The organism is Micromonospora sp. PTRAS2, assembly GCF_054052245.1.
The window spans coordinates 1-57,671 of sequence record NZ_JBSWBU010000009.1; the positions used below are offsets into that span (position 1 = coordinate 1).

General features: G+C 74.9%; 42 protein-coding genes and 1 pseudogene (1 of these 43 running past the window's edge). 21 read left to right on the forward strand and 22 right to left on the reverse strand.

Translation table 11 applies throughout. The features are described 5' to 3' along the window. A pseudogene (locus ACVMYR_RS24490) lies at nucleotides 1-387 on the reverse strand (non-ribosomal peptide synthetase); the annotation flags it as partial. A gap of 720 nt (nucleotides 388-1,107) precedes the next feature. On the opposite strand from ACVMYR_RS24490, the gene ACVMYR_RS24495 reads away from it, so the two are divergent. Next, a complete protein-coding gene (locus ACVMYR_RS24495; protein WP_256091823.1) occupies nucleotides 1,108-2,274 on the forward strand; it encodes an ATP-grasp domain-containing protein in 1,167 nt (388 codons plus the stop codon). Nucleotides 2,275-2,402: 128 nt separating this feature from the next. Here the strand turns inward: ACVMYR_RS24495 and ACVMYR_RS24500 are convergent, their stop codons facing one another. From ACVMYR_RS24500 to ACVMYR_RS24520, 5 genes are all read right to left on the reverse strand, one after another. Next, on the reverse strand, nucleotides 2,403-2,906 hold the full coding sequence (locus ACVMYR_RS24500; protein ID WP_091277550.1) for a DUF2690 domain-containing protein: 504 nt from the start codon (nucleotides 2,904-2,906) through the stop codon (nucleotides 2,403-2,405). Nucleotides 2,907-3,042: 136 nt separating this feature from the next. Then, nucleotides 3,043-4,008 (reverse strand): response regulator transcription factor, encoded by a 966-nt coding sequence (locus tag ACVMYR_RS24505; RefSeq protein ID WP_457122860.1) that lies wholly within the window; start codon nucleotides 4,006-4,008, stop codon nucleotides 3,043-3,045. After that, nucleotides 4,005-4,838, reverse strand: coding sequence for an ABC transporter ATP-binding protein (locus ACVMYR_RS24510; protein ID WP_431897673.1), 834 nt, complete (start codon nucleotides 4,836-4,838; stop codon nucleotides 4,005-4,007). Before ACVMYR_RS24510 ends, ACVMYR_RS24505 begins: the two co-directional genes overlap by 4 nt. Nucleotides 4,839-4,933: 95 nt before the next feature. Next, entirely contained in the window at nucleotides 4,934-5,959 is a 1,026-nt protein-coding gene (locus tag ACVMYR_RS24515; protein WP_077937715.1) for a FecCD family ABC transporter permease, read from the reverse strand. Beyond that, nucleotides 5,956-7,065 (reverse strand): FecCD family ABC transporter permease, encoded by a 1,110-nt coding sequence (locus ACVMYR_RS24520; protein WP_457122951.1) that lies wholly within the window; start codon nucleotides 7,063-7,065, stop codon nucleotides 5,956-5,958. Before ACVMYR_RS24520 ends, ACVMYR_RS24515 begins: the two co-directional genes overlap by 4 nt. Nucleotides 7,066-7,133: 68 nt before the next feature. Between ACVMYR_RS24520 and ACVMYR_RS24525 the strand changes: the two genes are divergently transcribed. From ACVMYR_RS24525 to ACVMYR_RS24540, 4 genes are read left to right on the forward strand one after another with little or no spacing between them, the layout of a single operon-like run. Beyond that, on the forward strand, nucleotides 7,134-8,162 hold the full coding sequence (locus ACVMYR_RS24525; protein ID WP_457122861.1) for an ABC transporter substrate-binding protein: 1,029 nt from the start codon (nucleotides 7,134-7,136) through the stop codon (nucleotides 8,160-8,162). 4 nt (nucleotides 8,163-8,166) lie between these two features. Continuing rightward, nucleotides 8,167-9,657 (forward strand): pyridoxal phosphate-dependent decarboxylase family protein, encoded by a 1,491-nt coding sequence (locus ACVMYR_RS24530; protein WP_077937718.1) that lies wholly within the window; start codon nucleotides 8,167-8,169, stop codon nucleotides 9,655-9,657. A 45-nt stretch (nucleotides 9,658-9,702) separates the two neighbouring features. Further along, nucleotides 9,703-10,995 carry a lysine N(6)-hydroxylase/L-ornithine N(5)-oxygenase family protein gene (locus tag ACVMYR_RS24535; RefSeq protein ID WP_457122862.1) on the forward strand — a complete coding sequence of 431 codons (1,293 nt, stop codon included), beginning with the start codon at nucleotides 9,703-9,705 and terminating at the stop codon, nucleotides 10,993-10,995. Beyond that, the gene (locus ACVMYR_RS24540) at nucleotides 10,992-13,379 is read left to right on the forward strand and encodes a GNAT family N-acetyltransferase (RefSeq protein ID WP_457122863.1); all 2,388 of its coding nucleotides are present in this window, start codon (nucleotides 10,992-10,994) and stop codon (nucleotides 13,377-13,379) included. Before ACVMYR_RS24535 ends, ACVMYR_RS24540 begins: the two co-directional genes overlap by 4 nt. A 21-nt stretch (nucleotides 13,380-13,400) precedes the next feature. Here ACVMYR_RS24540 and ACVMYR_RS24545 read toward each other — a convergent pair whose 3' ends face one another. Genes ACVMYR_RS24545 through ACVMYR_RS24580 form a run of 8 tightly spaced genes read right to left on the reverse strand, consistent with a single transcriptional unit; the run spans nucleotide 13,401 to nucleotide 21,686 of the window. Further along, nucleotides 13,401-14,099, reverse strand: coding sequence for an aspartate/glutamate racemase family protein (locus ACVMYR_RS24545; RefSeq protein WP_396790568.1), 699 nt, complete (start codon nucleotides 14,097-14,099; stop codon nucleotides 13,401-13,403). A 35-nt stretch (nucleotides 14,100-14,134) separates the two neighbouring features. Next, entirely contained in the window at nucleotides 14,135-15,445 is a 1,311-nt protein-coding gene (locus ACVMYR_RS24550) for an NAD(P)/FAD-dependent oxidoreductase (RefSeq protein ID WP_431897662.1), read from the reverse strand. Nucleotides 15,446-15,454: 9 nt separating this feature from the next. Beyond that, on the reverse strand, nucleotides 15,455-16,330 hold the full coding sequence (locus ACVMYR_RS24555; RefSeq protein WP_077937723.1) for a family 3 encapsulin nanocompartment shell protein: 876 nt from the start codon (nucleotides 16,328-16,330) through the stop codon (nucleotides 15,455-15,457). Nucleotides 16,331-16,385: 55 nt separating this feature from the next. Continuing rightward, nucleotides 16,386-17,231 carry an SAM-dependent methyltransferase gene (locus tag ACVMYR_RS24560; protein WP_457122864.1) on the reverse strand — a complete coding sequence of 282 codons (846 nt, stop codon included), beginning with the start codon at nucleotides 17,229-17,231 and terminating at the stop codon, nucleotides 16,386-16,388. Nucleotides 17,232-17,288: 57 nt separating this feature from the next. Continuing rightward, on the reverse strand, nucleotides 17,289-18,119 hold the full coding sequence (locus ACVMYR_RS24565; RefSeq protein WP_457122865.1) for an SDR family NAD(P)-dependent oxidoreductase: 831 nt from the start codon (nucleotides 18,117-18,119) through the stop codon (nucleotides 17,289-17,291). Between the two features lie 5 nt (nucleotides 18,120-18,124). Beyond that, on the reverse strand, nucleotides 18,125-19,066 hold the full coding sequence (locus tag ACVMYR_RS24570) for a sulfotransferase (RefSeq protein WP_457122866.1): 942 nt from the start codon (nucleotides 19,064-19,066) through the stop codon (nucleotides 18,125-18,127). Continuing rightward, nucleotides 19,063-20,313, reverse strand: coding sequence for an MFS transporter (locus tag ACVMYR_RS24575; RefSeq protein ID WP_457122867.1), 1,251 nt, complete (start codon nucleotides 20,311-20,313; stop codon nucleotides 19,063-19,065). The genes ACVMYR_RS24570 and ACVMYR_RS24575 overlap by 4 nt, the downstream gene beginning before the upstream one ends. Next, nucleotides 20,310-21,686 carry a DegT/DnrJ/EryC1/StrS family aminotransferase gene (locus tag ACVMYR_RS24580; RefSeq protein WP_457122868.1) on the reverse strand — a complete coding sequence of 459 codons (1,377 nt, stop codon included), beginning with the start codon at nucleotides 21,684-21,686 and terminating at the stop codon, nucleotides 20,310-20,312. Before ACVMYR_RS24580 ends, ACVMYR_RS24575 begins: the two co-directional genes overlap by 4 nt. Nucleotides 21,687-22,494: 808 nt before the next feature. Between ACVMYR_RS24580 and ACVMYR_RS24585 the strand changes: the two genes are divergently transcribed. The 8 genes from ACVMYR_RS24585 (at nucleotide 22,495) to ACVMYR_RS24620 (ending at nucleotide 32,774) form a co-directional block, all read left to right on the forward strand. Beyond that, nucleotides 22,495-23,244: a lytic polysaccharide monooxygenase gene (locus ACVMYR_RS24585; RefSeq protein WP_228986851.1), complete on the forward strand. Its 750-nt coding sequence runs from the start codon at nucleotides 22,495-22,497 to the stop codon at nucleotides 23,242-23,244. Beyond that, nucleotides 23,229-23,906: a DUF305 domain-containing protein gene (locus ACVMYR_RS24590; protein WP_457122869.1), complete on the forward strand. Its 678-nt coding sequence runs from the start codon at nucleotides 23,229-23,231 to the stop codon at nucleotides 23,904-23,906. The genes ACVMYR_RS24585 and ACVMYR_RS24590 overlap by 16 nt, the downstream gene beginning before the upstream one ends. 58 nt (nucleotides 23,907-23,964) lie before the next feature. Continuing rightward, complete coding sequence (locus ACVMYR_RS24595; RefSeq protein ID WP_077937731.1) at nucleotides 23,965-24,423, forward strand: ATP-binding protein; 459 nt, start codon at nucleotides 23,965-23,967, stop codon at nucleotides 24,421-24,423. 176 nt (nucleotides 24,424-24,599) lie between these two features. Beyond that, the gene (locus tag ACVMYR_RS24600; RefSeq protein ID WP_457122870.1) at nucleotides 24,600-29,120 is read left to right on the forward strand and encodes a HAMP domain-containing protein; all 4,521 of its coding nucleotides are present in this window, start codon (nucleotides 24,600-24,602) and stop codon (nucleotides 29,118-29,120) included. 239 nt (nucleotides 29,121-29,359) lie between these two features. Next, nucleotides 29,360-29,800 (forward strand): hypothetical protein, encoded by a 441-nt coding sequence (locus ACVMYR_RS24605; RefSeq protein WP_457122871.1) that lies wholly within the window; start codon nucleotides 29,360-29,362, stop codon nucleotides 29,798-29,800. A gap of 147 nt (nucleotides 29,801-29,947) precedes the next feature. After that, entirely contained in the window at nucleotides 29,948-31,246 is a 1,299-nt protein-coding gene (locus ACVMYR_RS24610) for a hypothetical protein (protein WP_457122872.1), read from the forward strand. A 201-nt stretch (nucleotides 31,247-31,447) separates the two neighbouring features. Beyond that, complete coding sequence (locus ACVMYR_RS24615) at nucleotides 31,448-32,053, forward strand: response regulator transcription factor (protein WP_387162971.1); 606 nt, start codon at nucleotides 31,448-31,450, stop codon at nucleotides 32,051-32,053. A gap of 124 nt (nucleotides 32,054-32,177) precedes the next feature. Beyond that, nucleotides 32,178-32,774, forward strand: a complete 597-nt coding sequence (locus ACVMYR_RS24620; RefSeq protein ID WP_043964639.1) for a response regulator transcription factor — start codon at nucleotides 32,178-32,180, stop codon at nucleotides 32,772-32,774. A gap of 37 nt (nucleotides 32,775-32,811) precedes the next feature. Here the strand turns inward: ACVMYR_RS24620 and ACVMYR_RS24625 are convergent, their stop codons facing one another. The 6 genes from ACVMYR_RS24625 to pgi all read right to left on the reverse strand — a co-directional run bounded on the left by ACVMYR_RS24625 (nucleotide 32,812) and on the right by pgi (nucleotide 41,163). Next, nucleotides 32,812-34,584, reverse strand: coding sequence for an ATP-binding cassette domain-containing protein (locus tag ACVMYR_RS24625; RefSeq protein ID WP_457122873.1), 1,773 nt, complete (start codon nucleotides 34,582-34,584; stop codon nucleotides 32,812-32,814). Continuing rightward, nucleotides 34,581-36,302 carry an ATP-binding cassette domain-containing protein gene (locus ACVMYR_RS24630; protein ID WP_457122874.1) on the reverse strand — a complete coding sequence of 574 codons (1,722 nt, stop codon included), beginning with the start codon at nucleotides 36,300-36,302 and terminating at the stop codon, nucleotides 34,581-34,583. The genes ACVMYR_RS24625 and ACVMYR_RS24630 overlap by 4 nt, the downstream gene beginning before the upstream one ends. 77 nt (nucleotides 36,303-36,379) lie before the next feature. Then, complete coding sequence (locus ACVMYR_RS24635; protein ID WP_396734743.1) at nucleotides 36,380-36,499, reverse strand: SapB/AmfS family lanthipeptide; 120 nt, start codon at nucleotides 36,497-36,499, stop codon at nucleotides 36,380-36,382. 39 nt (nucleotides 36,500-36,538) lie between these two features. Then, a complete protein-coding gene (locus tag ACVMYR_RS24640) occupies nucleotides 36,539-36,658 on the reverse strand; it encodes a SapB/AmfS family lanthipeptide (protein WP_074476205.1) in 120 nt (39 codons plus the stop codon). A gap of 6 nt (nucleotides 36,659-36,664) precedes the next feature. Further along, nucleotides 36,665-39,307, reverse strand: a complete 2,643-nt coding sequence (lanKC, locus tag ACVMYR_RS24645; protein WP_457122875.1) for a class III lanthionine synthetase LanKC — start codon at nucleotides 39,305-39,307, stop codon at nucleotides 36,665-36,667. 218 nt (nucleotides 39,308-39,525) lie between these two features. Next, a complete protein-coding gene (pgi, locus tag ACVMYR_RS24650; protein ID WP_457122876.1) occupies nucleotides 39,526-41,163 on the reverse strand; it encodes a glucose-6-phosphate isomerase in 1,638 nt (545 codons plus the stop codon). Nucleotides 41,164-41,471: 308 nt separating this feature from the next. Here pgi and ACVMYR_RS24655 point away from each other — a divergent pair, with 308 nt between their 5' ends. The 5 genes from ACVMYR_RS24655 to ACVMYR_RS24675 are packed head-to-tail and all read left to right on the forward strand — an operon-like array spanning nucleotide 41,472 to nucleotide 49,073. Next, nucleotides 41,472-41,978, forward strand: coding sequence for a hypothetical protein (locus ACVMYR_RS24655; RefSeq protein WP_396790597.1), 507 nt, complete (start codon nucleotides 41,472-41,474; stop codon nucleotides 41,976-41,978). Beyond that, nucleotides 41,978-43,387, forward strand: a complete 1,410-nt coding sequence (locus tag ACVMYR_RS24660) for a hypothetical protein (protein ID WP_457122877.1) — start codon at nucleotides 41,978-41,980, stop codon at nucleotides 43,385-43,387. Before ACVMYR_RS24655 ends, ACVMYR_RS24660 begins: the two co-directional genes overlap by 1 nt. Beyond that, on the forward strand, nucleotides 43,384-44,883 hold the full coding sequence (locus ACVMYR_RS24665) for a VWA domain-containing protein (RefSeq protein WP_457122878.1): 1,500 nt from the start codon (nucleotides 43,384-43,386) through the stop codon (nucleotides 44,881-44,883). Before ACVMYR_RS24660 ends, ACVMYR_RS24665 begins: the two co-directional genes overlap by 4 nt. Nucleotides 44,884-44,895: 12 nt before the next feature. Next, on the forward strand, nucleotides 44,896-46,008 hold the full coding sequence (locus ACVMYR_RS24670; RefSeq protein WP_457122879.1) for an ATP-binding protein: 1,113 nt from the start codon (nucleotides 44,896-44,898) through the stop codon (nucleotides 46,006-46,008). 38 nt (nucleotides 46,009-46,046) lie between these two features. Then, on the forward strand, nucleotides 46,047-49,073 hold the full coding sequence (locus ACVMYR_RS24675) for a hypothetical protein (protein WP_457122952.1): 3,027 nt from the start codon (nucleotides 46,047-46,049) through the stop codon (nucleotides 49,071-49,073). A 276-nt stretch (nucleotides 49,074-49,349) separates the two neighbouring features. Here the strand turns inward: ACVMYR_RS24675 and ACVMYR_RS24680 are convergent, their stop codons facing one another. After that, the gene (locus tag ACVMYR_RS24680) at nucleotides 49,350-50,543 is read right to left on the reverse strand and encodes a PucR family transcriptional regulator (protein WP_457122880.1); all 1,194 of its coding nucleotides are present in this window, start codon (nucleotides 50,541-50,543) and stop codon (nucleotides 49,350-49,352) included. 101 nt (nucleotides 50,544-50,644) lie between these two features. Here ACVMYR_RS24680 and ACVMYR_RS24685 point away from each other — a divergent pair, with 101 nt between their 5' ends. From ACVMYR_RS24685 to ACVMYR_RS24695, 3 genes are all read left to right on the forward strand, one after another. Next, entirely contained in the window at nucleotides 50,645-52,303 is a 1,659-nt protein-coding gene (locus tag ACVMYR_RS24685; protein ID WP_396790605.1) for an FAD-binding dehydrogenase, read from the forward strand. Nucleotides 52,304-52,515: 212 nt separating this feature from the next. Continuing rightward, entirely contained in the window at nucleotides 52,516-54,267 is a 1,752-nt protein-coding gene (locus tag ACVMYR_RS24690) for a M28 family peptidase (protein WP_396790607.1), read from the forward strand. Nucleotides 54,268-54,488: 221 nt separating this feature from the next. Beyond that, nucleotides 54,489-56,555, forward strand: a complete 2,067-nt coding sequence (locus tag ACVMYR_RS24695) for an ABC transporter ATP-binding protein (RefSeq protein ID WP_457122881.1) — start codon at nucleotides 54,489-54,491, stop codon at nucleotides 56,553-56,555. Nucleotides 56,556-56,659: 104 nt separating this feature from the next. Here ACVMYR_RS24695 and ACVMYR_RS24700 read toward each other — a convergent pair whose 3' ends face one another. Then, nucleotides 56,660-57,671, reverse strand: partial view of a molybdopterin-dependent oxidoreductase gene (locus tag ACVMYR_RS24700; protein ID WP_457122882.1) — the 3' portion only. Its footprint extends 359 nt past the window's final position; the window shows 1,012 of its 1,371 coding nt (coding positions 360-1,371); its start codon lies beyond the right edge, outside the window — the gene reads right to left on this strand; the stop codon is at nucleotides 56,660-56,662.

Sequence of the window (57,671 nt, forward strand, 5' to 3'; positions counted from 1 at the left end):
GACATCCGGGCCCACCTCGCCCACCGGCCCATCGGCCACGTGCACCACCACCAAACCAACCGGACCATCCGCCACCGGCGACGGAGCCACCAACGCCTCCGCCACCCGCTCCACGAGGTCACCAAACCCCGGATCACCCGCCACATCCACGCGCACCACACCACCCGAGGCCAGCCCGAGCACCACCTCCGACTGACCCGTATACCGCGCCAACACACCCACCAACCCCGCCGCCACCACCACACCCGAACCCGCCACACCCGACGGCCACGACACCACCCCCGACACCGAACCCGCCCGCGCCGGCCACACCACCACCCGCCGCAGATCACCCACCAGGTCCAGACCCCCGGCGTCCACCGCGCCATCAGCGAACCCAACAGGCATGAGCCCAACCTCCGAGTGAATGGGGACGACCGGGAGAGGCGTGGGCCGAGGCGGCCGGTCGGCCGTGGTGCCGTGGGGCGGACGTACCGCAGCACGACATGCCGTGGCGGGGACGTGTCGCGGGTGGACGTACCGCAGGGTGCCGGGCCACCGCCGAACGACCCGCCCTCGCCATGTTCCGGTCGCGGGCGGGCCCACGATCGCCCACATCCGTTCCCGGTCCGGTGCGGTGCGGGGGAACGACGACCCGACGGGGCCAGACGCTACGGAGCCTGGCCAAGCGGCGTACACCCCTAGAATTCGGGTGGGGTGGACCCCTAGCGCGGCGGTGGCGAAATGGGCCGGTCCGACTCGGCTGTCCGGCCCATCCGCGCGCCGGCAGGGCGCTGACTATGCTTCACCGATCATGATGTCGATCATGACGCAGTCGGTGACTGGTTGATCACACATCGGCTGCTGGTGTGCACCGCGCCGGCGCAGCGCTGACCACAAGCCAGCCGCTAGCTGACCGGCCCAGCCCGGATCCGTCCGGCCGGTGCACGCGGCACGCCCGACTCTCGCGGCCGAGCGGCCTCACCAGGACCGGTACGCCATTGCCTCACCCGCCACGTGCTCCGCAGCTCGCGGCCGGGGCGTACCGGGCTTCTCGCCACACCCCGAGGCCCCCTGTGCGGGGCCGGCATGTCAGGAGATCCAATGGATGGGCCTATCCAAGTACAGGTGTTCGCGCACGACGGGGTGGTCCTGGCCCGGCCGCCCAGCCCGGTGGAGACCGCCGGCAGCCGCTATCTGACCAGCGCGGGCGCGGGCCTGCACAACGGGCTGGACATGGTCACCGGCCTTCACCTGACCCTGCCGCACCAGTCGGCGGTCATCTGCAGCAGCGGGGCCAGCGCCGACAAGTCGCTGCGCCTGCTCAGCCGGTGCGGCCTCAAGACGCCCAGCGACCTGCGTGAGTATCGCTCCGGCGAGCAGGCGGTGCGGCTCGCCCGGGAGGCCGCCGGGCGGGGCGAGCTGCTGGAGTTCCAGTTTCCCCCGCAGGACCCGCAGCTGCGGGCCGCGCCGGCCCGGGTCGCCCCGGACCTGCTGGCCCGCCTCAACAACAAGACGGTCCTGGAGTCCCTGATCGCGCCGGACTACCTGCCGCGCCGGCAGGTGGCCACCCCCGCCGAGGTACGGCAGATCGTGCGGGCCGACCGCCGGCCGGCGGTGCTCAAGCCGGCCGGCACCGAGGTGTACAGCGGGATCGCGATCTTCACCCGGAGGCTGCAGGACCGGCTCAACCGGTCGTTGTTCCACCAGCTGGAGCAGGTGAGCGACCAGTGGATCGTCGAGGAGGAGGTTCCCTTCCAGACGGTCTGGGGTCTCCAGTTCGGCGTTACGGAGAGCGGTTCGGTCGAGTACTTCGGTTCTTCCGTACACCTGCCGCAGCCCACCTCGACGTGGGTCGGTTGCGTGCTCGACGACGACCAACCGCCGGCGGAGCTGGTCGAAGCGCTGACGGCAGGGGTCCGAAAGGCCAGCGCCCTCGGGTACCGGGGGTACTGCTCGTTTGACGCCGGGGTCGGCCGAAACGGCGAGCTACGGGTCATCGACCCGAACTTCCGGGTCAGCGCGGCCACCACGTCGGTGCTGCACCGCAGCTCCCTGCTGGGTCAGCACCCGTGCGCCATGACCACCTTCTTCACGCTCGCGCCGGGCCTCGACGTCGAGCCGGTCCTCGCCCCGTTCATCGACCGCGGGGAGCTCGTCGTGTTCATGCACTACGACCCGGCGGAGACGGACAACGGCCCGCATCCGGCGACCATTCTCGGCATGGTGGGCGCGGCCGACCGCTACGCCTGCGGCGTCCTGATCTCCCAGATCCAACGCGCCCTCCCCACCTGACCCACCCCGCCCCCGACCCCCGCACGCGCCCCCGGCACGCGGTGATCAAGAGGTTTGCGTCAGGATCCGGCCTCGCGGTGACGCAAACCTCTTGATCACGGGGGAGGGGGGTCGCGGTGGGTGGGGGGTTACAGGGCGAAGGTGCCCCTCGCCTTCCAGTTGTATTCGTTGATTCCGGGGGACCAGAGGGTCACCTCGCCGTTGATCTGCGTCGTGCCCGGCGCGTAGACCATCATCGAGTAGCTCGATCCGTAACCGGAGTCCGACTCGCTGTTCCAGCCCCCGAGCGACGAGAAGATGTTCTTGGTCGTGTTGCCGCCGTACGGGTTGCCGGTCACGCGAATCCAGTTCGACTGGCAGGACCAGGAGTAGAAGATCTGGAGGGTGGCGACCTGCTGGCCGGTGGAGCGGTCGGTGATCGGCCGGGTGGCGATCTGCGACGCGTTGACGTTGCAGTAGACGCCGGACGAATCCTTGGTGGTCGCCGGGTTCTTGCCGTCGTAGTAGTTGCTGCCGCCGCTGGCGCTGCCGGCGTGGGCGGCTGTCGCGGCGGACAGCAGCAGCGCCGTGGCGGTCACGAGCACGGCGGCGATCCGGCGCGGCGCTTTCCGGCTCCCGGTGACTGTTCTCATGCTGATTCCTCTCTGCGCCCACCGTGGGCGACGGCCGGGCTGGGACGACTCCTCCCATCGTCGGAGGACGGCACGGCCGACGCCATTGGCCCGCTGCGTATCTGCGCCGGTCGGGCAGGTACGACAAAGTCGTACGTCAGAAGGGTCTCAGCTTGGCGGCGACGGCCGATCGTTGGCGGACGCCGAACTTCCTGAGGATGCGGGTCACGTGCGTCTTGGTCGTCTTCTCGGAGATGACCAGGCGGGCGGCGATCTGTTCGTTGGTGAGGCCGTCGGCGACGAGCCCGGCGATCTCGCGTTCGCGGGGCGTGAGCGTCGTCAGCAGGTCGCCCCCCTCGGTCGTGGGCGCCAGCAGGAGCTCGGCGATGTCGGTCTGTAGCTGCTCGCACTGTTCGAGCACCTCGCGCAAGGCGCGAACGGCGGCGTCGCCGTCGGGGCGGTGCAGCGCTGCGGTGATCCGTACCGTCATGGCGTTCAACGCGTGGCTGACCATCTCGACGACGCCCGGAACGGAGCCGTGGGTCAGCACGGTGCGGCTCGCCCCGCTGGCGAGCCCGGCCAGCTCGTGCGCGTCCTCCCGCTCCCGGGCGAGGGCCCGCATCGTGCGGCGAGTGAGCCACTCGAACGCCCGGACGGCCTCGTCGCCGTACGCGTCGGGCTGGTAGGTCAGCATCGACGCGAGCCCGGCGACCCGCTGGCCGTCGGGCGAGGACTCCAGCAGCGGGACGACGACCGCGTCGCGCGACAGGCGCTCGTGGTCGCCGAAGGTGTGGCCCCGGTGGAGCAGGCGGCCCCCGTCGGACCCGTACCGGTAGGTGCGCGCGTTCTTCTTGATCCAGGCGGTGAGGCCGTTCGGGCCGTAGGTCTGGAAACCGGCGTGTTCGCGTTCGTGCCCGTCGTAGAGGTACGGGATCACCAGCATGTGTTCGTCGCGGAGGAAGGCCAGGTAGAAGCTGTCGACCGGCGCGATGGTGGACATCGTGACGCGGACGAGGTTGTAGAGCTTGCGGTGGTTCCCCGGGGCGACGTGTCGGATGGAGAAGTCGGCGGTTTCCAGTGCACGGGCGACGGCGAGCGAGAAGCGTGCGCCTTCAGCAGTCACGCACCGATTATGGGTGGCGACGCCGAGGCGGCCGGCACGCGGCGGGCGGCCGGGACCACCAGTGGCGAGCCCGTCTCCGGGTCGTCGATGACCCGGCAGGGCAGCCCGAACACCCGCTCGACCAGGTCGGCGGTGACGATCTCCCGGGGCGGGCCGGCGGCGACCACCTGCCCGTCGCGCATGGCGATGAGGTGGCTGGCGTACCGGGCGGCCTGGTTGAGGTCGTGCAGCACCGCGACGAGGGTGCGCCCCTGCTCCTCGTGCAGCGTCGCGCACAGGTCGAGCACCTCGATCTGGTGGGCGATGTCGAGGAACGTGGTGGGCTCGTCGAGCAGCAGCAGTTCGGTCTGCTGGGCGAGGGCCATGGCGATCCACACCCGCTGCCGCTGCCCGCCGGACAGTTCGTCGACGAGGCGGTCGGCGAGGTCGGCGACGCCGGTGGCGGCCATGGACTCGCCGACGATCCGCTCGTCGTCGCGGGACCACTGGCGCAGCAGCCCCTGGTGCGGGTAGCGGCCCCGGGCCACCAGCTCGGCGACGGTGATGCCGTCGGGGGCGATGGAGGTCTGGGGGAGCAGGCCGAGGGTGCGGGCGACGCGGCGGGCCGGCTGGGCGTGGATGTCGCGCCCGTCGAGCAGCACCGTGCCGGCGGTGGGCCTGAGCATCCGGGCGAGCGCCCGCAGCAGCGTGGACTTGCCGCACGCGTTCGGGCCGATGACGACGGTGAACGACCGGTCGGGCACGGCGACGGTGAGCCGTTCGGCGATGGTCCGCTTGTCGTACGCGAGGGTCAGCCCGTCGCCGCTGAGCCGGGGGGTGCCGGGCCGCATGGGTGGTGCTCCGTTCTCTGTCGGGGATGGGTGGACCGGACGGGTGTTAGGAAGGGGCCCTTCCTCTACCGAATGCGTTAACAAGGTGCCCCTCCTTACAGCCGGCCGGCGCGGCGTTCGGTGGCCAGCAGCCACACCAGGTAGCCGCCGCCGAGCGCGCCGGTGACGACGCCGACGGGGAGCTGGTGGCCGGGGAAGCCACGCTGGGCGATCAGGTCGGCGGCGACCAGCATCGCCGCGCCCAGCGCCATGGCGGCGGCCAGGTTGGGACCGGGCGCGCGGGTGAGCCGGCGGGTCAGGTGCGGCGCGGTGAGCGCGACGAAGTTGACCGGCCCGGCGGCCGAGGCGGCGACGGAGACCAGCAGCACCGCCGCGACCAGGAGTGTCGTGCGCAGGCCCCGCACCGGTACGCCGAGCGCGGCGGCCGTGTCGTCGCCCAGCTCGGTCATCCGCAGCGCCGGCCCGCAGGCGAACAGCACCACCGGCACCGCCACGGCGAGGGTGACGGCGACGGGCACCGCCTGCGCCCAGCCGCGCCCGTCGAGGCTGCCGGTGAGCCAGAGCACGGCGCGGGCGGCGTCCATGAGCTGCGCGCGGGTCAGCAGCCAGCCGTTGACGCCGGTGAGGATCGCGGCGACGCCGATGCCGGCGAGGATCAGCCGGTGCCCGTGCGCGCCGCGCGCCCACGCCACCGCCCACAGCAGGACGCCGGTGGCCAGCCCGCCGGCCACGGCCGCGCCGGCCAGGGCGAGGGTGCCGCCGCCGACGACCACGACGAGGAGCGCGCCGGTGGCCGCGCCCTGGGTGACGCCGAGGATGTCGGGGCTGCCGAGCGGGTTGCGCACGAGGGCCTGGAAGACCGCGCCGCCGAGGGCGAGGGCGGCCCCGACGAGCAGGGCGGTGACGAGCCGGGGCAGCCGCAGCTCGCCGATGATGAAGTCCTCGGCGGGGGTGCCGCCGCCGGCGAGGGTGCGCAGCACGTCGGCGGGGCTCATCGGGTAGTCGCCGCCGCCGATCGACACGACGCCGAGCGCGCCGGCGGCCAGGGCGCAGCCGAGGCCGACGAGCAGGGCGCGGGCCCGGAACCGCACCGACCAGCCTCGGACGCGTACGACGCTCACGCGCGCACCGCCCGGGTGCGGGTGACCAGGTGCAGGAAGAGCGGACCGCCGAGCACGGCGGTCATGATGCCGACCTGGAGTTCGCCGGGGCGGCCGAGCACCCGGCCGGCGACGTCGGCGCCGAGCAGCAGCACGGGGGCGAGCAGCGCGCAGGCCGGCAGCAGCCAACGCAGGTCGGGCCCGGTGAGGGCGTGCACGAGGTGCGGCACCAGCAGCCCGACGAAGACCAGCGGCCCGCAGGCGGCGGTGGCCGCGCCGCAGAGCAGGGTGACGGCGACGATGACGGCGGCGCGGACCACGGCGGGGTTGGCGCCCAGCGCGCGGGCCTGGTCGTCGCCGAGGGCGAGGGCGTTGAGCGGGCGGGCCGCCGCCAGGGCGATCGCCAGGCCGACCACGACGAACGGCAGCACCCGGGCCACCGTGGCGAGGTCGGCGCTGGCCAGCGAGCCGACGGTCCAGAACCGCATCTTCTCCAGCGAGGCCGCGTCGAGCAGCATCACCGCGCTGACGTAGGAGTAGAGGGCCGCGTTGAGCGCCGCCCCGGCGAGGGCGAGGCGGGCGGGGGTGGCGCCCCGGCCGCCGCCGACGGCGTAGACGAGGGCGGTGACGGCCGCCGCGCCGGCCAGGGCGAACCAGACGTACCCGCCGACGGTGGCGACGCCGAGGAACGCGGCGGCGCTGGCCACGGCGGCGGACGCGCCGGCGTTGATGCCGAGCAGCCCGGGGTCGGCGAGGGGGTTGCGGGTGACGGCCTGCATGACCGCGCCGGCCACCCCGAGGGCGGTCCCGGCGAGCAGGCCGAGCAGGGTGCGCGGCAGCCGCATCTGCTGCACCACCGCGTGGGCGGGGGAGGCGGGGTCCCACAGTCCCGCCCAGACCTCGGCGAGGCCGAGCTGCCGCGCGCCGACGGCGAGGCTGACCGCGCACACGGCCGTGAGCAGGGCGAACGCGGCCAGCAGCCCGGCGATCCGGGCCGCGGGCCGGCCGCGTCGCGGCGGCGGGGCGGGGGGCGTCGCCGGCGGCGCGGGTGCGGTCGGCGACGAGTCGGTGACGGACAGCGGAGGCTCCTGTGTGGTGGGAATCGATCGCTGAGGGCTGTTGACAATAACTTAGGTTAGGGTAACTTAACCTCGCCCTTGGTCATCGGACCACCCCGGAGCGGAAAGAAGCCGTCATGCCCGTACCCGTGTCCCGCCCGCGTCTGACCCGCCGTGGCCTGCTCTCCGCCGGCGGCGCCCTCGCCGTCGGTGCCCTGCTCGGCGGTTGCGGCGGCGCCGACGACTCCGCCTCGCCGGCCGCCACCGGCGGCCCCTGGTCGTTCACGGACGACCGGCCCGAGAAGGTGACCCGGGACGCCACCCCGACCCGCGTGGTCGCCTTCACCGGCGTGGCCGCGGCGTTGGTCGACTTCGGACTCGACAGCCAGATCGTCGGCGTGTTCGGCGAGACCACCCGCTCCGACGGCTCGAAGGAGCCGCAGGCCGGCGACCTCGACGTCGGCAAGGTGACCGTGCTCGGCAACGTCTGGGGCGAGTTCAGCATCGAGAAGTACGCCGCCCTGCGCCCCGAGCTGCTCGTCACCCACATGTACGACCCGGGCGCGTTCTGGTACGTCCCCGACGAGAGCAAGGACAAGATCCTCGCCCTCGCGCCCACCGTCGCCATCCAGACCGCCCGGGTGCCGATGAACCGGCCCATCGAGCGGTACGCCGCCCTCGCCGCCGCCCTCGGCGCCGACCTCAACGCCAAGAAGGTCACCGACGCGAAGGCCCGGTTCGAGGCGGCCGCCGAGAGCGTGCGGCAGGCCGTCAAGGCCAACCCCGGCATCAAGGTCCTCGCCGCGTCCGGCAGCCCCGACGTGTTCTACGCGTCCAACCCGAAGGTCAGCACCGACCTGATGTACTTCGCGGAGCTGGGCGTCGACATCGTGGTGCCGACGAAGCTGGAGCAGGGCGACTACTTCGAGGCCCTGAGCTGGGAGAACGCCGACAAGTTCCCGGCCGACCTGATCCTGCTGGACAACCGCACCACCGCCCTGCAGCCGGCCGACCTGGCGAAGAAGCCCACCTGGGCGGCGCTGCCGGCGGTCAAGGCCAACCAGGTCACGCCGTGGGACGCCGTGCCGCGCTTCTCCTACGCCGGGGCCGCGCCGCTGCTGGAGAACCTGGCCAAGGCCATCGCCGCCGCGAAGAAGGTGAGCTGACGCCGTGGCGGGCACCCCCCGCGCCCACCTGTTGACCACCGGCACCGCCGAGGACTACCGGCGGGTGCTGGCCGAGGGCATCGACCGGGTCGGCACCCGCATCGCCCGCACCGACCGCCCGTTCACCGGCGTCACCCCGGCGGCGCTCGCCCCGGCCGTGGCCGCCGTCGATCTGGACCGGCCGCTCGCCGACGCCACCGCCGCCCTCGACGAGCTGGAGGAGGTGTACCTGCGCGACGCCGTCTACTTCCACCACCCCCGCTACCTGGCCCACCTCAACTGCCCGGTGGTGATTCCGGCGCTGCTCGGCGAGGCCGTGCTCACCGCCGTGAACTCCTCCCTGGACACCTGGGACCAGAGCGCCGGCGGCACCCTCATCGAGCGCCGGCTCATCGACTGGACGGCCCGGCGCATCGGCCTCGGACCCGCCGCCGACGGCGTCTTCACCAGCGGCGGCACCCAGTCCAACCTCCAGGCGCTGCTGCTGGCCCGGGAGGAGGCCTTCGCCCGCAACCCGGCCCCCCGCCGCGAGCTGCTGCCCCGGCTGCGGGTGCTCACCTCCGCCGCCGGGCACTTCAGCGTGCAGAAGGCCGCCACCCTGCTCGGCCTCGACGCCGACGCCGTGCGCACCGTGCCCACCGACGCCGACCGGAGGATGTGCCCCGACGCGCTGCACGCCGAGCTGACCCGCTGCCAGCGCGACGGGCTCACCGTGATGGCCGTCGTCGCCACCGCCGGCACCACCGACTTCGGCTCCATCGACCCCCTCGACGCCATCGCCGACCGGTGCGCCGCCGCCGGGGCGCGGCTGCACGTCGACGCCGCGTACGGCTGTGGGCTGCTGGTCTCGCCCACCCGGCGGCACCTGCTCGCCGGCATCGAACGCGCCGACTCGGTGACCGTCGACTACCACAAGTCGTTCTTCCAGCCGGTCTCCTCCAGCGCCCTGCTGGTGCGCGACGGGCAGGTGCTGCGGCACGCCACCTACCACGCCGACTACCTCAACCCGGCCCCCCGCGCCAGCGGAGAACAGCTGCCCAACCAGGTCGACAAGAGCCTCCAGACGACCCGCCGCTTCGACGCGCTGAAGCTGTGGCTGACCCTGCGGATGATGGGCCCCGACGCGGTCGGCGAGCTGTTCGACGAGGTGATCGACCGGGCCGACGGGGCGTGGCGGCTGCTGGCCGGCGACCCCCGCTTCGAGGTGGTCACCCGGCCCACGTTGAGCACCGTCGTGTTCCGCTACCTGCCGCCCGCCCCGGCGGGCCACCTCGCCGACGACGCCAACCGGCACGCCCGCCGCGCCCTGGCCGCCTCCGGCGCGGCCGTCGTCGCCGGCACCCGGGTCGACGGCCGGCAGTACCTCAAGTTCACCCTGCTCAACCCGGAGACCACCCTCGACGACGTGGCGCACGTCGTCGACCTGATCGCCGGGCACGGCGACCGGTACGTGGGCGAGCGGACCGCCGCCGTCGCCCCCTGCCCGGTCGGCTGACCGGCGACCGTGACCACCACCCGACCCCGCGCAGAAAGCGACCGCATGCCCACCCGTGACGTCGTCGCCGTCGGGCTCGGCCCGTACAACCTGGGCCTGGCCTGCCTCACCGAGCCGCTGTCCGACCTGGACTGCCTGTTCCTGGAGGCCCGCGACACCTTCGACTGGCACCCGGGGATGCTGCTGGAGACCGTCCGGTTGCAGACCCCGTTCCTGGCCGACCTGGTCACCCTCGCCGACCCCACCTCGCCGTTCTCGTTCCTCAACTGGCTGAAGGAGACCGGACGGCTGTACCCGTTCTACATCCGCGAGCGGTTCCACCCGCTGCGCAGCGAGTACAACGCGTACTGCCGGTGGGCGGTGCAGAAGCTGGCCAGCGTGCGCTTCGGCCAGCGGGTCACCGCCGTCACCCACGACCCGGCCGACGACGTGTTCGCGGTGACCGCCACGGTCACCGCCACCGGCGAGACCGTCACCCACCGGGCGCGCAACCTGGTGCTCGGCACCGGCACCCCGCCGCACGTGCCGGCGGCCTGCGCCGGGCTCGGCGGCGACGGCGTCGTGCACTCCTCCGACTACGTGACGCACCGCGACGCGCTGCGCCGCCGCGGCAGCGTCACCGTCGTCGGCTCCGGGCAGAGCGCCGCCGAGATCTACCAGGACCTGCTGGCCGACATCGACACGTACGGCTACCGGCTGAACTGGGTCACCCGCTCGCCCCGGTTCTTCCCCCTGGAATACACGAAGCTCACCCTGGAGATGACGTCCCCGGACTACGCCGACTACTTCCGCGCCCTGCCCGAGGCCACCCGCTACCGCCTCGAAGCCGAGCAGAAGGGCCTGTTCAAGGGCATCGACGCTGACCTGATCAACGACATCTTCGACCTGCTGTACGCCAAGAGCGTCGCCGCCGCGGTGGACACCCGGCTGCTCACCAACACGGAGGTGACCGGCGCGGAGCACACCGACGGCGGGTACGCGCTGCGGCTGCGCCACGTCGAGCAGGGCGGCGAGTTCGACCTGACCACCGAGGGCCTGGTGCTGGCCACCGGCTACCGCTTCCAGGTGCCGGACTTCCTCGACCCGGTGCGCCACCTGCTGCGCTTCGACTCCCACGGCCGCCTCGACGTCGCCCGCGACTACCGCGTCGACCACGCCGGCCGGATCTTCCTGCAGAACGGCGGCACCCACACCCACAGCGTCACCTCGCCCGACCTGGGCATGGGCCCGTACCGCAACTCGGTGATCATCCGGGAGCTGCTGGGCCGCGAGCCCTACCCGGTGGAGCGGCGCATCGCGTTCCAGGAGTTCGGCGTGCCGGCGGGGGTGGGGGCGTGACCGAGATCGTCTACACCCGCACCGACCCCCGGCTCGGCGAGTTCGCCCTGCGTACCCTCGACCCGGCCGCGGACGCCGCGCTGCTGCACTCCTGGGTGACCCACCCGAAGGCCGCGTTCTGGCTGATGGGCGACGCCGACGTGGCCCGGGTCGCCGCCGAGTACGCCCGCATCGCCGCCGACCCGCACCACGACGCGTTCGTCGGCCTGTGGCGCGGCGAGCCCGCGTTCCTCGTCGAACGCTACGACCCGGCGCGCGTCGAGCTGGCCGGGCGCTACCCGGCCCGCCCCGGCGACGTGGGCATGCACTTCCTCTGCGCGCCCACCGACACCCCGGTCTCCGGCTTCACCCGCGCCGTCATCACCACGGTGATGGCGTGGCTGTTCGCCGACCCCGCGCACCGCCGGGTGGTCGTCGAGCCGGACGTGCGCAACACCGCCGTGCACGCCCTCAACGCCGCCGTCGGCTTCACCCCCGCCGGCACCGTCGCGCTGCCCGCCAAGACCGGCCTGCTCTCCTTCTGCACCCGCGCCCGGTTCGCCGCCGCCGCCGCAGCCCAGCCCCAAGGACCGGACACCGTGGACCCGCAGGACGCCGTCGCCCACCTCACCCCCGACACGTGGGCGCGCGCCAACCGGCTGCTGGTGCGCAAGGCCCTCGCCGAGTTCTCCCACGAGCGGCTGCTCACCCCCGAGCCCGTCGGCCCCGCCCCGGAACCCGGCGCGTCCGCCGAATACGAGGTGACCAGCGACGACGGCACCGTCACCTACCGGTTCGCCGCCCGCCGGCTCGCCCTCGACCACTGGCACATCGACCCGGCCAGCATCACCCGCCGCCGCGACGGTGTGGAGCTGCCCCTGGACGCCCTCGACCTGTGCGTGGAGCTGCGCGGCGCGCTCGGCCTCACCGACCGGGTGCTGCCGGTCTACCTGGAGGAGATCACCTCTACCCTGGCCGGCTGGGCGTACAAGCTGGACCGGCCCGAGATCCCCGCCGCCGAGCTGGCCCGCGCCGACTTCCAGACGGTCGAGACCCGGATGACCGAGGGCCACCCCGGCTTCGTCGCCAACAACGGCCGCATCGGCTTCGGCATCGACGAATATCACCGGTACGCCCCCGAGGTGGGCCGGCCCGTGCGGCTGCTCTGGCTCGCCGCGCACCGCGACCACACCACCTTCACCTGCACCGCCGACACCGACGCGGACGCCCTGTACCGGGCCGAGCTGGGCGACGACACCTTCGCCGGGTTCGCCGCCACGCTCACCGGGCTCGGCCTCGACCCGGCCGACTACCTCTACCTGCCCGTGCACCCGTGGCAGTGGTGGAACCGCCTCGCCGTCACGTTCGCCGCCGACGTGGCCGAGCAGCGGCTGGTCTGCCTCGGCCCCGGCCCGGACGAGCACCTCGCCCAGCAGTCCGTGCGGACGTTCTTCAACGTCACCCACCCGCAGCGGCACTACGTCAAGACGGCCCTGTCCGTGCTGAACATGGGCTTCGTGCGGGGCCTGTCGGCGGCGTACATGGAGGCCACCCCGGCGATCAACGACTGGCTCGCCGACCTGATCGACCGCGACGAGGTGCTCGCCTCGACCGGGCTGACGATCCTGCGGGAGCGGGCCGCGATCGGGTACCGCAACCGCCGCTTCGAGGCGGCGACCGACCGGTACTCCCCGTACCGCAAGATGCTGGCGGCGCTGTGGCGGGAGAGCCCCGTGCCGGGCCTGGAGCCGGGGCGGCGGCTGGCCACCATGGCGTCGCTGCTGCACGTCGACTCGGCCGGCGGGTCGTTCGCCGCCGCCCTGGTCGCCGAGTCGGGGCTGCCCGCGCCGGTGTGGCTGCGCCGCTACCTCGACGCGTACCTCACTCCGCTGCTGCACTCCCTCTACGCCCACGACCTGGCGTTCATGCCGCACGGCGAGAACGTCATCCTGGTGCTGCGCGACGGGGCGGTGGAGCGGGCGATCTTCAAGGACATCGCCGAGGAGATCGTGGTGATGAACCCGGACGCCGACCTGCCCGAGGCGGTGCACCGGGTCCGGGCGAACATCCCCGAGGGCGAGAAGATCCTGTCGATCTTCACCGACGTGTTCTCCTGCTTCCTGCGCCACCTCAACGTGGTCCTGCTCGACGCGGGGCTGCTCACCGAGGAGGAGTTCTGGCGCACGGTCGCCGACTGCGCGGCCGACTACGCCGCCCGGGTGCCGCACCTGGCCGACCGGCTGGCCCGCCACGACCTGTTCGCGCCGGAGTTCGCGCACTCCTGCCTCAACCGGCTCCAGCTGCGCGACAACCAGCAGATGGTGGACCTGTCCGACCCGTCGGCGGCGCTCCAGTTCGCCGGCACCCTGGCCAACCCCATCGCCCCGTACGCCCGCCGCGCCTGACCCCCTCCGCCGCCCGTGCCGTCAGCCCTTCCGGGGGTACGGGCGGCGGGTCAGCGTCGCGTGCACCATGGTGGTGAGCGTGACGATGTCGAACACCGGCAGGCCCAGGCGGGCCTGGACGGCGTGCGCGAACGGCACCAGGTCGGTGCACTCGACCACCAGCGCCCCCAGCTCGGGGTGCGCCTCGGCGAGCCGGTCGACGCGGTCGAGCACCTCCCGTTCGAGCCGGTCGGCGTCGAGGGCGTCGCGGCGGCCCTCCAGCATCACCTCGGTGAACTCCGGCTGCCCGGCCATGCCCGTCACCCGCACCGGCACGTGTTCCGCGCCGATCGCGGCGAGGTGGCGCGGGGTGAGCGCGGCCTCGTCGGCGACGAGCAGCCCGACCGGCCGGTCGACCATCCGGTGCACCAGCGGAAGCTGCAGCAGGCTCGACGACCACAGCGGCACCGACACGGCGGCGGCCAGTTCGGCCTGGAACAGCACCAGGAACCCGCACGCCCCGGTGATCCCGGCGACCCCGGCGGCCTCCAGGTCCCGGGCCGCCGCCACGAACGGCTCCAGCAGCGTCGGGTCGGCCTCCCGCACGAGCCGCTGCGGCGTGGCCCCCTCGACGACCCGGTAGACGACGGGGAAGTCGAAGGTGGCCGGGTTGCGGATGTGCCCGGGGATCTTCTCGAACGAGGTGTCCAGGCAGAGCACGCCGATCGGGGCGTCGGTCATCGGTTCCTCCGCGAGTCGGTTGCGCCGCGACGGCATCATCGGTTCCTCCGGGCGAACGGGCGACGCCGCCACCGGTCCACGGCGAACGGCGCGAGGTCCAGCTCCGGGCGCTCGCCGCCGACGAGCTGGGCGACGAGCCGGCCGCCCGCCGGGGCCAGGCCCATCCCGATGTGCCCGTGGCCGGCGGCGACGACCACGTTGCGGTACGCCCCGGGCCGGCCGATCAGCGGCAGGCTGTCCGGGGTGCAGGGGCGCAGCCCGCTCCACACCGCCACCCGCCGGTCGGTGTCCAGCCCCGGCAGGTACGCCGCGACGGTGCGCACGATGCCGTCGATCCGGCGCGGCGAGACGCTCGTGTCCATCCCCACCAGCTCCAGGGTGCCGGCCAGCCGCAGCCGGTCGCCCAGCGGCATGACGGCCACCTTCCCCTCGCTGAGCAGGATCGGCAGCCGGGGCGGGTGCGCGCCGGCGGCGACGGTCACCGCGTACCCCTTGGCGGGCTGGAGCATCAGGTCGACGCCGAGCCGGCGGGCGCAGGCCACCGACCAGACCCCGGCGGCGAGCACCACCTCGGCGGGGCGCAGGTCGCCGCCGCTGGTGCGCACGGCCCGCACCCGGTCGCCAGCCACCTCGAAGTCGCGTACCTCGGTGTGGGTGCGGATGTCGACGCCCGCGGCCCGCAGCGCGTCGGCGAACGCGACCAGGAACGCGGGGATGCGCAGCGCGGCCCCCTCCGCGTTGAGCAGGGCCCCGGCCACGTCGAACGCGACGCCCGGTTCGAGGGCGGCCAGCTCGCCGGGGTCGAGCACCCGCAGCGGCACGCCCCGGGCGACGGCCGCCGGCACGGAGGCGCGGGCCGCCGCGAAGCCCTCCGGGGTCTTGCAGGCCAGCAGCATCCCCTGGGCGGTGAGGGTGTCGGCGAGCGGGCCGGTCGCGCACACCTCGCGCAGGATGGCGAGGCTGCGCTGCTTGAGGGTGAGCAGCACGTCGAACGCGGCCCGCGCGTGAGACGCGGTGCAGCGGCGGCGAAAGTGCCACAGCCAGGCCAGCAGGGCCGGATCGGGGCGGGGCCGGACGTGGAACGGGCTCTCCGGGTCGAGCAGGTAGCGCAGCCCCTTCGCGGGCACGCCCGGCTCGGCCAGGGGCGCGGCGCCCTGGGTGCCGACGAAGCCGGTGTTCCCCGACGAGCAGGCCGCCGGGTCTCCGATCTCGCCCCGGTCGACGACGGTGACCCGGTGCCCGGCGCGGGCCAGGAACCAGGCGCAGAACAGGCCGACGACGCCCGCGCCGACGACCAGCACGTCGGGGTCGTCGCCGGGTGGGCGCGGCGCGGGCGGCGTCGACATCGCGGCGGCCTAGAGGCTGACCACGAAGAAGCAGGTGGGCAGGTTGAGCACCACCCGCTCGTAGATCTCGGCGGTCAGCGCCACCCCGGGCTCGGCGAACGTGCCCGGCGGCGGCTCGGCGAAGGAGATCATCGACCGGCCGGCGTCGAACAGCAGCGCGCCGTGGCCGAAGTCGCCGACGATCGCCGTGCCCGGGTCGACCAGCCGGGTCCGGACGATGAACACGCCGTTCTCCTCGACGTCGCGCATCAGCGTGCCGGAGCCGAGCAGCCGGTAGTAGTCGGCCGGGTTGATGATCAGCCCGTCGGCGGTGCTGCCGTTCTGCTCCACCTCGTTGCAGGCCGACAGGATGGTGGAGCCGAACGGGCCCGGGTCGGTGAGCCGGGCGATGTCCGGCATGGTCAGCAGGCCGCCCTCGCCGCGCAGGATGGTGACGTTCTCGGCGGTGGCGAGCCGCACCACCAGGCGGTAGTTGATGAACTCGGCGAAGCTGGTCGGGTCGTCCCACAGCCCGTCGGGCACCTGCACCCACGCCTTCGTGGTGAAAAGCGGCGGGATGGGGGACCGGTGGAAGTGGTTGGCGGCCTCCCGCCGCAGGTCCGCGCCGTCCACGGCCGGGTCGCCGGGGCGGGCGGGGCTCTCGTGCCAGTAGAACTCCTGCGGGTCGCGGGACAGGTCCACCACCTTGAGCATGTTGCGCGACGGGTAGCGCGGCTTGCGCCGGGAGCTGGTCAGGGAGTCGGTGATGGTGACGTCGTAGTCGACGCGGGTCTCGAAGCCGCCCTCGGCGAAGGCGTCGACGAAGACCTGCCCCGGCGAGAGCTGCTTGCGGCGGTCCTCGACGACCTCGGCGATGGTTCGTTTGATGACGTCGGTTCGTTGCATCGGGCGCACACCTTCCGGTCGGGGTCGGGTCGTCACTGCGCGGTGGGTCGGGTCGTCACTGCGCGGCGGGCTTGCGGGCGACGAACATGCCCCAGCCGAACTCGCCCCGGTCGATGGCGGCCTGGATCTCGCCGCAGGACGCGGCGAAGCCGAGGATCCACTCCCGGGCGGCCGGGTCGTCGGTCGCGGCGGCCCGCCGCCGGGCCGTCTCGCCGAGCACCCGGTACGTCTGCCGGATGTGGGTGTCGAGGCTGCGGGCGGTCAGCACCTCGAAGCCGGCGGCGGTCAGCGCCTCGGCGTACCCGTCGAGGGAGTAGCCGCCGCTCCACCGCACCCGGTCGTAGACGTGCCGGCGGGCGGCCTCGCCGATGTCGGTGGTGGGCTGGAGGAAGTCGGTGACCGCGAGGATCCCGCCGGGGGCGAGGACCCGGTGCATCTCGGCGTGGCTGCGCGGCTTGTCCGGCACCAGGAACAACGCGTCCTGGCTGACCACGTGGCTGAAGGTCGCCGCCTCGTAAGGCATGGCGGTGGCCGAGCCGTGCCGGAAGGTGACACCTGCGGCGCCCCGCTCGGCGAGCTTGGCCTGGGCGAACCGGACCCGCTCGATGCTCAGGTCCAGGCCCTCGCCCCGGCAGCCGGTCTGCCCGGCGAGCCGCAGCAGGAAGTTGCCGCAGCCGCAGCCGACGTCGAGCACCGTCGACCCGGCGTCGATGCCGGCCTCGGTGGCCAGCAGGTCCGAGGTGCGGTCGGCGGCGGTGTGGTAGTCGGTGTCGGCGTCGTCGGCGAAGTAGCCGGTGTGCAGCACGCCCTCGCTGTCCCAGAAGCTGAGGTACGTCTGGGTGGTCTGGTCGAAGAACTCGGAGACGTCCCGCTCGGTGAACGTGGGGCTGGTCGTGGACATCGCGCACTCCTTCGTGCTGTGCCGCCGGCCGGCGAGGTCGCCGCCGGGATGGGGATCTCAGGCGTAGGTGTCTTTCCGGACGCCGGTGAGGTGCGGCAGGTCCGGGCCGGTGGCGCTCGCGCCGCCGTCGACCAGGTGCACCCCGGCGGTGACGAACGAGGCCCGCTCGCCGGCCAGGAACGCGGCCACCGCCGCGACCTCCTCGGGGCGGGCCAGCCGGCCCAGCGCGCTGTGGTGGCCCATGGCGGCGAGCTGCTGCTCGACGTCGCCGTCGTCGCCGGCGAGCCGGGCGGCGGCCCGCTCCATCGGCGGGGTGCGCACCGAGCCGGGGGCGAGCACGTTGACGGTGATCCCGTCGCGGCCCACGTCCACGGCGAGGCCCTGGGCGAAGCGGACCAGCGCGGCCCGGGTGACCCCGGACAGCAGCAGCGGGGCGATCGGCACGGCGGCGGTCTCCGAGGCGACGAAGAGCAGCCGCCCCCAGCCGGCGGCGCGCAGGTGCGGCAGGGCCGCGAGGGCCAGCCCGACGGCCGGCAGCAGCACCCGGTCGACGGCGGCCCGGTAGTCGGCCGTCTCGAACAGGGTGGCCGGGCCGATCGGCGGGCTGCCGCCGCTGACCAGCAGCACGTGCGCCGCGCCGAGGTCGGCGGCCACCCCGTCGACCCAGCGGCGGGCCGCGTCGGCGTCGGTGACGTCCACGGCGCTGGCGCTGACCCGGCCCTTCGCCACCCCGGCCAGCTCCCGCTCGGCGGCGGCGAGCCGGTCGGGGTCCCGCCCGCAGATCGCCACGTGCGCCCCCTCGGCGGCGAACTCCTTCGCGCAGGCCAGCCCGATGCCGCTGGACCCGCCGGCGACGAGCGCCACCCGTCCTGTGAGCCCCAGATCCACGTCTCCTACCTTCCGCCGGTCGGTGACAGCCGGCCCGCCCCGGCCGACCGGTAGCCGTAGCGGGTGAACAGGGGCTGGGCCAGGGCGGTGGCGGCCAGCCGGTCGGCGGCCGACAGGGTGCGCCGCCACGCCTCGTCGCTGTCGCGGATCACGGTCGGGCCGCTGCGGAACCGGTCGGGGTTGCCGGTCACCGTGTGGTTGGTGCCCAGCTCGACGGTGCGCCCGCGCACCGGGTTGCCGGCCGGGTCGGCCCCGCACAGCCGCAGCAGCGCGTCGATCGTCCCGGCCGGGTCGGCGGCGAACGACTCGTAGCGCAGCAGCATCGACCGCTGCGGGTGCCGCCGGGTGATCGCCGCCGAGGCCAGGTTGAACCCGTGCCAGTACGCGGTGCTGCGCGCCGCCGACATCGCGTACACGTACTGCTTCGGCTCCCGCCAGGAGTGCGCCACGGCGCGCGGGTCGCGCACCAGGTGCACGTAGTAGGGGGTGATCCCGGGCAGGTGCGCCAGCAGCGCCGCCTCCCCGGGAATCTTCGTGGTGTCCACGATGGTGTGCGCGCCGGTGCGTTCGGCGACCGCCCGGTAGACCCGGCCCATCAGCTCGGCGTGGGCGCGGATCTCGCCGTCGTGCAGGCCCCGGCGCAGCACCTGCCAGGTGTGCCGGGTGCGCACCCGGGAGCGCTGGCGGGCGATCACCTGCGCGGCGTGCGCGTCGGCCGACAGGCCGGCGGGCCGCCCGACGGGCAGCACCCGCGACCAGATGTCGCAGGCGGTCAGCTCCCGGCCGCAGCCGCACAGCCCGTTGACGCCCCGGCCGGTCGAGTTCTTCCACAGGAAGTGCAGCTCGCCGACGTGGAAGAAGCCGGGCACCTCGTTGAGGACGTTGCCGATGATGGTGCTGCCGTTGCGGCACCAACCGGTGACGCACAGGACCGTCAGGTCGCTCATGCCGCGCGGGCCTCCGTCCGTTCGCTCGCGGGCCCCCCGGGGCTGCCGGTGCCGCCGTGGCCGCCCGCCGGGCGGCCGATCCACGCCGCCATGGCCGCCGCCGCGACGGCGCAGGCCGCCCCGACGCCGAATACGGCCGGGTAGTCGAGGGTCGCGGCCACCAGGCCCGTCACCGGCCCCCACACCGCGAGCCCCAGATCCCAGAACGAGGTGTACGCCCCGATCGCCGCCCCCTGCCGCGTCGGCTCGGCCCGGTTCATCACCATCAGCGCCAGCGACGGGTGCAGCAGCGAGAAGCCGACGCCGGTGACCACGCCGCCGGCCACGGCGACGGGCAGGTTCGGCGCGAGCGCGACGATCGTCAGGCCGACCGCCTCGCCGGCCGCCGACCAGGCCGCCACCCGGCGGGGGCCCAGCTTGTCGGGCAGGTGGCCGATGACCAGGCGGGTGCCGGCGTACACGGCGCTGAAGCAGCTCAGCACCAGTACGCCGGAGCCGATGCCGCGCGCGTCCAGGTGCAGCACGACGAACGCGGCCAGACCGGCGTACCCGGCGGCGCCGAGGGCGAGCGCCGTGCCGGGCAGCAGCGCCGGGCGCAGCAACAGCCCACCGCCGCCCCCGGATTTCCGTTGCGCGGCGGTCCCGGGCTCTCGGGGCGCTGCGGTACCGGGTTCCCCGTGCGGCACCGGGACCAGGGCGATCAGGGCGGCGGCCAGCAGGGGAGCGGCGGCGGCGAGCGCCCAGACGGCGGTGAAGGAGACCTGTTGCAGGGTCGCGCCGAGGAAGGTGCCGGCGGAGATGCCGCCCCACATGCTCACCCCGTACAGGCCGATGAGCTGGCCCCGGCGGTGGTGCGGGGCGAGCGCCACCGTCCACACCGCCCCGGCGGTGAACAGGGCGGCCTCGCCCGCGCCGAGCAGCAGCCGCACCGCCACCAACGCCGGCACCGCGAGCGGCAGGAAGTAGAGCAGCCCGCCGAGGGCCGCGACGAGCGCGCCGGTGAGCATCACGGTGCGGTGGCCGTACCGGTCGGCGAGCGCGCCGGCGACGGGCCGCACGAGCAGCGCCGTCCCGGCGGTGACCGTGACGACCAGCCCGACGACCAGGTCCCCGGCGGCGTGCCGGTCGCGCAGGAACGCCGGCAGCACCGGGATCACGGCGGTGAGGCCCAGGTAGCCGGCGAAGAGCCCGCCGAAGATGCCGACCAGGGCGGGGCGCGGCACGGCGCGGGCGGGGCTGTCCGTCATCGGCCCACCGGCTCCGCCGCCCCGGCCGGCGCGACCACGGGGCCGGCCGGCCCGGTCGACGGCGGCCCGGCAGGTGCCGCCTCCAGCGCGGCGGCCACCTTGCGCACCGCCCGCACCAGGTCGTCGCAGTCCTCGGGGGTCAGGTTCGACGACAGCGGCACGTCGACGGCCTCGCGCAGGTAGCCGGCGGTGCGCGGCAGCAGCGCCCGGATCGCGTCCACGTCGTCGGTGTCGTACGCGAACCGCCAGTTCCAGAACGCGCGGACGTTGAGGTCGTCGTCGGCGCCGATGTTGCGCGCGTCGATGCCCTCCCGGCACAGCGCGCGGGCGAACCAGCCGGCGTCGCCGCCGGGCACCCGGAACACGAACGCCTCCCCGAGGTACGCCCCGGGGGCGACCGGCCGGCGGATCGCGATGCCCGGCACGTCGGCCAGCGCGGCGGCGACCCGGTCGTAGTTGCGGTGGAACAGCCGCAGCCGCTGCGGCAGCCGGGCCATCTCGGCGCGCAGCAGCGCCGCCCGGATCTCGTCCATGCGCAGGCTGAGCAGGGGCAGGTCGAGGCCGGTCAACGGCGGCTCGGCGTCGGGGAAGTGCCGCCGCAGCCGCCCCTCGTACGCACCGGACAGCGCCACCGCGCGGGCGAACAGCTCGGTGTCGTCGGTGACCAGGAAGCCGCCCTCGCCGCAGTTGAGCGCCTTGTCCGACTGGGTGCTGAACGCGCCGGCCGCCCCGAACGTGCCGAGCTTGCGGCCGCGCAGCTCCGCGCCGAGCGCGGGCACCGCGTCCTCGATCAGCGGCACGCCCATCTCGGCGGCGAACGCGGCGAGGGCCTCGGCGTCGGCGGCGAAACCGCGCATGTGCACCACGAGGATCGCCCGGATCCCCGGATGCCAGCGGCGGCGCAGGTCGTCGAGGTCCATCCGCAGGTCCTCGTCCACCTCGACGAGGAACGGCTGACAGCCGGCCATGACGATCGCGCTCGGCGTGGCGACGAACGTGAACCCGGGGCAGGCGACCAGGGAACCCGGGGGCACCCGGGCCGCCATGATGGCCAGGGCGAGTGCGGCGGTGCCGCTGGACACCGCGAGCGCGTGCCGGGTGCCGAAGAAGCGGCACAGCTCGTCCTCGAACCGGCCGCACTCGGTCTCGTGCTGCGGGCGGTGGTCGTAGCGGAAGTAGAGGTGGCTGCGCACGGCCCGGCAGGCGGCCTCCTCGTCCTCGGGGTGGACGAAGACGGCACCCTTGTCGTACGTGGGCCAGGGGGTGTGCCGGACGGGTGCGCCGCCGTGCAGGGCGAGGCGGTCCTCCGGTCGATCAGGGCGCGCCGCCGGCAGTGGCCGGGGCGGCGCGGGAGCTTCGTCGTTCCCGTTCACCGGCGGACTCCTCGCTCGTTCCTGACGGGTGTTCCGCCGGCTTTTCTCCGACCTGCGGAACGGTGGCCGGCGCGCGTCGTGCGGACAGCACGAATAGCCCCACTGACGTGGGAGAATTCGTCGATCCGGAATCGCGTCAATCGCCGCCCAGTGACAGTCATGATTGCCTTGGGGGTGCGGCCCGTCAACCCGTGTCTTCGGTTCCCGGCGGGCTCCGTCCGGTCGTCGAGGAGGGGTCCGGTGACCGCCGGTCGTCGACCGTGCCGCAGTCGGCCGCTGATGCGTCGTTGAGCTGGGCGGACCTCCTCCGCTACGCCCTCGCGATGATCACCCTCGGTAAGGGCTTCCCGGCGGCATTGCGTGGCGGTCGGAATGCCGACCCCGCAATTCCAATTCCCTAGTGGATAGGCAGCCTTTTCGCCTTCGGTTGGGCGCAAAGTCGGTCAACAGCCATCAATGGCGTGTTGTCCGAGCGGAACCGACTATCTGTCCCCGCGGCGGCAGCCGAATGAATTGCCCGAACGGCACACCCGACCAATGCCTCACCCTGTCCCACCCCGCCTCCGCCCCGCCCCCGCTCGCGCCGTGATCAAGAGAGAAGCGTCAGAGTTGATCTCTGTGTTGACGCAAACCTCTTGAGCGCCGGGGTGGGGAAGGGGTGTGGGGAGTGTGGGGGAGGGGGCAGGGGGTGGGGGCGGGGTTTACTGTTAATAAAGTTTAATTTATGTTCATCGCATGCCTCCGGCGGGCGTGTCGGCCCAGCTCGGCGTGCTGCGCCGACGCCTGCCCCGAAACGAAGGAGCGTCACATGCGTCGAAGAGTCGTCCTCCCGCTGGCGTCGGCGGGGGCCGTCGTCGCCTCCCTGGCCGTCGCGGTGCCCGCCCAGGCGCACGGCTACGTGTCCGGACCGCCGAGCCGGCAGGCGCTCTGCGCCCAGGGCCGCGTCCCCGACTGCGGCCAGATCAGGTACGAGCCGCAGAGCGTCGAGGGCCCGAAGGGGCTGCGCAGTTGCAGCGCCGGTATCGGCCAATTCGCCGTCCTCGACGACGACGCCCGGGGCTGGCCGGCCACCCAGGTCGGCAGCTCCGTCACGTTCACCTGGACCAACACCGCCCGGCACGCCACCAGCAACTGGGAATACTGGATCGGCGGCACCCGGGTCGCCGTCGTCGACGGGGGCGGGCGGCAGCCCGACGCCACCGTCTCGCACACCGTCAACCTGGGCGGCTGGTCGGGCCGGCAGAAGGTGCTCGCCATCTGGAACATCGCCGACACCGCCAACGCCTTCTACTCCTGCGTGGACCTCCAGGTCGGCACCGGCGGCACCCCGACGCCCACCCCCACCCCGACGCCGTCGCCGACGAGGACGGCCACCCCCGCGCCGACCACCCCGGCCCCGACCACCCCCGCGCCGGGCGGCACCTGGACGGCCGGTCAGGCGTACCGGGTGGGCGACCAGGTCACCTACGGCGGCGCGACGTACCGGTGCGTGCAGGCCCACACCGCCCTGCCCGGCTGGGAGCCGCCGAACGTGCCCGCCCTGTGGACCCGGCTCTGACCCGCCGGCGGGTGCGGCCCGGGCTCCCGGGCCGCGCCCGCCGTGCGGCGCTGGCGCTCGCCGCGCTCCTGGTCGCCACCGGCTGCGCGGCGGACCCCGGCCCGACAGCCCCCGCCCCGCCCGCCCCGCCGGCTGCCTCGGCGCCGACGCCCGGCGGGGACTGCGCGCGCTGCGCGCCCGCCCCGGCGGACGTGCCGTTCCTCCGGGCGATGGTGTCCCACCACGACCGGACCCGGGTCGTCGCCGCGGCGGCCACCGGCCGGATCACCGACGTCGAGCTGCGCACCCTCGTCGCCGCCATCGACGTGACCGAGGCCGACGAGCTGGCCACCATGCGGCGCTGGCTCGCCGCGGCCCCCGACGGCGGCGCCACCGCACCGGCGGGCCAGCATCCGCACCACGACGCCCACCACGACGTCCAAGGCACCCAGGGCGCCGCGGCGACCGCCGATCCCGACCTGGCGCGGCTGCGCGCCGCGCCCGCGGGCCGGTTCGACGCCGTACTCGTCGAGGTGCTCACCGCCCACCAGCGGGCCGCCGTCACGCTGGCCCGGGCCCACCTGCCGGTGGCCGTCGGGCCCGAGGTACGCGATCTCGCCGACCGCATCGCCCGCTCGCGCGCCGCGCAGCTCCGGCTGCTGGCCGGGCTCCCGGCGGCCTGACCGGCGGCAAACCGCCCGGGCCCGCCCACGTCACCTGCGGGACGTGTACGGTCCGGCCATGAGCAGCGGTGGGGGTGACGGCGGCGGCGCGGGGGCCGGCGCGTCCCGGGAGGATGCCGGGGTGACGCTGTTGGCGGAGGCCATCCGGGCCGACGGGGTGACGGCGCTGCGCCACGCCGTCACTGCCGCGGCCGGCGCGGCCGGGCTGGCCGACGTCGCCCTGGAGGACTTCGTGCTGGCGGTGCACGAGCTGGTGACCAACGTCGTCCGGCACGGCGGGGGCAGCGGCCGGCTGCGGCTGCGGCGCGACGGCGACCTGCTGACCTGCGAGATCAGCGACGACGGCCCCGGCCTCGGCGACGTACGCGTCGCGCTGCCCGCGCCCCACGAGGTCGGCCACCGTGGCCTGTGGCTGGCCCAGCAGCTCACCGACGGCCTGGAGATCCGGGCCGACGGACGCGGCACCACCGCCTGGGTCAGCGCCCGCCTGCCGGCCCCGGCGGCCGACCGCCGCTGACGACCCGCCGGCCGCCCCCGATGCGGCTTGGGTGACCTTCCGGGCATACTTGCGCGGGTTTGGTGTCGCTGCCGGGCGGGCGGGCCGTCGGGCGGGTCGCGGTGCGGGGGGTTGCGATGGTCGAGCGGTCGGCGGCACGGCACGGTGGCGCGACGCCCCACACGCCCCCCGGCCCGGTGACCGATCCCGGGCTGCGGCAGCTGCTGGCCGGCCTGACCGCGGTCCGCGACGGCGACTTCGGCACCCGGCTGCCGGAGGACGGCGACGGCCTGCTCGGCGAGATAGCCACCGTCTTCAACGGCATGGTCGACCAGCTGTCGCTGTTCACCTCCGAGGTGACCCGGGTGGCCCGCGAGGTGGGCACCGAGGGTCAGCTCGGCGGGCAGGCCGAGGTGCCCGGCGTGTCGGGCACCTGGAAGGACCTCACGGACTCCGTCAACGCGATGGCCGGCAACCTCACCGACCAGGTCCGCGACATCGCCGAGGTGGCGACGGCGGTGGCGCGGGGCGACCTGTCGCAGAAGATCACCGTGGACGTGCGCGGCGAGATCCTGGAGCTGAAGGTCACGATCAACACGATGGTGGACCAGTTGTCGTCGTTCGCCGATGAGGTGACCCGGGTGGCCCGGGAGGTCGGCAGCGAGGGCCGCCTCGGCGGGCAGGCCGAGGTGCCCGGAGTGGCCGGCACCTGGCGGGACCTCACCGACTCGGTGAACTTCATGGCCGGCAACCTGACCAGCCAGGTCCGCAACATCGCGCAGGTGACCACGGCGGTGGCGCGGGGCGACCTGTCGCAGAAGATCACCGTGGACGCCCGGGGCGAGATCCTGGAGCTGAAGAGCACGATCAACACGATGGTGGACCAGTTGTCGTCGTTCGCCGACGAGGTGACCCGGGTCGCCCGGGAGGTCGGCACCGACGGCCGTCTCGGCGGCCAGGCGCAGGTCAGCGGCGTCGCCGGCACCTGGCGGGACCTGACGGACTCCGTCAACTCGATGGCCGGCAACCTCACCGACCAGGTCCGCAGCATCGCGCAGGTGGCCACGGCGGTCGCGCGCGGCGACCTGTCGCAGAAGATCACCGTCACCGCGCACGGCGAGATCCTGGAGCTGAAGAGCACGATCAACACCATGGTGGACCAGTTGTCGTCGTTCGCCGACGAGGTGACCCGGGTCGCCCGGGAGGTCGGCACCGAGGGCCGCCTCGGCGGGCAGGCCGACGTCAAGGGCGTCTCCGGCACCTGGAAGGACCTCACCGAGTCGGTGAACGTCATGGCCGACAACCTCACCGCCCAGGTGCGCAGCATCGCCGAGGTCACCACGGCGGTGGCCAAGGGCGACCTGACGCAGAAGATCCGGGTCGACGCCCGGGGCGAGATCCTGGCCCTGAAGGAGACCATCAACACGATGGTCGACCAGCTCTCGGCGTTCGCCGACGAGGTGACCCGGGTGGCCCGGGAGGTGGGCACGGAGGGGCGGCTCGGCGGGCAGGCCCGGGTGTCCAACGTCGGCGGCACCTGGAAGGACCTCACCGACAACGTCAACGAGATGGCCAACAACCTCACCAACCAGGTGCGCTCGATCGCGCTGGTGGCCACGGCCGTCGCGCAGGGCGACCTCAGCCGCAAGATCACGGTGGAGGCGAAGGGCGAGGTGGCCGTGCTCGCCCAGACCATCAACACGATGGTGGACACCCTCGGCGCGTTCGCCGACGAGGTGACCCGGGTGGCCCGGGAGGTGGGCACGGAGGGGCGGCTCGGCGGGCAGGCCCGGGTGCCCAACGTGGCCGGCACCTGGAAGGACCTCACCGACAACGTCAACTCGATGGCCAACAACCTCACCGGCCAGGTCCGCAACATCGCCCAGGTGACGACGGCCGTGGCCCAGGGCGACCTGACCCGCAAGATCGACGTGGACGCCCGGGGCGAGATCCTGGAGCTGAAGACGACCATCAACACGATGGTCGACCAGCTCTCGTCGTTCGCGGCCGAGGTGACCCGGGTGGCCCGCGAGGTGGGCAGCGAGGGGCGGCTCGGCGGGCAGGCCGAGGTCGAGGGCGTCTCCGGCACCTGGAAGCGGCTCACCGAGAACGTCAACGAGCTGGCCGGCAACCTCACCCGGCAGGTCCGCGCCATCGCCGAGGTGACCAGCGCGGTGGCCACCGGCGACCTGACCCGCTCGATCACCGTCGACGCCTCCGGCGAGGTGGCCGAGCTGAAGGACAACATCAACTCCATGGTGGAGTCGCTGCGCGAGACCACCCGGATGAACCAGGAGCAGGACTGGCTCAAGACCAACCTGGCCCGGATCTCCGGCCTCATGCAGGGCCACCGGGACCTGGAGGTCGTCGCGGGGCTGGTGATGGACGAGCTGGCACCGCTGGTCTCCGCCCAGCTCGGCACGTTCCTGCTGGTCGAGGACGGTGCCGGGGAGCCCACCCTGCGGGTGGTCGGCGGGTACGGTCACCGCGCCTCCGGCCGTCGCTTCACCCTCGGCGACTCCCTCGTCGGGCAGGCCGCCGCGAGCCGGCGGGCCATCGTGGTCGACGCCGTGCCGGCCGACTACGTCACCGTCTCCTCCAGCCTCGGCGCGGCGACGCCCCGGCACCTGGTGGTGCTGCCGATCCCCTTCGAGGACCAGGTGCTCGGGGTGATCGAGCTGGCCAGCATGAGCCGGTTCACCGAGACGCACCGTAACTTCCTCGACCAGTTGATGGAGACCATCGGCGTCAACGTCAACACCATCGTCGCCAACGCCCGCACCGACGTGCTGCTCACCGAGTCCCAGCGGCTCGCCGCCGAGCTGCGGGCCCGCTCCGAGGAGTTGCAGGCCCGCTCCGAGGAACTCCAGCGCTCCAACGCCGAACTGGAGGACAAGGCGGCGCTGCTGGCCCGGCAGAACCACGACATCGAGACCAAGAACTCGGAGATCGAGCAGGCCCGCCAGGAGCTGGAGGCCCGCGCCCAGCAGCTCGCGCTGGCCTCGAAGTACAAGTCGGAGTTCCTCGCCAACATGAGCCACGAGCTGCGTACGCCGCTGAACTCGCTGCTCATCCTGGCGCAGCTGCTGGCGCAGAACCCCAACCGCAACCTCACCGCGAAGCAGGTCGAGTACGCCACCGTCATCCACTCCGCCGGCACCGACCTGCTCCAGCTGATCAACGACATCCTCGACCTGTCCAAGGTCGAGGCCGGGAAGATGGACGTCAACCCGGAGACGTTCGCGCTGAGCGAGCTGCGCGACTACGTCGACGCGACGTTCCGGCCGCTGACCACGCCGCGTGGCCTGGAGCTGGACATCAGCACAGGCCCGGACGTGCCGCAGTGGCTGCACACCGACGAGCAGCGGCTGCGGCAGGTGCTGCGTAACCTCGTCTCCAACGCGGTCAAGTTCACCGAGCAGGGCCGGGTGCAGCTGCGCATCGAGCGGGCCCGCCCCGACGAACTGCCCGAGGGGTTCACCCCGGGGGAGACCGTGCTGGCGTTCCGGGTCGTCGACACCGGCATCGGCATCGCCGAGCAGCACCTCACCGCCATCTTCGACGCCTTCCAGCAGGCCGACGGCACCACCAGCCGCCGCTACGGCGGCACGGGGCTGGGCCTGTCCATCAGCCGGGAGATCGCCCACCTGCTCGGCGGCCGGATCACCGCCCGCAGTGTCCTCGGCCGGGGCAGCAGCTTCACCCTCTACCTGCCGGCCACGCTCACGGGCCCGGTCGCCCCCGGGACCCCGCCCACGTCCCCCGTCCCGCCAGCCGCCGCGTCCTCCGCCGCGGCCCTCGCCGCCCTCGCCGGCCGCGCGGGGCTCGACCTGGCGGCGGGGCCGCACCCGGTCACCGCGCCGGCCGGGGAGCCGCCGGTCGGGCCGCGGCGGGTCCTGGTCCTCGAACACCACGACAAGGGGCTGCTGACCATGCTGGTCCACGGCGTGACGGCCGGGCTGGCCGGTCCGCCGGTCGAGGTCGCCACCGCGCTGGACGCCCCGGCCGCGCTGGAGGCCGTGGCGCAGCACCGGCACCAGTGCCTGGTCGTCCACCTCGACCTGCCGGACGACAGCGGGGCGGTGCTCCTGCGGGCGCTGCACGACGCCCCCGCGCACCGGGGCGTGCCCGTGCTGGCGTACCACGCGCGCCCGCTGGCGGCCGGCCAGGAGGCACTGCTGCGGGCGGTGGCCGGCGACCGTCCCCTGGAGATCCTCGGCAGCCTGGACGACCTGCGGGAGCGGATCGTCCTGCACCTGTCGGCGGACGCCGCCGGCCACGTGGTGCCCCTCGCCCGGCCCCTGCCTCCGGCCGCCGCACCCGGGGAGGGCTTCGGCGTCGGCCTCGCCGGCCGCAAGGTGCTGGTGGTCGACGACGACGCCCGCAACGTCTTCGCCCTGACCAACATCCTGGAACTGCACGGCCTCGACGTGGTCTACGCCGAGAACGGCCGCAAGGGCATCGAGACGCTGATGCGCCACGACGACATCGACCTCGTGCTGATGGACGTGATGATGCCGGAGATGGACGGGTACGCCGCCACCGCCGCGATCCGCGCCATGCCGCGCTACGCGGACCTGCCGATCATCGCGGTCACCGCCAAGGCGATGCGCGGCGACCGGGAGAAGAGCCTCACCTCCGGTGCCAGCGACTACGTCACCAAGCCGGTGGACGCCGAGGACCTGCTGCACTGCATCCACCGCTGGCTCGACGGCTGACGCCCCCGTCCCGTTCGGCGGGGCGCCGCGCGGGGGCCCCGGGCCGGTGCGGGGTCGCGCGCGCCGGGTCACGCGCGCCGGGTCACGCGCGCCGGGTCGCGCGTGCCGGGTCGCGTGTGCGGGGGCACGCATGCGGGGGCGCGCGCCGGGTCGCCGACATGGCGGCATCGGGGCGCGGGGATACCGCCACCTCGCCGACATCCGCGCCGGAGGTCCGGCGGCGCGGGCACAATGCCGGGGTGAACGAGCGACGGGTGAGCCTCGACGACCTGGGCGCGTGGCTGGTCAAGGGCAATGCCGACCGGGTCGACCTCGCGGCCCGGTTCCGGCGCGACCCCCGCGTCGAGAGCTGGTGCGTACGCCCCGGCTACCGGGCCCGCCTGATGCGACCCGGCCAGCCGGTGGTGCTGTGGGCCAGTGGCAGCCGGGGCCGACTGCCGTACGGGGTCTGGGGCGTGGGCCGCGTCGCCGCCCCGCCGGTCGTGGACCGCGACGGGGGATGGTCCGTGCCGCTGGACCTGACCGTCCTCGCCGAAGCGGACCGGGTGCCCCGGCACCGGCTGCGCGCCGACGCGCGGCTGGGCGGGCTGGAGGTGCTCCGCCAGCCGCAGGCGGCCAACCCGTCGTACCTCACCGTCGCCCAGTTCGCCGCACTCCGCGACCACCTTCCGCCCCACTGACCGCCCCGCCCGATCAGTCGGAAACCGGACGCGCGACGAAGATGCAGCGGGGTTACGGCGTGGCTACCATGTGTCGACGCCTTCCGAGCAGAGAGGTCGGCCCGCGTGCGTTGTCCCGCTGTCCGCTCCGCCCCGGCCGTGGTTGCCGTGGCGTCGCGGCGTGCCGGGGCCCCGTCGGCCCCCGGGCCGGCCCGACTGTGGCGGCGGGCCGGGCTGCTGCTGGCGGCGGTGGGTGCGGGCGTCGTCACGGCGGTCCTGTTCTCCGGCCCGGCGGCGGCACGTGAGGACTCGGGGCCACCCCGTCACGCCGACCCGCTCGCCGCCGCCCTCGCGCCCGGCGACGCCGGCCGACCGCGCCTCGCGTCGCCCGACCGGCCGCGTCCCGGCTCGTCCCTGCGGGATCCCGCGCGGCCCGACCGGGAGCGGCCCGTCCCGACCGGCCCGCTGCGCGGGGTGCTCCGACCGGCCCCGTCGCCTCCGGACGCCTCCACCCCCGCCCCGTCCGACCCCGCCCCGGCGAAGCCCGCCCCGGCCGATCCCGAGCCGGACAGGCCGTCCGGGCCGAGCAAGCCGTCCGAACCGTCCGAGCCTGCGCCGGCCACACCGTCCGAGCCCGCGCCACCCGTGCCGGCCGAGCCCGCGCCGGCGTCGGACCGACCCGCTGTCGACCCCGTCTCCGGTGGACCGGGGGGTCCGGGCACGTCGCCCGGCGGGGTGGCGGTCACGCCGGGCGGACCGGCCGCGCCGGACGCCGCACCGCAGCACCCCGCCGTCCCGCCCGCCGGCTCGCTTCCCGCGCTGCCGTCCGGGGAGCCGGGGCGGGGCGGTGACGGGCGGCTCGCGCACTGCCTGCCGGAGGTCGTCGGCGACCTGACGAGTTCCCTCGGCGCCCTGCTCGCCTCGACCCTCTCCGGGGTCAACCAGCATCTCGTGGCCCCGATCCTGGGCCTGGTGGGCAACCTGCTCTCGCCGGTGCTGCCGGTGCTTCCCCTGGTCCCGTCCGATCCCGCCGACCCGACGGGGTCGGCGCCGCCGCGCGCGGGGCCGACACCCGGGGGCGGGCCGGTCGACCCGGTGGACGCCCCGGCGGTGGTACCCGGTGGTGAAGCGCCGTCCGCGTTCCCGCCCGTGCGGTCCGCCGTCGCGGCCGAGGCCCCGACCGGGACGTTCCTGGCCGCGTGGCCGGCCGCCCCGGTCGGTGCGTCGTCGGATTCGTCGTCCGGGTCCGTCCGGGCGGCGGCGGGGCCGACGTCGGCGGGTGGCCCGAGCCGACCCGTGTCGCCCACGGACGACCGCGCCGACGACCCGCGCACCGGGTCCGGGCCCACGCCCGCAGCGGCCGAGGCCCCGCGCTCGCCCGTGAGCGCGGTCGGCCAGCACCGCACCGCCCTCCCGCCCGCCTCGGCCCACGGCCGGGCTCCGGGAGTCGCCGCCCGTCCCGGCTGAGGTCTCGGCAGGGCCCGTCCCGCGGTCGCCGGCTCTGTGCCGTGCCGCACCGCCGACGTGGCCGTACGGGGCCTGTGGGCGTCCACCAGGGACCGCCGCGGGCCGACGCTGCCCGTTCCGCGCACACCGACCCCCACCCCGCCCGCCCCGAGCCGGCGTGGCCGGGCCGGCGTGCCGCGTATCCGAGATCGGAGATCCGTGGTGATCCACGTCGTCGTGGCCGAGGACATGGGACTGCTGCGCAGCGCGCTGTGCGCCGCGCTGTCGAGTGAGGAGGACATCGAGGTGATCGCCGACGCCGCCGACGTCGGCGACCTGTGGGCGGTGCTGCGCCGGGAACGTCCCGACGTGCTGGTGCTGGACCTGAAGCCGGAGCTGCCCGAGTCGGCGGAGGTGGTGGCCAAGGTGGTCGCCGAGGCGCCGGGGACGGCCGTGCTGGCGATGAGCCACCGGTGGAGCCCGCCGCTGGTGGAGGCGGCCCTGGCGGCCGGGGCGCGCGGCCTGGTCAGCAAGGACGTCGCGTTGCCGGAACTGGTCCGCGCCGTCCGCACGACCGCCGCCGGGGAGCGGGTGATCGACCCGTCCGCCGCCGTCGCGGTGCTCAGCCCACCGGTCAACCCGCTCACCCGGCGGGAGCGGGAGGTGCTGCGGGAGGCGGCCGAGGGCGTACCGCTGAAGGAGATCGCCCGCCGGCTCTTCCTGGCCCACGGGACGGTGCGCAACCACCTGTCGGCGATCCTGCACAAGACGGGTGCCCGCAACCGGATGGAGGCGGTCCGCCTGGCGCAACGGGAGGGATGGTTGTAGACGTGCCGAACGGGGTACCGACGGAGCGATCCGGTACCCCGTTCGCTCGTCGAGCGATGCATTGTGATTCGTGTTTGAATGTTCACGATCTGTGATGCGCCGAGACGCCTGGGAGAGGTCCAACGTGATCCGTACCCTGCTCGCCCTGGACGGTGCCCTGGTCCGGGGCGCGTTGTCGCTCGTCCTCGCAGCCGAGGAGGACATCCACGTGGTGGGGGAGGTGGGCCGCGGCGACGCGGTCGACCAGGCCGTGCGTGCCGGCCGGCCGGACGTCGCCGTGGTGGATTTCGATCTGATCAACGAGGGCCGGGCGATGGTGGACCCGGCGACGGCGCAGCCGTGTCCGCTGCTGGTGCTCGCCGACCCGCGCCGCGCCCGGGGCCTGCACGGGGTGTTCGCCCCGGGGCGCACCGTCGGCATCCTCGCCAGCGACGTGGCGCCGCAGCGGGTGGTCGACGGGGTCCGTCGCCTCGCCCGCCGGGAGTCGGTGGTCGACGCCGAGCTCGTCATGGCGGCGCTCGCCGCCGACTGCCCGCTGACCGCCCGGGAGACCGAGGTGCTGCGGCTGACCGCCGCCGGCGCACCGGTCGCCGAGGTGGCGGGGTCGCTGCGGCTGTCCTGCGGCACCGTCCGCAACCACCTCGGGCGGATCGCCCGCAAGACCGGGGCCCGCACCCGGATCGAGGCGGTCCGGTTCGCCCGCGAGTCCGGCTGGATCTGAGGCGCGCCGCCGGCCGGCCGCCGGCGGCCCGGGGCGGTCAGCTCCGGGCGGCGGCGGTCGGCCGGTCGTCCCAGTGGCCGACGAGCTCCCGGTACGTCGCCGACCGGGCCAGCAGCTCCTCGTGGGTGCCGAGCACCGGCCGCGCCCCGTCGAGCACCAGCACCCGGCGGGCCCGGACGGCCGAGCTGATCCGGTGGGCGATCACCACCAGCGTGCCGGGTCGCCGGGCGAACGCCTCCTCGACCCGTGCCTCGGTCGGCGGGTCCAGGTGGCAGGTCGCCTCGTCGAGGAGCACCAGCGGGGCGGGGGAGAGGTACGCCCGCACCGCGGCGATCAGCTGCCGTTCGCCGGCCGAGAGCGCCGCCGGCGTCACCTCCCCGGCCAGCCCGCCGAGCCGGGCGGCGAGCGGGCCCGCGCCGAGGGCGTCGAGGGCGGCGGTGACCGTGGCGTCGTCGGCGTCGGGCCGCAGGTAGCGCAGGTTGTCGGCGAGCGATCCCGTGAAGACGTACGCCTCCTGGGGCACCAGCACCCGCAGCCGGGCCTGTACCTCCGGCGGGGCGTCGGCGACCGGGACCCCGCCGAGGCGGACGGTGCCGGCCTGCGGCGCGAGCAGCCCGGACAGCAGCGCGGCCAGGGTGGACTTGCCCGCCCCGCTGGGCCCCACCACGGCGAGGTGCTCCCCGGCGGACAGCGTCACGCCTGCGTCGTCGAGCACCGGCCGCGCCGCGACGCCGTACCGGAAGGTCAGCCCCCGGGCGCAGACGGCGGGCGTCCCGTCGTCGGGCGGGACGGGCGCGGCGTCGGGCCGCCCCACCGGCGGCTCGCCCGCCTCGTCGGGGCAGGTCCGCAGGATGCGGTCGAGGGTGACCACGTAGCGCAGGCCGCCACCCCCGACGCCCTGCACCAGCGCGTGCAGGGCGGGCTGGAGACCGGTGGAGACGTACACCAGGGCCCCGAGCACCGCGCCGGCGGTGAGGCCCCGGTCGACGAGCCAGGGCGCGGCGAGCAGCAGCACCGCCAGCGGCAGCCAGCCGCCGAGGCCGAGGCTGAGGCTGCGCACGGCGGCCATCCGGGCCAGCGTGCGCTCGGCGGCGGCCTGGTCGGCCACCCGCGCGCCCACGTCGGCGACGACCCGCCCGGCCGCGCCGCAGGCCCGCACGTCCCGGTGCCCGGCCAGCGCGGCGGAGGCGGCCCGGCCCAGCTCCTCCCCGGCGCGCACGTACCGGCGCTGCTGCCCCGCCATCGCCGGGAGCGCGGCGAGGAACACGACCATCCCCGCGACGAGGGGCGCGGCGACCAGCGCCGCGACCATCGGGTCGAGGGCGAGCAGCCCGATCAACGCCGCGCCGGCGGCGAACAGGAACCCCCGGGTCACCATGAGCAGGCCGGCGAAGGTGTCGCGGACCAGCTCCACCTGGTGGGTGAGCCGGGCCGCGGCGGCGCTGTCGGGGCGTCCGCCGGGCCGGGTCGCGTCGTGCAGGGCGGCCCGGACCACCCGGGCGGCCAGGTCGTCGCGGAACGGTTCGACCACCGCGCCGAGGCTGCGGTACGTCCGGCCGGTCGCCACCGCCCCCACGAGCACCGCCGCGCCCAGCGCCGCCAGCCAGCCGAGCCCCGCGCCGAGCCGACCGGCCAGGAAGCCCCCGTCGACGGCCCGCGCCACCAGGGCCCCCGACAACAGCGCCGGCAGCGCCTCCACGGCCGACCAGCCGGCCAGCCGCACCACGGCCGCGCGCCGGGCGCGCAGCGCCGCCCACGTCGCCCGCCGAACCCCGGGGGTGCCCGCGTCGGAGGTGTCCCGCGCGCTCACCCGGCGTCCCCGTCCGCGCGGAAGACCGCCCGGTACGCCGGGTCCGCCCAGAGCCGGGCGTGCGGGGCGACGGCGCGCAGCCGGCCGCCGTCGAGCCACGCCACCAGGTCGGCCGCCGCCGCCGTGGCGGCCCGGTGGGTGACCACGATGCGGGTACGCCCGCCCGGCCGCCCCGTCACCGCCCGGGAGATCCGATGCTCGGTGACGGTGTCCAGGCTGGACGTGGCGTCGTCGAGGATCAGCAGCCGCCGCGCCCCGGCGAACGCCCGGGCCAGCCCGAGGCGCTGCGCCTCGCCGCCGGAGAACGGCGCGTCGGCCAGCGGGGTGCGGAAACCCTGCGGCAGCCGGGCGACGACGTCGTCCACGGCGGCCGCCTCGGCGGCCCGCCGCACGGCGACCGTCGCGGGGGAGCCGTCGGCAGGGGGCGCGGCCTGCTGCGGGGGCAGCGCCAGGCCGACCGCGTCGTGCACGGTCGCGCCGACCAGGGCGGGGCGGTCGAAGGCGTACCCGACGGCGCGGCGCAGCTCGGCCGGGTCGAGCCGGGGCAGCGGCACCCCGTCGAGCCGCACCTGACCGGCGTCGGGGTCGTGCAGCCGGCCGGCGACGGCGGCGAGGGTGGACTTGCCGGCGCCGGAGGGGCCGACCACCGCCACCGTCGCGCCGGCCGGGACGCTCAGGTCGACGCCGTCGAGGACGGGCCGGCCGTCGTCGCCGCGCACGGTCACGCCGTGCAGCCGCAGCGCCCCCGTGCCCGGCGGCAGCGGGGCGTCGCCGTCGGCCGGTGCCGGCAGGGCCAGCAGCTCGCCGACGCGGGCGGCCCCGGAGCGGCTGCGCACGAGCCGGTTCAGGGTGGCCAGCACCGCGCCCAGGCCCGCCCCGGTCGCCGCGTAGCGGACCGCCGAGACGAGCTGACCGGGGGTGAGCCAGCCGACGGTCAGGGCGTACCCGCCGACGGCGATCACGGCCAGTTGCAGCAGCGGCGCCACGGCGGCCGTGCGGGCGCTGGCCCGGGCCAGCAGCTCCCAGCCGCGCCGGCCGTGCCCGCCCAGCTCCGGCAGGGCCGCGAGCACCCGGCCCTGCTCCCGCCGCCGGGACCCGGCGGCGGCGATGGTCCGCGCGCCCGCGAGGGACTCCAGCAGCCGGCCGGCGATCCGGTTCAGGGCCTTCTGGTAGCCGGCGGTGGCCGCCGACGCGTCGGTGACGAACGCGCGCATCAGGCCACCGAGCAGCAGGAGGCCGGCGAGCAGGGTGACCCCCAGCGCCGGCTCGATCAGGGTGAGCGCGACGACGCTGCCCAGCGGGGGCAGCAGCGCGATCGCGCCCAGCACGACGGTGTTGCCGGCCTGGCCGGCGTCGGCGGCCTGCCCGACGAGCCGGCCCACCAGGTCGCCGACCGGATACCGGCGGGCGGCGCGCACGTCGAGGGCGAACAGGTGCCGCAGCAGCCGGCCGCGCAGCCGGGCGGTGGCGCGGGCGGCGCCGTAGCCGGCGGCCAGGTCGCCGAGGGTGTCGGTGGTGACGAGCACGGCGACCAGGGCGCAGACGGCCACCGGCCACCAGCGGCTGCCGCCGGTCAGGGCGGCGTCGACGGCGAGGCCGAGCGCCGCCGGCAGCAGCAGCTCGGCGACGGCTCCGGTCAGGGTGACCGCGCCCAGCGCCCAGGCCCAGCCCCCGGCATCGCGGGCGGCCTGACGGAACGGCCCCTCGCCCCTGCGCATCGGCGTCTCCCCGCGAAACGGCGGGCGGCCCCGGGTGGACACGTCTGTCCACCCGGGGCGCCGCGGAACGGTCTGGGTCAGTTGCAGGTGGTGACGGAGAGACCGCTGTCGCCGCAGAGCAGCAGGCTCGCGTTGGAGCCGCCGCCGGTGCGGTCGGCCGGGGCCATCTCGAGGCCCTGCAGGTCGAGGAGCGCCATGTCGATCAGTCCTTTCGAAGGTGGTGCGGTGGATGGGGGTCAGTTGCAGGTGGTGACGGAGAGACCGCTGTCGCCGCAGAGCAGCAGGCTCGCCCTGGAGTCGCCGCTGGTGCGGTCGGCCGGGGCCAGCTCGAGGCCCTGGAGGTCCAGGAGTGCCATGTCGAATCACCTCCTCCCGTCGGTTGGCGGGTCGTGGTCGCCCCCGCGGCCGCGGGGGAGTTCGGGCGCGCCGGCCAGCGGCGCGAGGAAGGGCAGGGTCGCCGGCTCGTCGTGCCGCGCGCAGGCCAGCGCGAGCAGCACTCCGGCGGCGCCGGTGCCCAGGTCCATGGAGAGGCGCAGCAGCTGCTCGCCGGGGAAGGCGGTCCCGCCGCCGTACGGCAGGGCGTGCCAGCCGAGCCGGCGCAGCTGTGTGTCCAGCTCCCGGCGGCTGTCTGCGTCGCCGAGCGTGGCCAGGTACGCGATGATTCCGGCCCGGCCGGCGAAGAGGCCGGACTGCGCGTAGAACGGGGACCGGGCGGCCCGGCGTGCCCCGGCGCTGGCCTCGGCGAAGCGCTCGTCGGCGCGGTGGCGCAGGTACTGGTCGAGGACCAGGCCGATGCCGACGCCGCCCTGCCCGAGGTACGGCATGGTGCGCCAGCCCTCGTTGACCTCCAGCGCCCCGTTCGGCCGGACCACGCACCGGCGCAGGTCCTGCCGCAGCGCGGTGGCGGCGTGCTCCAGCAGCGCCGGGTCGCCGGTCAGCTCGTGCATCCGCACCAGCAGCAGCGCCGCCCCGGTGCGCCCGCGCAGCAGCCCCGCGTACGGGTGCCGGCCGCCGCTGATGTCCGGGCCGGGGTCGTCGGCGAGCCGGTCGAGCACGGCGGCGGTGATCTCGTCGGCGGCGTCGCGCAGCGCGGTCTCCCCGGTGCGCCCGGCCAGCTCGGCGAGGTTCAGGGCGATGCCGGACAAGCCGTTGGCCAGGCTCAGGTCCAGCTCGGCCCACGGCTGGCGCAGGCAGACGTCGAGGACGTCGAGGGCGTCGGCGCGGCGGCCCAGGTGTTCCAGCGCGTACGCCACCCCGTGCAGGCCGTCGTAGAAGCCGATCCGGGTGCCCGACGCGGGGGCGGTGGCCCGCCGCACGAGCCACTGTTCGTGCTCGGGGAACCGGCCCGCGCCGCTGACGGCGAGGGCGTGCAGCACCCCGGCCGCGCCGTGGGCCAGGTTGAGCCCGCCGCTGCGGAACTGCTCGATGTCGCCGGGGAAGAGCCGGTCGTCGCGGTGCGGTGTGGCGCTGGCGAGGATCGCGGTGGTGATCCGCCGGCGCGTGCCGGGCCAGTCGCCGGTCGCGTCGAAGGCGTCGTCGCCGCCCGCCTGTGCGCGACTGGTCACGGTGTCCCCGTCGCCGCCGGCGTCCTCGCGTCGGCCGGCGCCGGTGATCTCGGCGACCGCCTCGGCCAGCCACGCGCGGGGCACCGGGAAGCTCTCGGCGACGACGTCGGCGAGGTGGGCGGCCTTGTCCGGGGCGAGCCGGACGAGCTGGGTCAGCGGGAGGAACAGCGCCAGGCGCAGGCAGGCCAGCGCGTACCGGTCGACGGCCGTGCCGGTCCGGTCGTTCGGCGCGGCGAACCCCTGGTTGCGCAGGCCCGGGCGGCGGTGCCCCTCGATCGGGGCGGCCACCTCGAAGTCGACCAGGGCCACCCGGCCGTCGGGGCGGACCATGATGTTGAACAGGTGCAGGTCGCCGTAGACGAGGCCGCGCTCGTGGATCGCGGCGACGATCGCCTCGACCTGCGCCAGGACGTCGCGCGCCCAGCGGGCGTACTCGGCTCGGTCGGCGTCGGTCGCGTCGGCGTCGATCAGCGGGTACTTCTCGACGACCACCTTGTTCAGCGACCGGCCCTCGACGAACTCCAGGGCCAGGAACCGGTGGTCGCCGATGGCGAACTCGTCGTGCACGGCGGGCACCTGGGGCAGGTCGGCGAGCCGGCGCAGCGCGGCGGCCTCCCGGGCCAGCCGGGCCACCGCGTCGACGCCGTCGGCGTCGAGGCCGGCGTGCGGGCGGGCCTCCTTGAGCACCACCTGGGCGTCGGTGCGCAGGTCCCGGCCCACGTACAGGCCGCCGCCGTTGGAGAAGTGGATGACCTTCTCGATCTTGTACGGCACCTCGGTGGTGCTGGTGGCGTTGCGGGCGGCCAGGTGCGGGGCCAGGAAGTCCGGCAGGGTCACCCACTCCGGCAGGTGGAACACCGGGTCGCGGCGGTCGGGCACCAGCGTGCCGGAGGCGTCGGCGATCGCGGGGATGACCTGCCCGTCCGGGGAGAGACAGTACCGGCGGGCGAATCCGCCGTAGCGCACGTGCACCGGCCCGGCGCCGTAGCGCAGGTCGCTGAGGATGTACGGCCCGGCCTCGCCGGCGAGCAGCGCGTCGAGCTCCTTGCAGGCCAGCTCCAGCTCGGCGGTGTCGTGCGGGTAGATGGTGACGAACTTGCCGCTGGCCGACCGCGACGCGTACTTCGAGTTGCGCAGCAGTAGGGTGCGCGGCCCGCGCAGGAACTTGAACGACAGCCCGCGCGGCACGCAGTAGTCCCACACCGCGTCGAGGACCCGCTCGGCGTTGTCGAGGGTCGCCGACACGTGGATCTTCCAGCCCTGCTGGGGCAGCGAGCCGCCCTCCGGCGCGTGGATCAGCCAGTCGTCGAGCGGCTCTCGACGCCAGCCGGCCGGCACGTCCCGCTCGGCGGCGGCGAACGCCGGCTGCGCGACCGCGCTGCCCAGCGAGTCGTAGAAGAGCCGGTCCGCGGCGCAGTAGTTGTCGTAGCGCTCGTCCACCGTGACCCCCTCCGCGATCTCGGCCGGTTCCGTTGCCCGGCGACGGATACGAGTCTCGTGGACCGGACCCGTCCGCCCCCAGTGCAGTTAGTCATGACCGTGGATGCGGCCCGCACGGCCCGCGATGACAAAAGTCACCGGCGACCCGTGCTGCCTCGAAAGAAAGAACCGGCCGACGCCGCGGGGGCGTCGGCCGGTTCCGGGAAACCGTGGGCCGGTCAGTCGGTGGTGTGCCGCTGCGCCCGGTAGCGGGCGATCAGGGCGCGGGTCGACGAGTCCAGCCCGGACAGGTCGGCGTCGTCGCCGGTGAGCAGCGGCGCGAGCTGGTTGGCCATCACCTTGCCCAGCTCCACCCCCCACTGGTCGAACGGGTTGATGTCCCAGATCGCGCCCTCGGTGAACACGATGTGCTCGTAGAGCGCGATGAGCTGGCCGAGCACCGCCGGGGTCAGCTCGGCGGCGACGATCGAGGTGGTCGGGTGGTTGCCCGGCATCACCTTGTGCTCCGCCAGCTCCGCCGGGGTGCCCTCGGCCTCCACCTGCTCCCGGGTGCGCCCGAACGCCAGCGCGGCGGTCTGCGCGAAGAAGTTCGACATGAACAGGTCGTGCATGTCATCCAGGTCGTGCCGGGGCCGGCTGAACCCGATGAAGTCCGCCGGCACCAGCCGGGTCCCCTGGTGGATGAGCTGGTAGAAGGCGTGCTGACCGTTGGTGCCGGGCTCGCCCCAGAAGATCTCCCCGGTGTCGTACGACACGCGCGTGCCGTCCAGCGTCACCGACTTGCCGTTGCTCTCCATCGTCAGCTGCTGCAGGTACGCGGGGAACCGGTGCAGGTACTGCGAGTACGGCAGCACCGCGTGGGTCTGCGCGCCCAGGAAGTTGGTGTACCACACGTTGAGCAGCCCGAGCAGCGCCGGCACGTTGCGCTCCACCGGCGTGGTGCGGAAGTGCTCGTCGACGGCGTGGTAGCCGGCCAGCAGCTCCCGGAACCGCGCCGGCCCCACCGCCAGCATCACCGACAGCCCGACGGCCGAGGGCAGCGAGTAGCGCCCGCCCACCCAGTCCCAGAAGCCGAACATGTTCGCCGGGTCGATGCCGAAGTCGCGTACCCGCTGCTCGTTGGTGCTGACCGCGACGAAGTGCCGGGCCACCGCCGAGGTGTCGCCGCCCAGGCCGGCGAGCAGCCAGTCGCGGGCCTGCCGCGCGTTGGCCAGGGTCTCCTGGGTGGAGAACGTCTTCGACACCACCACGAACAGGGTGCTCGCCGGGTCCAGGTCGGCCGTCGCCTCGGCGATGTCGGTGGGGTCGATGTTGGAGACGAACCGGCAGGTGATCCCCGCGTCCCGGTACGCCTTCAGCGCCTCGTACGCCATCACCGGCCCGAGGTCGGAGCCGCCGATGCCGATGTTGACCACCGTGCGGATCCGCTCACCGGTGTGCCCGACCCACTCGCCGGAGCGGACCCGGTCGGCGAACGCCGCCATCCGGTCCAGCACCGCGTGCACGTCGGCCACCACGTCACGGCCGTCCACGGTCAGCGCCGCGCCCGCCGGAGCGCGCAGCGCGGTGTGCAGCACCGCCCGGTCCTCCGTGGTGTTGATGTGCTCCCCGGCGAACATGGCCGCGATCCGGTCGGTCAGCCGGGCCCGCCGCGCCAGGGCGGCGAGCAGGGCCAACGTCTCGTCGGTCACCAGGTTCTTGCTGTAGTCGACATGCAGGTCCGCCAGCTCGCCGGCCAACCGCTCACCGCGGTCCGGGTCGGCGGCGAACAGGTCGCGCAGGTGCGCGTCCCGCAGCTTCTCCGCGTGCGCCGCCAGCGCCCGCCACTCGTCGGTGGTGGTGATCTCCTCGGCCATTCCGGCTCTCCTCCCGCACCTGCTCACAACCGTTGCGCGGCCGTAACCGTACTGCGTGCGCCCGGCCGCCCGGGCCAGCCTGCCACCAGCCGGGACGTGTCGCACCCCCGGCGCGCGCATCGCCGCCGCCCGTCCGGCCCGGCGGCGAACCTGTCGTACCCCGGGGGCATGATCTTTCCCAGGACGGGCGCTGCGGGGCCCGGTTCCGGTGGGCCACCGTGCTCCGCCATCCCCCTGTCGTCGCGCGCCGGCCCACGGCCGGCGCCCCAGTCGGCGCGCCCGCGGGCGCACCGGTTACGGAGGTCGCAGTGCCCCAGACGCAGCACGCACCGTGGGAGCGGCGCAGCCTCGCGCCGGTGCTGCCCGCGGTGCGTCCCCGCAAGCTGGCGAAGGTCCCCTTCGTCGAGCTGGCGGACGGCCGGTTGCAGGGGGTGGTGTCCAGCGGCTCCGACATCGAGCGGGTCTACGTCTCCTCGATCGCCGCCGGCACCCACGCCTTCCACTGCTCCACCAACAACAACCGGCCCTGCGGCGGCCTGCGCGGCGCGCCCTGCAAGCACCTGCACGCCCTGCTCGACGAGGCCGTCCTGCAGTACGGCGTCGCCCGCGTCGCCCGCTACCTGCGCATCGACGCGCCCGACGGGGCGCAGACCGGCGGCGACCTGCTCCGGGGGATCGACGGCCACCACGAGCCCACCCCGGCGGCGGTCGTGTTCAGCCGGTTCCTGCGCCACCTGGCCTACCTGGAGCTGCCGGCGGCCGACGGGCCGCTGCCCGAGCTGCACTGGTTCCCGGCGACCGGGGCGGGCCGCTGATGCGCGGGGCCCAGCTCACCGCGCTGGTCGACGCCGCGCCGGCCGGCGTCGACGCGGCCCTCGACGTGGTCGCGGGCCTCGACGACGCCCTGGTCGCCGGCCTGGCCCGCCCCGGCGAGACGCAGCTCGCCGCGCTCGGCGACGTCGCCGCCGCCCTGGCGGTCACCCCGCTGGGCGGCCGGGTCGCCGAGGCGGTCGCGCAGGTCACCGCCGGGGTGCCCGCCGCCGAGCACCTCGCCGCCCTGGCCGGGGCCCGCGCCGCCCTGCTCGGCGCGGCCCACGACGCCCTGCTCGCCGCCGCCGACGCCGCGCTCGGCCGGGAGCGCGCCGCGCCGCCCGCCCCGGCGGCCGGGCCGCTGCCGGACGGGGCCGCCGCCCCGCTGGCCGCCGCCCGCTCCTGGCTGACCGAGCTGGCCATCACCGGCTGGCGCGGGGTCGGCCACGACCTGGCCGCTGCCGGGGGCCGGCCGGTCGAGGCGACCCTAGCCGTCGCGCCGCTGCGCCGCCTCGCCGTGCTCCTCGACGGCCTGGCCGGCGAGCTGGCCGCGTCCTGCCCGGTGGCCACCATGCCGGCGGTGCCGGCCCGGCGCTGGGCCGACCTGTGGGCCCGCGCCGTGCTGCTCGCCCAGGACACCGCGGGCGTGGCCGACCCGGCCGCCGCCGAGCGGGTCTCCGGCCGGCTGCTGGTGCTCGGCGTCGACGTGCACGAGCACGCCACCGCCGTCCAGGTGCAGGTGCACGGCGTCCTCGAACCGTCCGGCGGCGCCCCGGCGCGGCTGGTCCGCACCGCCGTCGCCGCGACGAAGGTCGACACGATCGTCGGCCCGGCGCTGTGGCGGCTGCTCGCCGACCACCCCGTCCTGCTGGCCGCGCTGGCCGAGCGCCGCGCCCTGGAGGTGACCGACCTGCCGCTGGCCGGCGGCGACCTGTGGTGGCGCGACGGGCAGGCCCGCGCCGGCGAGCCCGCCGACCCGTTCGCCACCGCCCGGGTGCTGCTGCCCGCCGCGCTGGCCGCGCCGACGCCCCCGCTGGACCGGCACCCCGTCGCCGTCGCCGAGCCGGTGCTGCTGGAGGGCTACGCGGTCGACACCACCGGCGACGACGTCCGGCTCACCGTCGACGGGGCGAGCATCGCGGTCGACATCGACCGGCTGCCGACCTGCGGCCCGCTCACCCCCGCCCTGGTCGCCGCCTCGACGGCCTGCCTGGGCCTGCTGCGCTGGGACGCCGGCCGGTGGACCGTGCAGCCGCTGGCCGTGCAGAGCACCGTCAAGCGGGCCACCGTCGCCGCGCACACCGGCGACTGGGCGCAGGGCCCCACCGACGCGAAGGTCGCCAAGGCCGAGGCGAAGGCCGGCGACTCCGTCGCCGTGCTGCGGGAACGCGCGGGACGGCTGCTGCGCCGATGACCACGACCCCCGACACCCCGCAGGGCACGCCCGCTCCCGGGCCCGGCGACGCCGCTGCGGGCCTGCCCGCTCCCGGGTCGGACGACGCCGCGCGCGCGCCCGTGAACCCCGACGCCAACCGCCGGCAGGTGCTCTACTGGCGACTGCTGGCCCGGCTCTTCGACCCCGAGGAGCAGCCGGCGCTGGAGGCGGCGAGCGTCGCCGTCGTCGACGACCTCGGCCTGCCGGCCGCGCTGCTGGACCCGTCGGTCTCCGTCGACACCGTCGTGCAGCGCTTCCCCGACCTGGCCGGCGAGCTGACCGGCCTGCTCACCCCGCCCGAGCCCTCGCCTGGTCCCGAGCCTGCGGCGGGTGAGGGGGTTGCCCCGCCCGCGGATGAGGCGGTGCCACCGGGCGACGGGCCCGCCCCGCCGGCCGGCGGGGCGGAGGTGCGGCGGGCCGCGTTGGTGTCGAAGCTGCTGCTCAACGTGTTCGCCACCGGCGGCGGCAGTGTCAGCGCCACCCAGCTCGCCCGGTGGCAGTCCGACGCCGGCTGGTTCGAGCGGGCGCTCGGCTGCGAGCCCGGCGAACTGCGCCGGCAGGCCGGCAACGGGCGCGACGGCGGCGGCCTCGGCGGGGTGCTGGCCGGCCTGGAGGGCGACCTGGTGCGCCGGATGCACCTGCGCGAGGTCCTCGCCGACCCGAAGCTGGCCGCGAAGCTCACCCCGAGCATGTCGCTGATCGAGCAGCTGCTGCGCGACAAGTCGAACCTGTCCGGGGTGGCGCTGGCCAACGCCAAGGCGCTGATCCGCCGGTACGTCGACGAGGTCGCCGAGGTGCTGCGCACCCAGGTCGAACAGACCAGCGTCGGCACGATCGACCGGTCGGTGCCGCCGAAGCGGGTGTTCCGCAACCTCGACCTGGACCGCACGATCTGGAAGAACCTCACCAACTGGAGCCCGGAGGACCAGCGCCTCTACGTCGACCGGCTCTTCTACCGGCAGACCGCCCGGCGCACCACCCCGGCCCGGCTGATCGTGGTCGTCGACCAGTCCGGCTCGATGGTCGACTCGATGGTCAACTGCACGATCCTGGCGTCCATCTTCGCCGGCCTGCCCAAGGTCGACGTGCACCTCATCGCGTACGACACCCGGGCGCTGGACCTGACGCCGTGGGTGCACGACCCGTTCGAGGTGCTGCTGCGCACCAAGCTCGGCGGCGGCAACGACGGCCCGGTGGCGATGGCCATGGCCCGGCCGAAGATCACCGAGCCGCGCAACACCGTGCTGGTCTGGATCTCCGACTTCTACGAGTTCGACCGCTCCCAGCCGCTGTTCGACGGCATCGAGGCGGTGCACCGCTCCGGGGTGAAGTTCATCCCGGTCGGCTCGGTCAACAGCTCCGGCACGCAGATCGTCAACCCCTGGTTCCGGCAGCGCTTCAAGGACCTGGGCACCCCGGTCATCTCCGGCCACATCCGCAAGCTCGTCTTCGAGCTGAAGAACTTCCTCACCTAGGAGACCCCTGACATGTCCGAGATGTTGCGCGCCCCCGCCGAGGTCACGTTCGCCGAGGAGCTGGCCTGGCTGGAGTCGGTCGACACCGATCCGAAGCCGTTCTCGTGGCGGCTCAGCCCCCGGATGGTACGGCTGTTCGTCCTCGGCTCCGAGCGGGCCGACGGCCTCGACCGGGAGGTCACCCAGAAGTGGTTCGGCGACCGCAGCTTCGTCGAACGCGCCATCGTCACCCTCGCCTCCGACCGGGGCCTGCTGCTCATCGGCGACCCGGGCACCGGCAAGAGTTGGCTCGCCGAGCTGCTCGCCGCCGCGATCTGCGGCAACTCCACCCTCGTGGTGCAGGGCACCGCCGGCACCACCGAGGACCACATCAAATACTCGTGGAACGTCTCCATGGTCATCGCCAAGGGGCAGTCCCGCGAGTCGATGATCCCGTCGCCCATCATGACCGCGATGGAGCAGGGCGTCATCGGCCGCTTCGAGGAGCTGACCCGTTCCACCAGCGACGTGCAGGACGCCCTGATCTCCATCCTGTCCGAGAAGTACGTCGCCATTCCCGAGCTGGACGCCGACAACATCGTCTTCGCCAGGCCCGGCTTCTCGATCATCGCCACGGCCAACAGCCGCGACCGGGGCGTCAACGACCTCTCCTCGGCGCTGAAGCGGCGGTTCAACTTCGTCCGCATCCCCGTGGTGACCAACAAGCGCAGCGAGGCGGAGATCGTCCGGTTCCGCACCGAGGAGCTGCTGCGCCGGCACCGCATCGAGCTGGACGTCCCGCCCACCCTGCTGGACATCCTGCTGCAGAGCTTCGCCGACCTGCGGGCCGCCGCCGCGTCGGCGACCAGCGACGACGAGAAGCTGGAGTCGGCGCTGTCCACCGCCGAGCAGATCGGCGTGCTGGAGGACGCCATCCTGCACAGCCAGTTCTTCGGCGACCGCACCCTGCGCGCCGAAACCCTCGCCGGCTCGCTGGTCGGCTCGCTGGCCCGGCGCAGCCCGGAGGACCTGGCGATCCTCAACAAATACCTGCACGGCGTGGTGGAGCCCCGGGCCAAGGCCGACGGCGGCCCGTGGGAGGGCTTCCTCGACGGCGGCCGCCAGGCGATCGCCACCCTGTCGTGACCGGCCCGACGACCACCCCGCCCGGCGCGGCTCCCGGGGTGCACCCACCCGGCGTCGTCGCGCCGGTCCCCACCCCGCCCGCCGGCGTCGCTGTCCCGCCCGCCGGCGGCCCCGGCGCGTTCGACGCGCTGCGCGGACAGCTCACCGACGCCGCCGCGGCCTTCGCCGGCAGCCCCGGCGCGCTCGCGGAGATCCTCACCGGGATGATCGACGACGTCGACCGGGCGCTCGGCGAGCGGCTGGAGATCTTCCCGGTCTGCCACCACTCGCCGGCCTCCGCCCTGGCGATGGCGCGCCGGCTGCGCGCCAAACGACCGAAGGTGATCTACCTGGAGCTGTGCGAGGACCTGCAGCCCCTGCTGGGGGAGCTGCGCAACTGCCGCCTCCCGGTGGCCGTGCAGGCGTTCGCGTCGAAGCTCGACGGGTTCCCCGCCGAGTGGGCCCCGCTCAGCGTCGTCGCCCCGATCACCGAGGCGTCGGCGGAATACCAGGCCATCGCGTACGCGCTGGAGACCCCCGGCGTGGAGCTGGTGCTGGTGGACCGCTCGGTCGACCACGTCTTCCAGTGGGCGCCCCGCGACCCGGCCGAGGGGCCGGCGGGCACCCCCGACGCCCCGGCGGCGGCCGAGGAGGAGGCCGCGCTGCACGGCGACGCCGTCGGCGTGGAGATCGGCGACCTGCGGCCCCGCTTCGCCGAGCTGGAGGCCTACCTGCTGCACCACGGCAAGGTCCGGCACTGGTCGGAGTGGTGGGACCAGTACGTCGAGCAGCCCCTCGTCGCCGCCGACCACGAGACGTACCGGCAGGTGATGGTCCTCATCGGCAGCCTGTTCCGGCGGCTGCGCCCGAGCGACGCCGACCGCCTCGACCGCGACGTCGAACGCGAGCGCTACATGTGGACCCGGATGCGGCAGCACCTCGCCGACTCCGGCGTCGACCCGACCGACTGTCTCTACGTCTGCGGCGCGTTCCACGCCGCGAGCCCCGTCGAACAGTTCGGCACCGGGCCCGACGCCGCGCCGTACGAGATCAGCCCGCGCACCGCCACCCGCTGGCTGTACGGGCTGATCCCGTCTAGCCACTCCGCCATCGAGGCGCAGTTCGGGCTGGCGCCCGGCTCGGTCTCGATCGCGGCGGCCACCTGGGCCAAGGCGGTGTCCCGCTCCGGGGTGACCCCGTTCCGGCTGGCCGGGCAGGCCGGCGGCAGAGCGGCGAAGGGCCGGGCCCGCAGGGCCACCCCGGCCGAAGCCGCCGACGAGCCCGTCACCGATCGACTGTCGGGGTTCCTCGCCCGGCCGCCGGTCCTCGACGAGCTCGACGAGGCGGAGCTGCGCGGCTGGTGCGTGGACATCGTCCGGCTGGCCCGACGCAACGGCTACCTGGCCAGCACCGCCGACGCGATCGCCGTGTTCGAGACGTCGATCCTGCTCGCCGGGCTGCGCAACCGGGCCCGACCCACCCCGTACGACTTCGCCGACGCGGCCGTGACCTGCATCGAGAAGGACGTGGTCCCGGGCCGGCGCGACGTGCGCCGGCTCTGCGAGATCCTGCTCGGCGGCGACCGCATCGGCCAGGTCGGGTACGACGCCCTGCCCCCGCTGGCCCGCGACGTGCTCGACCGGCTCGCCCCCCTCGGGCTCGACCTGGACAAGCGCACCATCCAGCGGGCCCTGCTGGACCTGACCGCCGACCCGGCCGTGGCCGGCTGCTCGGACCTGCTGTGGCGGCTGCGCCACCTGCTGCCCCGCGACGCCGTCCGCCCGATCATGGGGGAGCGCCGGCTCGGGGAACGGTCGACCCAGGAGAGCTGGGACCTCGCCCTCGGCCGCAACCAGCGCGCGCTGATCGAGCTGGGCTACGAGGGCGTCACCGTCGAGCAGGTCCTGGAGCAGCGGCTGCGCCGCCGGGCGTGGGGGCCCCGGGCCACCGCCGCCGTCGCACTCGAAGCCGTCGAGGACGCGCTCCTGCTGCTCGACGGCCGCCGGCTCGTCGACGAGCTGGGCACCCGGGCGGTGGAGCTGCTCGCGGCCGAGCGCACCGTCGACGAGGCCCCCGAGGTGCTGCGCCGCATCCGCCGGCTGCTGGCCCACTACCGGGCCACCGAGCCGACCCTGCCGCCCTGGTGCGCCGCGTTCGTCACCACCGGGTACGCCCAGTACTGCACGCTGCTGCCCACCGCGTTCGTCGACGCGGAGACCGGGGTGCGGCAGGTGGGCGCGATGCTCGGCTTCCTGTTCGGCATGGAGAGCCTCGCGCTGTCCCTCGGCTGCGACCGTACGCAGCTCGAACTGGCGGTGCGGCAGTCCCGGCCGGAGGCGCCGGCCCGGGTGGCGCTGCACTGGGCCGCCCAGCACCACCTCGGCCTGCTGCCCCTGGCGCAGCTGCGCGCCCGCAGCGCCGAGCTGCTGGCCAACCCGCTGGTGGTGCCGTCCTTCCCGCAGTACCTCAGCGGGTTCGTGCAGGCCCTGGAGCCCGTGCCCGGGCTGGCGCCGTTCGTGGTGGAGGTGATGTCCACGGCGTTCGCCCGGCTGCCCGACCCGGTGCTGCTGCCGTGGCTGCCGACGTTGATCACCACGCTGCGCGCCCAGGCCGGCGAGCTGGTGCCGACCCTGGTCCGCGAGGCCGGCCGCACGTTTCCGGCGGCCCTACCTGTCCTGGACGCCTGGGTGCCCCCGTGGGCGCCCCGGCCGGCGGGCGGGTCGGCGGCGGGCGGGTTGCTCGCCCTCGGGGCGCTTGTCCCGGGACCGGTGACGGCGGGATCGGCGGCTGTCGCGCCCGGCCCGCTGGTCGACCTGCTGGCGGGCCATCCGGCGACCTGCGACGCCGTGGCGGAGCTGCTCGGCTGCGCGGGCGGCTGGACCCTCGACCCAGCCGTCACCGGCTCGGGCGGCCTCGGGCCGGGCGGGACCACCGGTGCGGGCGGGACCGGGCCGGGCGGCTCTGGACCGGGCGGCCTCGGGCCGGGCGGCCCCGGCTCGGCGGTCGCCGTCGGGGCCGGGGGGCTGCTCACGGCGTACCCGGCCACCGCCGACGCGCTCGCGGCCCTGCTCGCTTTGCCGGCCTGACCGTTCCGACCCGGGCGGCCCGCCCGCCGCTCGGTCCATGCCGCCCGGTCCATGCCGCCCGGTCCATGCCGCCCGGTCCATGCCGCCCGGGCGACGAGCCGGATGATCGACTCCAGGTCGGCGACATCGGGGCATCCCCGTCGCAGGACACCCCCGTGTCGCCGACCTGGCGAGCCCGCCCCGCGAGCCGCCCCGCTCCGCGAGCCCGCCCCGCCGGCCGGGCCGCCCCGCTAGTCCGCGGGGCCGCCCCGGCAACAGGTGAGCCAGGGCGGGCGGTCAGGGGCGGCGGCCCAGGTGGTGGCGCAGTGCCAGGTGCAGGGCGAGCCGGGCGTCCGGGTCGTCGAGGTCCGCGCCGTAGCGTTCCCGTAGCCGGCGCATCCGGTACCGGACGGTCTGCGGGTGCGTGTGCAGCAGCCGGGCGGTCTCCACCACCTGGCCCTGGGTGTCCAGCCAGGTGGCGAGCGTCTCGGCCAGGGCCCGGCGGGCGGCCGGCCCGAGGGGCGCCAGTGGGGCCAGGGCGCGGGCGACGAGCCGGTCGGTCAGCCCCGGCTCCCAGTGGGTGAGCAGGGTGAGCAGGTGCGCGTCGCAGTCCACGACGCCGTCGGCGGGAAGCGCCCCGGCGGCGTGCAGGCGCAGCGCCCGCCGCGACAGCCGGTACGACGCGCGGGCCTGCCGCACCGGCACGGTCGGGCCGAGGGCCGCCCGCCGGCCGGTGAGGGCCCGGCGCAGCGCGGCGAGCCGGCCCGGGGCGTCCGGGTCGGGCAGCACGATCCGCACCGCCTCGTCGATGACCGTGGCCACGGCTCCGCCGCCGACGGCGCGGGCGAGGTGCTCGTCGTCGGAGCCGTCGACGCTGATCACGGCGACGGTGGCGGGCAGCGGCCAGCGGGCGGCCTCGGCGGCGGAGTGCAGCGCGGTGTCGGCGGGCGGGTCGGGCTGCACGAGCAGGGTGATCAGCCTGCGGCGGACGACGATCCAGTCGTGTGCGGCGTCGCGCTGCTCGTCGAGGTAGCCCTCGGCGGCGGCCCCGGCGAGGGTGTCGGTGTAGCCGAACAGTGCGGCGGCGATCACGTACAGCTCGTCGGCGGCCAGCCGGTCCGGTCGTTCGGGCGCGACGAGGAACGCCCAGATGGCCCGGGCTCCCACGGTGAGCACCGAGCGCAGCGCGTCGACGCGGTGCCCCTCCTGGTATTCGGTGCGGCCCAGCGCGTGGAACACCTGCCGGGTGTCGGCGAGCGGGCGGGTCGGCTCGGCGACGGCGGCCACGAACGCGTCCACGGCCGTCCGTACGCCCAGGGCAAGGCCCCGGCCCTGCTTACCGGTCAGCGACCGGCCCTGCTCGCGCATGGTGGCCCGGACCGCGTCGAGGGTCCGCTCGTGCAGCGCCGCCCGGACGGCCCGCAGCCGCTCGCCGACGTGCCGGGGCAGCCCGCCGAGGCGGGGCTCCAACTCGGCGAGGTTCTCCGCCACCGCGCCGCCCCCTCGCGTTTGTCATCCGGATGACAGTTCCGGGCGCGAAACCTGCTTCCGCGTACCACTGATTTTGGCACCCGGGTCCGTAGGGTTCCGGCATGGATGCGGATGTGATCGTCGTCGGGGCCGGCCTGGCCGGTCTGGTCGCCGCCACCGAGGCCGCCGACGCGGGCCGGACGGTGCTGCTGCTGGACCAGGAGCCGGAGCAGAACCTCGGCGGCCAGGCGTGGTGGTCGTTCGGCGGGTTGTTCCTGGTCGACTCGCCCGAACAGCGGCGGATGGGGGTGCGCGACTCGGTGGAGCTGGCCTGGCAGGACTGGCTGGGCAGCGCCGCGTTCGACCGCCCGGAGGACCACTGGCCGCGCCGGTGGGCCGAGGCGTACGTGCACTTCGCCGCCGGGGAGAAGCGGTCCTGGCTGCGGTCGATGGGGCACCGGCTCTTCCCGGTGGTGGGCTGGGCCGAGCGGGGCGGCGGCGCGGCGGACGGGCACGGCAACTCGGTGCCCCGGTTCCACGTCACCTGGGGCACCGGCCCCGGCGTGGTCGAGCCGTTCGCCCGCCGGCTGGCCGCCGCGGTGGACGCCGGCCGGGTGCGGCTGCGCTTCCGGCACCGGGTCGACGGCCTGGTCACCACCGGCGGGGCCGTCACCGGCGTACGCGGGGCGGTGCTGGAGCCCAGCGACGTCCCGCGCGGCGCGCCCAGCTCCCGGGTCGAGGTGGGCGAGTTCGCGTACGCGGCGCAGGCCGTGGTCGTCACCTCGGGCGGCATCGGCGGCGACCACGACCTGGTGCGGGCGGCCTGGCCGGCGCGGCTCGGCGACCCGCCGAAGCGGATGGTCTCGGGCGTGCCCGCCCACGTCGACGGGCGGATGCTCGGCATCACCGAGGCAGCCGGCGGGCAGGTGATCAACCCGGACCGGATGTGGCACTACGTCGAGGGGCTGCGCAACTGGGACCCGATCTGGCCGCAGCACGGCATCCGGATCCTGCCGGGGCCGTCGTCGCTGTGGCTGGACGCCACCGGCAGGCGGCTGCCCGCGCCGCTGTTCCCCGGCTTCGACACCCTCGCCACGCTGCGCCACCTGCGCGCCACCGGCCACGACCACAGCTGGTTCGTGCTCACCAAGAGGATCGTCGCCAAGGAGTTCGCGCTCTCCGGCTCCGAGCAGAACCCGGACCTGACCAACCGCAGCGTCCGGCAGGTGATCGAGCGGGCCCGCGCCGGCACCCCGGCCCCGGTGGCGGCGTTCCTGGAGCGGGGCGCGGACTTCGTCGTCGCCGACACCCTGGAGGCCCTGGTGGCCGGGATGAACGACCTCGTCGCCCCCGACGGCGGCCCGACCCTGGACGCCGCCCGGGTGCGGCGGACCGTCGAGGCCCGCGACCGCGCCATCGCCAACCCGTTCGGCAAGGACGCCCAGGTCACGGCGATCCGGGGTGCGCGGGCGTACCGGGGGGACCGGCTGATTCGGGTGGCCCCGCCGCACCGGCTGCTGGACCCGGCGGCGGGGCCGCTGATCGCGGTGCGGCTCAACATCCTGACCCGCAAGACCCTCGGCGGCCTGCACACCGACCTGGACGGGCGGGTGCTGCGCCCCGACGGGCAGCCGCTGCCCGGCGTGTACGCGGCCGGCGAGGTGGCCGGCTTCGGTGGCGGGGGCATGCACGGCTACAACTCGCTGGAGGGCACCTTCCTCGGCGGCTGCCTCTTCTCGGGTCGGCAGGCCGGCCGGGCAGCCGCCGCGGCGACCCGCTGACGGATCGCGCCCCGAGCTGGGGTGATCAGCGGATCAGTATGACCATGATGGATATTGACCGCTGAATCGACGCGTGTAAGTGTTTCCTTCCCTGGAACGAACGTCGCGGCGCCCCCTCGCCACGCCGCCGGACCCCGCCCGCCCCACCCTCGCGAGCGGGGTCCGGTCACGCCCAGGTGCACGACACCCCCTACCTGCACCGAGGAGCACCCATGAGACGCACCACAGTGACAGCGGGCCTGGCGTTCGCCGCCGCCCTCGCGCTGACCACGTCGACGGCGGCCCTGCCGGCCACCGCCGCCGAGGTCCCCGCCGCCCCCGCTGCCGCCCCGGCCGTCGCGGCGCTGGCCGCGCCGGACATCTCCGTGACGAACGTCCAGGCCCACCTGAGCCAGTTCCAGAGCATCGCCACCAGCAACGGCGGCAACCGTCGCTCCGGCTCCGCCGGCTACACGGCGTCCGTCAACTACGTCAAGGGCAAGCTCCAGGCCGCCGGCTACACGGTCACCGAGCAGACCTGCACCAGCTGCACCTACTCGGGCAACAACGTGATCGCCGAGTGGCCGGGCGGCGCCCCCGCCGACCAGGTCATCATGTTCGGCGCGCACCTCGACGGCGTCACCGCCGGCCCGGGCATCAACGACAACGCCTCCGGCTCGTCGGTGCTGCTGGAGAACGCACTCGTGCTGGCCCAGCAGAACCCGAGCCTGACCAAGCGGGTCCGGTTCGCCTGGTGGAACGGCGAGGAGCAGGGCCTGCAGGGCTCGAAGTTCTACGTGAACTCGCTCAGTGCCACCCAGAAGGGCTACATCAAGGGTTACTACAACTTCGACATGGTGGCCTCGACCAACGGCGGCTACTTCATCAACCGGGTCACCTCCACCACGGCCGCGCCGCTGAAGGCGTACTGGGACTCCCTCGGGCTGTCGCCGGAGGAGAACGTCGAGGGCCAGGGCCGCTCCGACGACTACTCCTTCCAGCAGGCCGGCATCCCCACCTCCGGGTACGCGATGGGCGCCAGCGCCACCAAGACCTCCGCGCAGGCCACCAAGTGGGGCGGCACCGCCGGCTCGTCCTACGACCCGTGCTACCACCGGGCCTGCGACACCACCAGCAACATCAACGCCACCGGGCTCAACCGCAGCGCCGACGGCATCGCGTACGCGATCTGGGACCAGGCCGTCGGCGGCGGCACCCCGACCAATGACTTCTCCGTCGCGGTGAGCCCGACGTCCGGCAGCATCGCCCGGGGCGCCTCCACCACCGCCACGGTCTCCACCGCCACCACCTCCGGCAGCGCCCAGACCGTCGCCCTGTCCGCCACGGGCGCGCCCAGCGGGGTGACCGTGTCGTTCAGCCCGTCGTCGGTGACCTCCGGCGGCTCGTCCACGATGACGATCGCCGCCTCCGCGTCGGCCGTCACCGGCACCTTCGCCATCACGGTCACCGGCACCGGCTCGGCGACCCGCACCGCCACCTACAGCGTCACCGTGACCGGCACCGGCGGCTGCGCCGGCGGCCAGGTGGTCGGCAACTCCGGCTTCGAGAGCGGCGCCACCGTCTGGACCGCGTCCTCGGGCGTCATCACCAACTCGGCCAGCCAGGCCGCGCACGCCGGCTCGTACAAGGCGTGGCTCGGCGGGTACGGCGGCAGCCGCACCCAGACGCTGTCGCAGTCGCTGACCGTCCCGGCCGGCTGCGCCACGTACACGCTGTCGTTCTGGCTGCACATCGACACCGCCGAGACCACCTCTATCAGGCAGTACGACAAGCTCACCGTCGCCGTCGGCGGCACCACCCTGGCGACGTACTCGAACCTCAACAAGGCCAGCGGCTACACCCAGCGCACCTTCGACGCCGCCGCGTACGCCGGCCAGACGGTCACCCTGACGTTCACCGGCGTCGAGGATTCGTCGCTGCAGACCAGCTTCGTCGTGGACGACGTCACCCTCACCGCCAGCTGAGGTGCAAGGAAGGGCCCCTTGTTAACGCCTGCGGTATAGCAGGGTTCCCTTCTCACCGGCGCGGGGTGGCGAGAGCCGCCCCGCGCCGGCCGGGGATCGGGTTGCGACACGTGTTCGACATACCGATGACGTGCTGACATCGATCGGTCGCGCACAGTAGGCTCCCGGTGGTCGTCGGTGTGCCGCCGGTCGCGCGGCCCGCGCCCGCCTCGGAGGTGCCCGTGAAGAGAGCCGTCCGCCAACGCCGATCACCCGACGCCACCACCCCCGCCGAGCCCAGGCCGACGGCCCCCGGCACGACCCCCACGCCGGGGGACCCCGCGCGGGAAAGCGCCGCGCCGGCGGGCGGAACGGCGGAGGGCGCCGCGCCGGCGGGCGGCGCGCCCGACACCGCCGAGGCGTCGGTGCTGCCCGAGCTGGAGGACCGGGCGTGGATGCACCATGCGACCGAGTTCGCCCACACCACCTTCTGGGCGGTGGCCCGCCGGCTGCCCCGGCTGGTCCGCGAGGCGGTCGCCCTGGCCTGGGCGACCAACCGCCGGGACACGGCCGCGTCCATCGGGCTCAACGTGGCCGCCGGGGTGATGACCACCCTCGGCCTGCTGGCCACCACCGGCGTGCTGCGCGAGCTGTTCGCGGCGGGCCCGACGCCGGACCGGATCCGGGCGGCGCTGCCGGCCCTGGCCCTGGCGGCGGCGGCCGTGACGGCCAAGGGCGCGCTGACCATCGCGGCCGGCTGGGCGCAGGCCCGCCTCACGCCGCAGATCAACTACCAGGTCGAGCTGCGGCTGTTCGAGGCGACCACGGCCGTCGACCTCGCCGCGTTCGACGACGCCGGGTTCGCCGAGGAGATGGACCGGGCCCGCGAACGCGGGGTGACGGAGGCGGCGTTCGTCGTCGACCACACCGTCAACCTGATCACCGGTGTGGTCGGGGTGCTCGCCACCGCCGCGGCGGTCACCGTGATCCAGCCGCTGCTGCTGCCCTGCCTGCTGCTGGCGGCCGTGCCCGAGGCCGCGACCGCCGTGAAGACGGCCCGCCGGCAATACCTGGAGATGTTGGCCCGGTTCAACCGTCGTCGCCGGATGTGGATGCTGGCCAACCTGATGGCCAACCGGCACACCGCCGCCGAGATCCGGGCGTACCAGATGCGCGACTTCCTGCTCGGCGAATACCGCAAGATGATGGCCACCGAGACGCGGGCCCACCTGCGCCTGGTCCGCGTCCAGACCCGGACCAGGGTGCTCGGCACCGCCACCGCCGGCCTGGCCACCTTCGGCGTGTACGCGGTCCTCGCCGGCCTGCTGCTGGCCGGCATGGTGGCGTTGGCCGCCGCCGCGACGGCGCTGATCGCCCTGCAGTCCGCGCGGTCCAGCCTCGGCGTCGCGGTGTTCGCCACCAACTCGCTCTACGAGGACGCCCTCTACTACCAGGACTACCGGGACTTCCTCGACCGCGCGGTCGGCCGGACCGCCGCCGGGGGTGACCGGCCGACCGGCGGGTTCGACGTCATCGAGCTGGACCGGGTGAGCCTGCGGTACCCGGACACCGACCGGCCGGCCGTCGACGAGGTCAGCCTGGCCGTCCGCCGGGGGCAGGTGGTCGCCCTCGTCGGCGAGAACGGCTCCGGCAAGACGACCCTGGCGAAGCTGATCGCCGGCCTGTACCGGCCCACCGGCGGGACGATCCGCTGGGACGGGGTCGACGCGGCCGAGCTGGACCCGCGCCAGGCCGGCGCGCAGGTCGCCGTGCTCACCCAGGAGTGGTGGAAGTTCCCGTTCACCGCAGGGCAGAACATCCGCGTGGGCCGGCACGACCGGCCCGCCGGGCACCGGGGGCCCAGCGTGGAGGACGCTGCCCGGGCCGCCGCCGCGCACGACATGATCGTCGGCCTGCCCTTCGGGTACGACACGCTGCTCGACCGCGAGTTCAAGGACGGCCACGACCTCTCCGGCGGCCAGTGGCAGCGCCTCGTCGCCGCTCGTGGCCTCTACCGGGACGCCCCGTTGCTGATCTGCGACGAGCCGTCGGCGGCGCTCGACGCCCGCGCGGAGCACTCCCTCTTCCAGCACCTGCGGCGGCGTCCGGACCGGGCGGTCGTACTGATCACCCACCGGCTGGCCAATGTCCGGCACGCCGACCAGATCTTCGTGCTGGAACGCGGCCGACTCGTGCAGCAGGGCACCCACGACGAGCTGGTCGCCGCCGACGGGCTCTACCGGGAGCTGTTCCACCTCCAGGCCAGCGGCTACGTCGCCGACACCGAGGGCGTCGCCCCGCCGCCCTGACCGCCGCCTTCGAAGGCGCCGCCGTGCCGGCCGGCGACAGGAAGGCTTCGCGCACCGGCCGTCGACACCGGAAGCGCCGCGCACCGGCCGCCGGGACAGTGGCGTCAGCAGACCGTCACCGGGTGCCGGACGACGCCGTCGAAGAGGTACCCGAGGTCGTTGTGCCGGGCCCGGCCCGGCTGGCCGGCGCCGGTGGCGTCGGTGGCCCGCGCGCGCAGCGTCACCGGGCCGGGCCCCGCTGGCCGCCAGCGGGCCGTCCAGCGTTGCCACGGGCCGCCCGCGTCGGCGCTGACCAGCTCGGCCGGTCGCCAGCCGCCGTCGCCGGTGTGCACCTGCACCGACCGGATCGGGCCCGCCCCCGACCAGGACCGGCCACGCAGCAGCACCTCCGCGCCGGCCGGGACGCGGGCGTCCCAGGGCAGCTCGAAGGCGCTCTTCACCGACTGCGCGCCCAGCGCCGCGCCGTCGGCCGGGTAGCCGGGGCCGAACATGCGGTAGAGCTGGGTGTTCCACGGCGAGAACAGGGCGGTCGCGGAGACCTCGACCGGGCCGACCCACTTGATCGAGGAGACGCCGATCCAGCCGGGCACCACCACCCGCACCGGGTGGCCGTGGTCGGGCGGCAACGGCTCGCCGTTCATCTCGTACGCCAGCAGCACGTCGTCGAGGGCCTTGCCGACCGGCAGGGGGCGGCGGACCCGGCCCAGGTTCACGCCGCCCGTGACGTACTCCGGGTCCAGCCCCTCCGGCATGACGTCGACGGCCGCGCCGGTCAGCCCGGCCCGGCGCAGCACCTCCGCGAGCCGCACGCCCCGCCAGTGCGCCACGCCGACGCCACCGAGCCCCCACGCCACCCCTGGCGTCGGCCGGCCCTGCTGACCGGCGAAGAACCGGCGGCCGTTGCCGGCGCACTCGACGAGCGCGGTGACCCGTTCGGCGGGCAGCCCGCGCAGGTCGTCGTAGCCGAACTCGACGGGCCGGTCCCGGGTGGGCGCGCCGCGCAGGCCGTCGCCGAACAGGCTCAGCCGCCAGGTCCCGGCGTCGATCCGCGGGGTGTGGGTGTGGTTGCGGACGAAGAACCGGTCGGTCGGCACGACGTACCCCTGCCCGGCCATC

Bases quoted from the DNA above. Each gene is read 5' to 3' on its own strand.
- ACVMYR_RS24635 (WP_396734743.1), bottom strand. From the start codon at position 36,499: ATGGCGCTCCTCGACCTGCAGGGCCTCGAGATGGCCCCGGCCGACCGC.
- ACVMYR_RS24660 (WP_457122877.1), top strand. From the start codon at position 41,978: ATGCGCGGGGCCCAGCTCACCGCGCTGGTCGACGCCGCGCCGGCCGGC.
- ACVMYR_RS24595 (WP_077937731.1), top strand. From the start codon at position 23,965: ATGAGCAGCGGTGGGGGTGACGGCGGCGGCGCGGGGGCCGGCGCGTCC.
- ACVMYR_RS24560 (WP_457122864.1), bottom strand. From the start codon at position 17,231: ATGTCCACGACCAGCCCCACGTTCACCGAGCGGGACGTCTCCGAGTTC.
- pgi (WP_457122876.1), bottom strand. From the start codon at position 41,163: ATGGCCGAGGAGATCACCACCACCGACGAGTGGCGGGCGCTGGCGGCG.
- ACVMYR_RS24545 (WP_396790568.1), bottom strand. From the start codon at position 14,099: ATGACCGACGCCCCGATCGGCGTGCTCTGCCTGGACACCTCGTTCGAG.
- ACVMYR_RS24510 (WP_431897673.1), bottom strand. From the start codon at position 4,838: ATGCGGCCCGGCACCCCCCGGCTCAGCGGCGACGGGCTGACCCTCGCG.
- ACVMYR_RS24670 (WP_457122879.1), top strand. From the start codon at position 44,896: ATGTCCGAGATGTTGCGCGCCCCCGCCGAGGTCACGTTCGCCGAGGAG.
- ACVMYR_RS24665 (WP_457122878.1), top strand. From the start codon at position 43,384: ATGACCACGACCCCCGACACCCCGCAGGGCACGCCCGCTCCCGGGCCC.
- ACVMYR_RS24575 (WP_457122867.1), bottom strand. From the start codon at position 20,313: ATGACGGACAGCCCCGCCCGCGCCGTGCCGCGCCCCGCCCTGGTCGGC.
- ACVMYR_RS24550 (WP_431897662.1), bottom strand. From the start codon at position 15,445: ATGTCGACGCCGCCCGCGCCGCGCCCACCCGGCGACGACCCCGACGTG.
- ACVMYR_RS24555 (WP_077937723.1), bottom strand. From the start codon at position 16,330: ATGCAACGAACCGACGTCATCAAACGAACCATCGCCGAGGTCGTCGAG.
- ACVMYR_RS24585 (WP_228986851.1), top strand. From the start codon at position 22,495: ATGCGTCGAAGAGTCGTCCTCCCGCTGGCGTCGGCGGGGGCCGTCGTC.
- ACVMYR_RS24630 (WP_457122874.1), bottom strand. From the start codon at position 36,302: ATGCGCAGGGGCGAGGGGCCGTTCCGTCAGGCCGCCCGCGATGCCGGG.
- ACVMYR_RS24690 (WP_396790607.1), top strand. From the start codon at position 52,516: ATGAGACGCACCACAGTGACAGCGGGCCTGGCGTTCGCCGCCGCCCTC.
- ACVMYR_RS24570 (WP_457122866.1), bottom strand. From the start codon at position 19,066: ATGAGCGACCTGACGGTCCTGTGCGTCACCGGTTGGTGCCGCAACGGC.
- ACVMYR_RS24640 (WP_074476205.1), bottom strand. From the start codon at position 36,658: ATGGCACTCCTGGACCTCCAGGGCCTCGAGCTGGCCCCGGCCGACCGC.
- ACVMYR_RS24685 (WP_396790605.1), top strand. From the start codon at position 50,645: ATGGATGCGGATGTGATCGTCGTCGGGGCCGGCCTGGCCGGTCTGGTC.
- ACVMYR_RS24500 (WP_091277550.1), bottom strand. From the start codon at position 2,906: ATGAGAACAGTCACCGGGAGCCGGAAAGCGCCGCGCCGGATCGCCGCC.
- ACVMYR_RS24535 (WP_457122862.1), top strand. From the start codon at position 9,703: ATGCCCACCCGTGACGTCGTCGCCGTCGGGCTCGGCCCGTACAACCTG.
- ACVMYR_RS24525 (WP_457122861.1), top strand. From the start codon at position 7,134: ATGCCCGTACCCGTGTCCCGCCCGCGTCTGACCCGCCGTGGCCTGCTC.